At 60.9% G+C, this 57,671-nt stretch carries 45 protein-coding genes (1 of these 45 running past the window's edge); 22 read left to right on the forward strand and 23 right to left on the reverse strand.

What is annotated here, in order from left to right; all coding sequences use genetic code 11:
• Positions 1-257: 257 nt before the first annotated feature.
• From N3J91_10370 to katG, 3 genes are all read left to right on the forward strand, one after another.
• Positions 258-1,115: a sugar phosphate isomerase/epimerase gene (locus N3J91_10370; GenBank protein ID MCX8156833.1), complete on the forward strand. Its 858-nt coding sequence runs from the start codon at positions 258-260 to the stop codon at positions 1,113-1,115.
• 187 nt (positions 1,116-1,302) lie between these two features.
• Positions 1,303-1,815: a transcriptional repressor gene (locus N3J91_10375; GenBank protein ID MCX8156834.1), complete on the forward strand. Its 513-nt coding sequence runs from the start codon at positions 1,303-1,305 to the stop codon at positions 1,813-1,815.
• A gap of 30 nt (positions 1,816-1,845) precedes the next feature.
• Positions 1,846-4,044 carry a catalase/peroxidase HPI gene (katG, locus tag N3J91_10380; protein ID MCX8156835.1) on the forward strand — a complete coding sequence of 733 codons (2,199 nt, stop codon included), beginning with the start codon at positions 1,846-1,848 and terminating at the stop codon, positions 4,042-4,044.
• A 50-nt stretch (positions 4,045-4,094) separates the two neighbouring features.
• On the opposite strand, the gene N3J91_10385 is transcribed toward katG, so the two are convergent.
• Together N3J91_10385 and N3J91_10390 are read right to left on the reverse strand one after the other, a co-directional pair.
• A complete protein-coding gene (locus tag N3J91_10385) occupies positions 4,095-4,712 on the reverse strand; it encodes a class I SAM-dependent methyltransferase (GenBank protein ID MCX8156836.1) in 618 nt (205 codons plus the stop codon).
• Entirely contained in the window at positions 4,709-5,881 is a 1,173-nt protein-coding gene (locus tag N3J91_10390; protein ID MCX8156837.1) for a glycosyltransferase family 2 protein, read from the reverse strand. The genes N3J91_10385 and N3J91_10390 overlap by 4 nt, the downstream gene beginning before the upstream one ends.
• A gap of 105 nt (positions 5,882-5,986) precedes the next feature.
• Here N3J91_10390 and N3J91_10395 point away from each other — a divergent pair, with 105 nt between their 5' ends.
• The gene (locus tag N3J91_10395) at positions 5,987-7,219 is read left to right on the forward strand and encodes a Gfo/Idh/MocA family oxidoreductase (protein ID MCX8156838.1); all 1,233 of its coding nucleotides are present in this window, start codon (positions 5,987-5,989) and stop codon (positions 7,217-7,219) included.
• 13 nt (positions 7,220-7,232) lie between these two features.
• Here the strand turns inward: N3J91_10395 and alr are convergent, their stop codons facing one another.
• The 5 genes from alr to N3J91_10420 are packed head-to-tail and all read right to left on the reverse strand — an operon-like array spanning position 7,233 to position 11,207.
• Positions 7,233-8,375, reverse strand: a complete 1,143-nt coding sequence (gene alr, locus N3J91_10400) for an alanine racemase (GenBank protein MCX8156839.1) — start codon at positions 8,373-8,375, stop codon at positions 7,233-7,235.
• Complete coding sequence (gene tsaB, locus N3J91_10405; GenBank protein MCX8156840.1) at positions 8,372-9,019, reverse strand: tRNA (adenosine(37)-N6)-threonylcarbamoyltransferase complex dimerization subunit type 1 TsaB; 648 nt, start codon at positions 9,017-9,019, stop codon at positions 8,372-8,374. Before tsaB ends, alr begins: the two co-directional genes overlap by 4 nt.
• The gene (gene tsaE / locus N3J91_10410; protein MCX8156841.1) at positions 9,009-9,506 is read right to left on the reverse strand and encodes a tRNA (adenosine(37)-N6)-threonylcarbamoyltransferase complex ATPase subunit type 1 TsaE; all 498 of its coding nucleotides are present in this window, start codon (positions 9,504-9,506) and stop codon (positions 9,009-9,011) included. Before tsaE ends, tsaB begins: the two co-directional genes overlap by 11 nt.
• A complete protein-coding gene (locus tag N3J91_10415; GenBank protein MCX8156842.1) occupies positions 9,484-10,416 on the reverse strand; it encodes a thiamine-phosphate kinase in 933 nt (310 codons plus the stop codon). The genes tsaE and N3J91_10415 overlap by 23 nt, the downstream gene beginning before the upstream one ends.
• A complete protein-coding gene (locus tag N3J91_10420; protein MCX8156843.1) occupies positions 10,413-11,207 on the reverse strand; it encodes a CPBP family intramembrane metalloprotease in 795 nt (264 codons plus the stop codon). Before N3J91_10420 ends, N3J91_10415 begins: the two co-directional genes overlap by 4 nt.
• A 63-nt stretch (positions 11,208-11,270) precedes the next feature.
• Here N3J91_10420 and N3J91_10425 point away from each other — a divergent pair, with 63 nt between their 5' ends.
• Positions 11,271-12,599 carry a homoserine dehydrogenase gene (locus N3J91_10425; protein ID MCX8156844.1) on the forward strand — a complete coding sequence of 443 codons (1,329 nt, stop codon included), beginning with the start codon at positions 11,271-11,273 and terminating at the stop codon, positions 12,597-12,599.
• Positions 12,600-12,801: 202 nt separating this feature from the next.
• A complete protein-coding gene (locus tag N3J91_10430) occupies positions 12,802-14,307 on the forward strand; it encodes a family 10 glycosylhydrolase (protein ID MCX8156845.1) in 1,506 nt (501 codons plus the stop codon).
• A 26-nt stretch (positions 14,308-14,333) separates the two neighbouring features.
• Here the strand turns inward: N3J91_10430 and N3J91_10435 are convergent, their stop codons facing one another.
• On the reverse strand, positions 14,334-15,887 hold the full coding sequence (locus N3J91_10435; protein MCX8156846.1) for an O-antigen ligase family protein: 1,554 nt from the start codon (positions 15,885-15,887) through the stop codon (positions 14,334-14,336).
• A 151-nt stretch (positions 15,888-16,038) separates the two neighbouring features.
• Here N3J91_10435 and rpmB point away from each other — a divergent pair, with 151 nt between their 5' ends.
• On the forward strand, positions 16,039-16,305 hold the full coding sequence (gene rpmB / locus N3J91_10440) for a 50S ribosomal protein L28 (GenBank protein ID MCX8156847.1): 267 nt from the start codon (positions 16,039-16,041) through the stop codon (positions 16,303-16,305).
• Between the two features lie 108 nt (positions 16,306-16,413).
• On the forward strand, positions 16,414-17,547 hold the full coding sequence (locus N3J91_10445) for an endonuclease/exonuclease/phosphatase family protein (protein ID MCX8156848.1): 1,134 nt from the start codon (positions 16,414-16,416) through the stop codon (positions 17,545-17,547).
• A gap of 16 nt (positions 17,548-17,563) precedes the next feature.
• Here N3J91_10445 and N3J91_10450 read toward each other — a convergent pair whose 3' ends face one another.
• The 4 genes from N3J91_10450 to N3J91_10465 all read right to left on the reverse strand — a co-directional run bounded on the left by N3J91_10450 (position 17,564) and on the right by N3J91_10465 (position 22,215).
• Positions 17,564-18,457, reverse strand: a complete 894-nt coding sequence (locus tag N3J91_10450; protein MCX8156849.1) for a ThuA domain-containing protein — start codon at positions 18,455-18,457, stop codon at positions 17,564-17,566.
• A 60-nt stretch (positions 18,458-18,517) separates the two neighbouring features.
• A complete protein-coding gene (locus tag N3J91_10455) occupies positions 18,518-19,753 on the reverse strand; it encodes a DUF5722 domain-containing protein (protein ID MCX8156850.1) in 1,236 nt (411 codons plus the stop codon).
• Positions 19,754-19,868: 115 nt separating this feature from the next.
• Complete coding sequence (locus tag N3J91_10460) at positions 19,869-20,597, reverse strand: cytidylate kinase-like family protein (GenBank protein MCX8156851.1); 729 nt, start codon at positions 20,595-20,597, stop codon at positions 19,869-19,871.
• Between the two features lie 259 nt (positions 20,598-20,856).
• The gene (locus N3J91_10465) at positions 20,857-22,215 is read right to left on the reverse strand and encodes a Gfo/Idh/MocA family oxidoreductase (protein ID MCX8156852.1); all 1,359 of its coding nucleotides are present in this window, start codon (positions 22,213-22,215) and stop codon (positions 20,857-20,859) included.
• A 666-nt stretch (positions 22,216-22,881) separates the two neighbouring features.
• Between N3J91_10465 and N3J91_10470 the strand changes: the two genes are divergently transcribed.
• Positions 22,882-23,232 carry a prepilin-type N-terminal cleavage/methylation domain-containing protein gene (locus N3J91_10470; protein ID MCX8156853.1) on the forward strand — a complete coding sequence of 117 codons (351 nt, stop codon included), beginning with the start codon at positions 22,882-22,884 and terminating at the stop codon, positions 23,230-23,232.
• A 241-nt stretch (positions 23,233-23,473) separates the two neighbouring features.
• On the opposite strand, the gene N3J91_10475 is transcribed toward N3J91_10470, so the two are convergent.
• The 4 genes from N3J91_10475 to N3J91_10490 form a co-directional block, all read right to left on the reverse strand.
• On the reverse strand, positions 23,474-23,707 hold the full coding sequence (locus tag N3J91_10475; GenBank protein MCX8156854.1) for a hypothetical protein: 234 nt from the start codon (positions 23,705-23,707) through the stop codon (positions 23,474-23,476).
• A gap of 137 nt (positions 23,708-23,844) precedes the next feature.
• Positions 23,845-25,044: a hypothetical protein gene (locus N3J91_10480; protein MCX8156855.1), complete on the reverse strand. Its 1,200-nt coding sequence runs from the start codon at positions 25,042-25,044 to the stop codon at positions 23,845-23,847.
• 18 nt (positions 25,045-25,062) lie between these two features.
• Entirely contained in the window at positions 25,063-25,527 is a 465-nt protein-coding gene (locus tag N3J91_10485; GenBank protein MCX8156856.1) for an NUDIX domain-containing protein, read from the reverse strand.
• Between the two features lie 9 nt (positions 25,528-25,536).
• Positions 25,537-26,046 carry a zinc ribbon domain-containing protein gene (locus N3J91_10490; protein ID MCX8156857.1) on the reverse strand — a complete coding sequence of 170 codons (510 nt, stop codon included), beginning with the start codon at positions 26,044-26,046 and terminating at the stop codon, positions 25,537-25,539.
• 182 nt (positions 26,047-26,228) lie between these two features.
• On the opposite strand from N3J91_10490, the gene N3J91_10495 reads away from it, so the two are divergent.
• From N3J91_10495 to secG, 3 genes are all read left to right on the forward strand, one after another.
• Positions 26,229-27,482 (forward strand): phosphoglycerate kinase, encoded by a 1,254-nt coding sequence (locus tag N3J91_10495; protein ID MCX8156858.1) that lies wholly within the window; start codon positions 26,229-26,231, stop codon positions 27,480-27,482.
• 61 nt (positions 27,483-27,543) lie between these two features.
• Positions 27,544-28,308 (forward strand): triose-phosphate isomerase, encoded by a 765-nt coding sequence (tpiA, locus tag N3J91_10500; GenBank protein MCX8156859.1) that lies wholly within the window; start codon positions 27,544-27,546, stop codon positions 28,306-28,308.
• Positions 28,309-28,320: 12 nt separating this feature from the next.
• The gene (gene secG, locus N3J91_10505; protein MCX8156860.1) at positions 28,321-28,743 is read left to right on the forward strand and encodes a preprotein translocase subunit SecG; all 423 of its coding nucleotides are present in this window, start codon (positions 28,321-28,323) and stop codon (positions 28,741-28,743) included.
• A gap of 112 nt (positions 28,744-28,855) precedes the next feature.
• Here the strand turns inward: secG and N3J91_10510 are convergent, their stop codons facing one another.
• On the reverse strand, positions 28,856-30,826 hold the full coding sequence (locus N3J91_10510) for a hypothetical protein (GenBank protein ID MCX8156861.1): 1,971 nt from the start codon (positions 30,824-30,826) through the stop codon (positions 28,856-28,858).
• A 345-nt stretch (positions 30,827-31,171) separates the two neighbouring features.
• Between N3J91_10510 and N3J91_10515 the strand changes: the two genes are divergently transcribed.
• The 6 genes from N3J91_10515 to N3J91_10540 all read left to right on the forward strand — a co-directional run bounded on the left by N3J91_10515 (position 31,172) and on the right by N3J91_10540 (position 39,934).
• Entirely contained in the window at positions 31,172-32,746 is a 1,575-nt protein-coding gene (locus tag N3J91_10515) for a 2-isopropylmalate synthase (protein ID MCX8156862.1), read from the forward strand.
• Between the two features lie 122 nt (positions 32,747-32,868).
• A complete protein-coding gene (locus tag N3J91_10520) occupies positions 32,869-34,131 on the forward strand; it encodes an AarF/ABC1/UbiB kinase family protein (protein MCX8156863.1) in 1,263 nt (420 codons plus the stop codon).
• Positions 34,132-34,143: 12 nt separating this feature from the next.
• On the forward strand, positions 34,144-35,631 hold the full coding sequence (gene crtI, locus N3J91_10525) for a phytoene desaturase family protein (protein MCX8156864.1): 1,488 nt from the start codon (positions 34,144-34,146) through the stop codon (positions 35,629-35,631).
• 60 nt (positions 35,632-35,691) lie between these two features.
• Positions 35,692-36,678 (forward strand): hypothetical protein, encoded by a 987-nt coding sequence (locus N3J91_10530; GenBank protein ID MCX8156865.1) that lies wholly within the window; start codon positions 35,692-35,694, stop codon positions 36,676-36,678.
• Between the two features lie 105 nt (positions 36,679-36,783).
• Positions 36,784-38,697: a glycoside hydrolase family 55 protein gene (locus tag N3J91_10535; GenBank protein MCX8156866.1), complete on the forward strand. Its 1,914-nt coding sequence runs from the start codon at positions 36,784-36,786 to the stop codon at positions 38,695-38,697.
• A gap of 85 nt (positions 38,698-38,782) precedes the next feature.
• On the forward strand, positions 38,783-39,934 hold the full coding sequence (locus N3J91_10540) for a type III PLP-dependent enzyme (protein ID MCX8156867.1): 1,152 nt from the start codon (positions 38,783-38,785) through the stop codon (positions 39,932-39,934).
• Here N3J91_10540 and N3J91_10545 read toward each other — a convergent pair.
• The 3 genes from N3J91_10545 to N3J91_10555 form a co-directional block, all read right to left on the reverse strand.
• Complete coding sequence (locus tag N3J91_10545; GenBank protein ID MCX8156868.1) at positions 39,909-40,829, reverse strand: hypothetical protein; 921 nt, start codon at positions 40,827-40,829, stop codon at positions 39,909-39,911. The genes N3J91_10540 and N3J91_10545 overlap by 26 nt on opposite strands.
• Positions 40,830-40,865: 36 nt before the next feature.
• Positions 40,866-42,062, reverse strand: a complete 1,197-nt coding sequence (gene thiH / locus N3J91_10550) for a 2-iminoacetate synthase ThiH (GenBank protein ID MCX8156869.1) — start codon at positions 42,060-42,062, stop codon at positions 40,866-40,868.
• Positions 42,063-42,277: 215 nt separating this feature from the next.
• Entirely contained in the window at positions 42,278-43,165 is an 888-nt protein-coding gene (locus N3J91_10555; GenBank protein MCX8156870.1) for a DUF4405 domain-containing protein, read from the reverse strand.
• Between the two features lie 233 nt (positions 43,166-43,398).
• Here N3J91_10555 and ftsH point away from each other — a divergent pair, with 233 nt between their 5' ends.
• The 4 genes from ftsH (at position 43,399) to N3J91_10575 (ending at position 47,803) form a co-directional block, all read left to right on the forward strand.
• A complete protein-coding gene (gene ftsH, locus N3J91_10560) occupies positions 43,399-45,420 on the forward strand; it encodes an ATP-dependent zinc metalloprotease FtsH (GenBank protein MCX8156871.1) in 2,022 nt (673 codons plus the stop codon).
• A 100-nt stretch (positions 45,421-45,520) separates the two neighbouring features.
• Complete coding sequence (locus N3J91_10565; protein ID MCX8156872.1) at positions 45,521-46,234, forward strand: hypothetical protein; 714 nt, start codon at positions 45,521-45,523, stop codon at positions 46,232-46,234.
• Positions 46,231-46,563: a DUF4404 family protein gene (locus N3J91_10570; GenBank protein ID MCX8156873.1), complete on the forward strand. Its 333-nt coding sequence runs from the start codon at positions 46,231-46,233 to the stop codon at positions 46,561-46,563. Before N3J91_10565 ends, N3J91_10570 begins: the two co-directional genes overlap by 4 nt.
• Positions 46,564-46,582: 19 nt before the next feature.
• Positions 46,583-47,803, forward strand: coding sequence for a glycosyltransferase (locus N3J91_10575; GenBank protein ID MCX8156874.1), 1,221 nt, complete (start codon positions 46,583-46,585; stop codon positions 47,801-47,803).
• Between the two features lie 21 nt (positions 47,804-47,824).
• Here N3J91_10575 and N3J91_10580 read toward each other — a convergent pair whose 3' ends face one another.
• From N3J91_10580 to N3J91_10590, 3 genes are all read right to left on the reverse strand, one after another.
• A complete protein-coding gene (locus tag N3J91_10580; protein ID MCX8156875.1) occupies positions 47,825-48,565 on the reverse strand; it encodes a DUF1559 domain-containing protein in 741 nt (246 codons plus the stop codon).
• Positions 48,566-48,669: 104 nt separating this feature from the next.
• The gene (locus tag N3J91_10585) at positions 48,670-54,444 is read right to left on the reverse strand and encodes a S8 family serine peptidase (protein MCX8156876.1); all 5,775 of its coding nucleotides are present in this window, start codon (positions 54,442-54,444) and stop codon (positions 48,670-48,672) included.
• 166 nt (positions 54,445-54,610) lie between these two features.
• Positions 54,611-57,671: the 3' portion of a hypothetical protein gene (locus tag N3J91_10590; protein ID MCX8156877.1), read on the reverse strand. Its footprint extends 449 nt past the window's final position; only the last 3,061 of its 3,510 coding nucleotides appear in the window; the start codon falls outside the window, past its right edge; the stop codon is at positions 54,611-54,613.

The raw sequence follows: 57,671 nt of genomic DNA on the forward strand, positions 1-57,671 counted from the left end.
GTACCTTGGGGCGGTGGGGGGGACGAACTGGCTGCGGCTGGAGACCATTCCGGCGGCGGGGAGCAACCGGTGGGTGGAACTGCTGCAACCGGTGCAATCCCCGCAGCGCTTCTACCGCCTGGGTGTCACCCTGCCCAATCCCTAAGCCGGCGGCGGTGTCGCCCACTGGCCATGAGCGCGTGCTGTCCTTCCCTTTCGGGCTGGACAGACGGGCGGCAACCGCTTATTGGTAATACCACAAAAACTAAACCACACTTATGATGAAAACGAATCGTCGGCAATTTGTGCAAACCACCGCCCTGGCCGCGGCGGCCCTGAGCGTGGCCCCGCAGGTTTGGGGGGCGGCCCGGAAGAAGCTTCCCATTGCGTTGCAGCTTTATTCGGTGCGGCAGGACTGCGGCAAGGATTTCGACGCCGCCTTGGAGCGCGTCGCCAAAATGGGCTTCGATGGGGTGGAGTTTGCCGGCTATCACACCTACGGCGGCAAACCCAAGGAGCTGCGCAAGCGGCTGGATGATCTGGGCTTGAAGGTGGCCGCCACCCACATCGGCACGGGCAGTTTCCGCGGCGACAACCTCCAGAAGACCATCGAGTTCCACCAGATCATCGGCTGCAAGTTCCTCATTGTGCCGGGCGATGGTGACTTTACCAACCCCGAAAAGTGCAAGCCGCTGGCCGATTTGTTCAATCAAACCGCCGAGAAGTTGAAACCCTTGAACATGTATTGCGGCTACCACAATCACACGGCGGAATTCAAAAAATTCGGTGACACCACCTTCTGGGACTTCTTTGCCGCCAACACGAGCAAGGACGTGGTCTTGCAGCAGGACTGCGGCTGGACCGCGGCGGCCAAGCTCGATCCGGTGGAGATGATGAAAAAATATCCGGGCCGGATGAAATCCACGCACTTCAAACCCACCGTGGTGGGCAACGAGCCGGGCAAAAAGGCATTCATCGGGCAGGACTCGGTGGATTGGAAAGCCGTGATTGCGGCCTGCATCGAATTTGGCGGATCAGAGTGGATCACCCTCGAGCAGGAAGCCTATCCGGACGGCAAATCCCCCATGGAAGCCACGGAGATTTCCTTCAAGGCGCTGAAGGCCATGGTGGGCTGATTGTCCCGCAAATAACTTCGGACAACGGCATGCCGAAAAATGCGGCATGCCGTTTGTCTTTTTTACAATCCCGGGCAATTTATCATGGAAGCGCCGCCGGGTCAGGGAAGCGGCACAAGCCATCATTTTGGGACAAATTCTTATTTGCTAATCATTATCATTTGATACACTTTACCATCGCTGTGTGATGCAAATAGCGAGTAAAGAGCAGGCGCATGCGCGCTTTCTGGCCCTCTTGCGCCAGGCCGGTCTCCCGGTGACCACCCAACGGCGGGCGGTTTTCGAGGCCATGCTGGAGCGACAGGATCATCCCACCGCGGAGCAGGTTTATCAGGTGGTGCTCCAAAAGCTGCCCCACATCTCGCGCATGACCGTGCATCGCATCCTCAACACCTTTGTGGCACTGGGCGTGGTGGATAAAACCTGCCATCCCGGTTCGGCGGCCCGTTTCGATTCCAAGACCCATCCTCACCATCACCTGGTGTGTCTGGATTGCGGGGCCATCATGGACGTGGAGGATCCGCGGCTCGATCGCATGCCCCGGCCGCGCATTCCCGCCGGCGATTTTGTCATCGAAGATTACCAGGTCCAGTTTCGCGGCCGTTGTGCCCGCTGCCAGCAAAAGGCCCGAGCCCTTCAGCGACGGCCCAGAATCAACGCTTCCGCGGCGCCGCCGCGAAATGCTGGATCAACAACCTGAACCCAAAGAACCAAGAAAGGAAACCCAGCCATGAGTAATCAGAGCCAGTGCCCCTTCTCGGGCAAAACCATGAAATCCTATGCCGGCGCCGGCACCACCAATCGCGACTGGTGGCCGCATCAGTTGCGGTTGGAATTGCTGCACCAGCACTCGAGCAAGTCCAATCCAATGGACAAGGACTTCAACTACGCCAAGGAATTCCAGAGCCTGGATTATTGGGCGTTGAAGAAGGACCTGGCAGCCTTGATGACCGATTCCCAGGACTGGTGGCCGGCGGACTTTGGCCACTATGGCCCGTTGTTTATTCGCATGGCCTGGCACAGCGCCGGCACCTATCGCATTGGCGATGGCCGCGGCGGGGCGGGGCGGGGCCAGCAGCGCTTTGCGCCGCTCAATAGCTGGCCGGACAACGTGAATCTCGACAAGGCGCGCCGCCTGCTGTGGCCCATCAAGCAAAAATACGGGCGTAAAATTTCCTGGGCTGATTTGATGATTCTGGCCGGCAATGTGGCGCTCGAAACGATGGGATTCAAAACCTTCGGCTTTGCTGGCGGACGCGAAGATGTCTGGGAGCCGGATCAGGATGTCTATTGGGGATCTGAAAAAACCTGGCTCGGTGACGAGCGTTATTCCGGCGACCGACAGTTGGAAAATCCTCTGGCCGCCGTGCAGATGGGATTGATTTATGTCAACCCGGAAGGGCCCAATGGCAACCCGGATCCCGTGGCGGCGGCCCGGGACATTCGCGAAACCTTCGCCCGCATGGCGATGAATGACGAGGAGACCGTGGCGTTGATCGCGGGCGGACATACTTTTGGCAAGACCCACGGGGCCGGGCCGGCCTCGCACGTCGGGCCGGAGCCGGAGGCGGCGCCGCTGGAGGAACAGGGGTTGGGATGGAAGAGCACCTTTGGCACCGGCAAGGGGCCTGACACCATCACCAGCGGTTTGGAGGTGACCTGGACCACCACGCCCACAAAGTGGAGCACCAACTTCTTTTGGAATCTGTTTAACTACGAATGGGAGCTGACCAAAAGCCCGGCCGGTGCCTGGCAGTGGCGGCCCAAGGGTGGAGCGGGGGAGGGCACCGTGCCCGATGCGCATGATCCCAACAAACGGCATGCGCCGGCCATGCTTACCACGGATCTGGCCCTGCGTTATGATCCTGTGTACGAAAAGATTTCCCGCCGCTTCATGGAAAACCCGGACCAGTTCGCCGAGGCCTTTGCGCGGGCGTGGTTCAAGCTGACGCATCGCGACATGGGCCCGCGTGCGCGCTACCTCGGCCCGGAGGTGCCCAAGGAGGAGTTGATCTGGCAGGATCCCATCCCGCCGGTAAATCATCCGCTGGTGGACGCCCAGGACATTGCCGCGCTCAAGGCCAAAATCCTGGCCTCCGGCCTTGCCATCTCCGAGCTCGTGTACACCGCCTGGTCCTCCGCCTCCACCTTCCGCGGCTCCGACAAGCGCGGCGGCGCCAATGGTGCGCGCATCCGGCTGGCGCCGCAGAAGGATTGGGAGGTCAACCAGCCGCAACAACTGGCCAAAGTCCTGGCCGCCTTGCAGCGCATTCAGGAGGAGTTCAACCGCACGGCGCAGGGCGGCAAGCGCGTATCGCTGGCCGACTTGATTGTGCTGGGCGGCTGCGCCGCCATCGAGGAGGCAGCGAAAAAGGCCGGCCATACAGTTACGGTGCCCTTTGCCCCGGGACGCATGGATGCCCTGGCAGAGCAGACCGACGCCGCCTCCTTTGCCGTGCTGGAGCCGCTGGCCGATGGCTTCCGGAATTACCTGAAGGCCAAATACGCCGTCCCGGCCGAGGCGCTTTTGGTGGACAAGGCGCAATTGCTGACCCTCACGGCACCCGAAATGACCGTGCTGGTGGGCGGGATGCGGGCCTTAAATGCCAATTACGGTGGCACCCGCCACGGCGTTTTCACCTCCCGCCCGGGCACGCTGACCAACGACTTCTTCGTCAACCTGCTCGACATGCGGACGGAATGGAAACCCACCTCGCCCGAGGCGGAGTTGTTTGAGGGCCGCGATCGCAAGACGGGCGAGCTAAAGTGGACCGCCACGCGCGTGGATCTGGTCTTCGGTTCCAATTCCCAACTGCGGGCCATCGCTGAAGTTTATGGGTGCGCCGATTCCCAGGAGAAGTTTGTGCGAGATTTCATCGCCGCCTGGAACAAGGTCATGAATCTGGATCGTTTCGACCTGCTCCAATAAGCGGCGCCAGGCCGTAGATTGCAGGCGGCGGGCGGAGTTGACCGGCAAGGTTAAACCCGCCCGCCGTTTTCCTTTTCCAGCCACGCCATAAAATGGAGGGAGCGGTCAAAAAACCACGTGGCGGGTGGGGGATAAAGGTGCAATTGGCGCAGGCAGGTGACCGGGCGTAGGCGGAGTTCAGCCCAGGCGGCCTGCCAGCGGCCCCAGGGCCAATAATGATAGGGCAGGGCCACGCCATGACGGGCGTTGCCCACCCAGTCCATGAAGCGCAAGGTGGGTCCCGCCAGCCAGCCTTCCAGGCAGTGGTCTTTAATGAGAAGACCCCGGCGTGCCACACGCACGGCCTCACGCAATAAAATCATCGGGTCTTCCGTATGATGGAGCACGTCCACAAACAGGGCCACGTCATACTGGCCGTCGGCGCAGGGGATGCGTCGGCCGTCGAAGGCCTTTACGGAAATGTAGGTTTGCGGACGGATCAGCACATCCAACCCCTCAATCCGTACGTCGGGGCGTTGGTCTAAAATGGCGCGGGCCACCCGGCCGTCGCCACAGCCAATGTCCAACACCGTCGCCCCGTGGGGCAACAGCGCGGCCAGATGCCCGGCGAGCACGCGCACCCGACGTGCAAAAACCAGGCGCCCGTGCAATGTGTCCAGACAGCTCATCGGCGTTTAAGGCCCAGCACGCTCAGGAAAAAGCTGGAAAATATGGTTTGGATGCCCAGCACCAGGGCCAGCAGCGCCGGGATGATGGTGCGCAAAGTCTCGGTGGGCTGCAGCGGCCCAAAGTGCGTCTGGCCCCAGCTCCAGACGGCATAGGCGGAGCCTCCCAGCCCGAGCAGGGTCAGCACCAGACCGGCGGTCAGCCCCACCTCCAACGTGATGATGCGGTAGAGCTTTTCCAGTCGGGCGTCGGGCGGCAGCAAGCCCTCGCTGATGGCAAAAACCTTGGTGAATACGGCAAACAGCACCGCTTGATACCCCATGAGCACCATCATCGCCGCATACAGCAGCGTATGCACATCAAAGGTCACACTGCCCACCGTGCGCGGGCCGGGCAGCAGCCAGGCCATGAGCAGCACGCCCAACAACATCAACAGAGCACCGGGAATGAGAAACAGCCAGCGCGGACTGTAGAGCAGCATGAAGCGCAAGTGGCGCCAGCCATCCCGCCAGCGACGCAGGTGCGGCGGGCGGCCGCGGCCATCCGGCGACAGTGTGACGGGCACCTCGGTGATTTTAAGCCCCAGCAGGGCGGCCTTGACCACCATTTCACTGGCAAACTCCATGCCCGTGGTGCGCAGGGCCATGCGCTCGGCCGCCTCCCTGGTGAAGCCGCGCATGCCGCAATGAAAATCACGCGCGGGCGCCTTGAAAAACAACCGGCCCAGCCCCGTGAGCACGGGGTTGCCCAAATAACGATTGAGCCAGGGCATGGCGCCGGGCTGAATGCCGCCGCTGAAGCGGTTGCCCATGACCAGATCGTAGCCTTCGCGCAGTTTCTCGACAAACGGCCAGATGGCGGACCAGTCATAGCTGTCGTCGGAATCCGCCATGATCACATAACGTCCCCGGGCTGCCGCCATGGCCCCCATCAACGCCGCCCCATAGCCCCGCGTGGGCACGTCCACCACCCGCGCACCCAAATTGCGGGCAATATCCTGGGAACCGTCGGTGCTGCCGTTGTCGCCCACGATGATTTCCCCCGCCAGGCCGTGTCGCGCGAGCGCCGCCTGCGCTTTGCGGATGCAATGCCCCAGTGTTTTGGCCTCATTCAAGCAGGGCATGATGAGGCTGACTTCGGGCTGAGCATGGTTTTCGGTTGCATTCGGCACGGCCAGAAATATGGGTCACCTGCGGGCGGGTAGGCAAACAGGAAATGTGCCGTCAAGGCCGTGTTTAAGGCTTGCGCGGTTGGGGTGACCGTGTCAAATAGCGCCATGCAAAAACCATTACCTGAAGCTTCCATTACTTTGACGCGTCGTCGTTTTTTGTCCGGTGTGGGCGCTGCCACCGTGACCTTCAGCCTGGTGGCGCCCCGGTGGGTTTCCGCCGCTGAAGCCGGCCCCAAAATCAAGGTGGGGTTGATTGGCGCCGGCGGGCGGGGCCAATGGATTTTGAAATATTTCAAGGATCACGGCGGCTATGAGATCGCCGCTGTCTTTGATTATTTTGAGGACCGCGCCAAGGCCGCGGGCGACAAGTATCAAGTGCCGGAAAACATGCGGTTCAGCGGTCTCTACGGCTACCGCAAACTGTTGGAAAACGGGGTGGACGCCGTCATCATCCAATCCCCGCCTTATTTCCATCCCGAACAGGCCGCCGATGCGGTGGAGGCCGGCAAGCATGTGTACCTGGCCAAGCCGCTGGCCGTGGACGTGCCCGGCTGTCTTTCCATTGCCGCCAGCGGCCAGAAGGCCACCCAGAAGAAGCTGGCTTTTCTGGTGGACTTCCAGACCCGCGCCCATCCTTCCTACCAGCAGGCCATCAAGCTGGTGCATGAGGGCAAAATCGGCCGGATTGTCTGCGGCGAGGCCAATTATCAGTGCAGCTTGATGTTTGCCAGCATGGATGCGCGCTTTCGCAAGGACCCGAAGAATCCGGAGGAGCGGCTGCGCGCCTGGGCCATTGACCGGGTGCTGTCGGGCGACGTCATCACCGAACAGAACATCCACGCCCTGGATGTGGCCTCATGGGTTCTCAACGCGGAACCCATCAAGGCCTACGGTACCGGCGGCAAGGCGCGGCCTTTCCTGGGGGATTGTTGGGATCATTTCGCCTGCATCTTCTACTATCCGCAGGGGATCATCCTCAGCTTCAGCTCCAAACAGGTGGGCAAGGGGTGGGATGACATCCAATGCCGCATCTACGGCACGGAGGGCACGCTGGACACGCATTACGGCGGCCCCGTGCGATTGCACTGCGACGATGCCTACAATGGCGGCACCACCAACACCATTTATGAGCTGGGCGTGCAAAACAACGTGAAGACCTTTTACGACTGCATCGTCCAAGGCGACTTTTCCAACCCCACTGTGGCCCCCAGTGTGCGCAGCAATCTGGTGACCATTCTGGGCCGCACGGCGGCCTATAAGAACACTGAAGTCACCTGGGCGCAGATGATGAAAGCCCGCGAGAAGTGGACGTTTGATACCAAGGGCCTGAAGGCTTGAGCGTGACCCCGCCTCAGGCGGCCTGCTCCCCGCGGTACACCCGCGGCACGCGGTAACTGATGTTGGTGAGCACTTCCCACGGGATGGTGCCAAACCATCCGGCCAGTTGGGCGGCGGTGATTTCCTTGTTGCCCTGGCGGCCCAGCAGCACCACTTCTTCGCCGGCTTTCACCTGGGGCAGGGGGGTGACATCCACCAGCGTTTGATCCATGGTCACTCGGCCGAGCACGGGACACAGACGCCCTCTAATCAACATCGCCGCCCGCTGACTGGCGGCCCGCATGTAGCCATCGCCATAACCGCAGCCCACCACCGCCACCCGCATCGGCCGGGGCGTGATATAGGTGTGCCCGTAGCTCAACGGTGTGCCTTGGGGCACTTCCCGCACCAGCGTGACCCGGCTCTTCCATTGCAGCGCGGGCTTCAGGTGTCTGGCCAGGACGGAGGCGGGCCTGCGTTTGCCGGGGGGAATGATGCCATAGACCAACAGACCGGGACGAACCAGGTTGAAGTGCGCCTCCGGTTCCCACAAGACCCCCCCGCTATTGCAGGCGTGGACATACGGCACCACCACTCCGCCGGCCTCAATGGCCCGGAGAACCATGCTGAAACGCTCCCGCTGCTGCCGCGTGAACTCGGCATCGTCCTCGGCGGAGCTGAAATGAGTCATCAGCCCTGCCAGGCGCACACCGGGCAGCCGGGCGATGCTGCGCGCCAATTGCGCTGCTTCCTCCGGGCGTGCCCCCAGCCGCCCCATGCCGGTGTCCACTTTGAGATGCACTTCCACGGTCTTGTTCTGCCGCCGGGCCTCGCGGGAAAACGCGCGGGCTTCGGCCAGCGTGGAAAGGGTGGGCATGATGCCATCCCGCACGGCGATGGGAATTTCCTCGGGCAGACAGGCACCCAGCATCAGCACGGGCCAGCCCCGGCCGACCAGCCGCACACTGCGGGCCTCGGTCAGATTGGCCACCCCAAAAATGTCGGTGCCGCTTTGCATGAGCAGGGCGGCTATTTGTTTCAGCCCGTGCCCGTAGGCATCGGCTTTTACCACGGTGAGGATGCGGGTGTGCGGGCCGACGCGATGCCGCAGCCACGCCAGATTCGAGCGCAGGGCATCGAAATCCACTTCCGCCCAGCAACGGTAGGGCGCATTCATAAATCTTTGAGCACGCGCGGCGGCGGGGCTTTGGCAAAGCGCGCCTCGCGCAAATAAATGGGGGTCAGGACGCCAGCCTCCGTGACCGCCTCCGCCGAGGCGGCCAGTCGCGCCAGCTCCTTCGCCCGGGGATGCCATTCCATGGCGCCGGGACACCAGCCGGTAATGTCCGGCCCCCATACCTTGGCCCCGGCGGCCAACTGTCCGCGCACCGCATTCTGTGGGAGCAACTGGGGCGGATGAATTTCCTGCCAACCCGTCTCCGCCAGCCGATAACCCGCCCAACAGGCCTCGCCGCGTTGGGCGTCCACCGCCAGAAACACCTCGCCACGCTGTCCACTGCGCCAAAGTCCCTCCGCCATGACGTGAAAACTGCTGATTCCCCAAAGCCTGACGGGGCGCACCGCCTGCCATCCCTGGGCGGCCGCAATCGCCATGCGAATGCCGGTATAACTGCCCGGTCCCAGACCAATCGCCAGCCCCTCCACCGCTGCGCGCTCCCAACCGGCTTGTTCCAGGGCTGCCTGAATCAGGGCAAACAGGCGCGTATGCCGCGCATGGGCTTCTGTGACTTCCACCGGCGGGCCGCCGGCTGAGTCCCATGCCGCCACGGAGCGGACCCCTGCCGACAGTTCAAGCGCCAAAATCTTCATGAATAATCCGCCGCTCCTTTTCGCTCTGGAATTGCAGCCATGCCAGCCGGCAGGGACGTGGCAATCCAGCTACTTCAGCCGGCACGAGGGAGCCGCTGCCGGAGGAAACTCCCTGCTGCCAAGAGCATATAACCTCCGGCAGCCAGCGTTCAATCCATTCCACCACCACGATGCCCTGGGGCGCGAGGAGGTATTCCTCCAAGCCTGCCGCCACGATTTCCGGGGGATCATTCAGGCGATACAGATCCAGGTGGAAAAGCGGATACCGTCCCCCGTGGTATTCCACCATCAGCGCAAAACTGGGCGAGTGCACCCGGTCAGGACAACCAAGGCCCTGGGCCAGACCGCGCACAAGCTGGGTTTTGCCGGCACCCAGGTCTCCGGTCAGACCGAGAACCCAGCCGGGCCCCAGCTCCCTGGCCCAGGCTTCTCCCAGGGCCTCCGTTTCCGCGGGACTATGCGAAATGTTCGTAACCATGCAGTTCCAGGGGTTGCACACTCTTGCGGCGCCGGATGCGGATGCCCGGCTCGGCCGTGATCTTGCCAATGCAGGTGAGCTTGAGTTGCGGGAAGGCCGCCTTCCAGGCGTCCACCAGGGCCACGGCTTTCTGCGGAGGCACGGCAAAAAGCAGCTCGAAATCCTCGCCATCGGATAACGCCGCCTCCAGGGGAGGTTTGGCTCCCGGTTGCTCACGAAAGCGCAGCCGGGCGGCGCGGCTGATGGGAATGGCCTCGGCCAACAGCTCCGCCCCCAGGTTGCCGGCCTGGAGTAAATGACGCAAATCGCCCGCCAGCCCGTCACTCAAGTCAATCATGGCACGCGGGGAAAAATGCTCCGCCAGCCAGCGGGCCTCCTTGAGCCGTGGCTCAAAATCCAGGTGTTTGCCGGACAGCGAGCCGCCCAGCTCGCCGGTCACAAAGAGGGCGTCGCCCACCTGTGCGCCCCGCCGGTGCACTACGCGACTGGATTCCACCCGCCCCAGCAGGGCCACTGAAATCCAGATGCCCGAAGTGCTGGTGGTGGTCTCGCCGCCCACAATCGCCACCTGGTGCCTTTCCGCGCAGGCGCGCAATCCTTGATACATGGCCTCGATGCGACTTACCTCGTGCTGGGGAGGCAACCCCAAAGTAATCAGCGCGTGCAGCGGTGTGCCGGCCATGGCGGCGATGTCACTTAAACAACGGGCGAGGGCCTTGTGGCCCACTTTCTCCGAGGGCGTCTCCGGCGTGAAATGCACGTGCTCGACCACGGCATCGGTCTTCAACAGGAAATACTGGCCCGGCACCCCTAAATCAAGCACGGCGCAATCATCGCCCACCCCGGTGATGACGCCGGCCGGCACAGGCAGGCCACGAGTCAGGCAGGCAATGAGTTCAAATTCATTCATGGCACCAGAATCCGCAGCCATTCAAAATACGGGTCCAGATTCCACTGGCATGCCAGCACCAGAAAATTGGCCGCATTAAACAGGGCATGCACCAGAATGGGCGCCCAGAGATTGTCCGTGGCTTCGTACACCGCCACCAGGGCCAGCGCCAGCACAAACAGCGGCGCCATGGTCATCAAGTTGCTGTGATACAAGGCAAACAGCAAGGAAGTGCCGAACAAGGCGGCCCGTGGATACCCCGCCTGCTTCACCGTGGGATAGAGGATGCCGCGAAACAGGGCTTCCTCAACCACGGGAGCCACCAGGATGGTCATGACGGCCAGGCTGGCCAGTTCAAGCCCCGGCGGCTGTTGTTGGATGTATTGGACGGCCAGTTGTGACTCGGGCCGGCCTCCCAGTCGTTCAATCCAAAGCCCTGAAAATTTGCTGAGCATCCAGGTGGCCGGCAGCACCAGCAGGGTGGTGAGGCAACTCAATCCCACCACCCGCAAGGCCGGGCCGTGACGCCACCCGAAGGCCTCGCTCCAGGTCATCCGGTTGACCCGTAAAAATACCGTCAACATCGCCAACAAAGCTCCATGCACGAAGACAAGGTTTCCGGCCAGGGTGAGGAGCCGCTGAAAATTTTGCGTGCTTTCCTGAAACCATGAGTTGATTACCGCCACCACCACGTAGCCCAGGCAAAGGCTGAAAAACATCCCCACCACCAGGTAGGGGACGGTCTCCGGCTGCCAGCGTCGCTCACTCAGCACGCCGCCTTCATAGCGCACCAGCGCCAGTGCGCCAAACAAGTTTTTAACAATGTTCGGGCTTGTCGGACGTGGCCGGGAGCGGCAAGCTTTGCGCCCGTAACTATGACGCAACAGGTGAATCTGGGCATGATTGGGGGTGGGACGGTGGGCAGCGGCGTGTACCATGCCTTGTCCCGCAACCGGGCGTTGATGGAATCCCGCCTGGGCATCCGGCTCAACTGGGTGGGGGTGGCGGTCAAGGAGTTTGACGAGCCGCGGCCCTATCCCATTCCGCGTTCGCTGCTGACCACCGATTGGATGCAAGTCGTCAAAGACCCGCGGGTGAACATCGTCATCGAGCTGGTGGGCGGCACCACCATTGCCAAAACCATGGTGCTGACTGCCTTGAGCCTGGGCAAGCCGGTCATCACGGCCAACAAAGCCCTGCTCAGCGCCCACGGCGAGGAGCTGTTTGCCGCGGCCCAGAAATACGGGGCCAACCTTTACTACGAGGCCAGCGTGTGCGGCGGCATCCCCATCATCAAGGCCCTGCGTGAGGGATTCGTGGGCAACCGCATCACCCATCTCTACGGCATCGTCAATGGCACCTGCAATTACATCCTCACCCGCATGCAGCATGAGGGCGCCGAGTTTGCGCAGGTGCTCCAGGAAGCCCAGCGGCTGGGGTATGCCGAGGCGGACCCTTCCCTGGATATTGATGGGCATGATGCCCGTCACAAGATCGGCATCCTTGCCTCACTGGCACACGGGTTTTGGGTGCGGCCCGACACCATCCACGTGGAGGGCATCCGTCAGGTGACCCAGGCCGACATTCGTTTTGCCGCGCAGTTGGGCTACACCATCAAGCTGCTGGGCATCATCAAAGCCGTGCCGGGCCGGGGCAAGGCCGGCGAAGGCGGGGCGCGAATCCAGGTTGCGGTGCATCCCACCTTGGTGCCGAATCGCCACGTGCTGGCCAGCGTTAATGATGTCTTCAACGCGGTTTTCGTGCGCGGGGATGTGGTGGGCGATACCTTGTTTTATGGGCGCGGCGCTGGCAAGGATGCCACCGCCAGCGCGGTCTTGAGCGACATTGCGGATGCCGCCCTCGAAATCAAACACGGCACGCGCCATCGCATCCCGCCTTTCGTGCCCCATGCCAACGGCAGCGCGGTGGTGCCCATGGAGCAAACCATCAGCCGTTATTACCTGCGGTTGAGCGTGGTGGACCGCCCCGGTGTGCTGGCGCGTATTTCGAGCATCCTGGGCCAGGCCAACATCGGCATCATGTCGGTCATCCAGCCCGAGGCTCGCGAGGGCCAGAGCGTCCCTCTGATTCTTATGATCCACGATGCGCCCAACGCCGCCATGACCAAGGCGCTGGCCCAGATCGCGCGGCTCAAAGTGGTCAAAGCCCCGCCGGTCATGTTCCGCGTGGAAACGTTTGATTGACCCCGCCCCGTTGATGGTGCCCTTGTCCCCCGACTCATTCACCCGCTGCCTGCAGTCCTGGCTGTGGGGGAGGGGACGTTCATCACCGCAGACCTGTCCCCCCGGCGGAATCGTTTCCCTGTGGCTGGCCGAAGCCGGGCAGGCCGCCAAGACACCGAAAACTGGGGGGGGAACGCGTGGATTTCCCAAGCTCGCCCCCCTCTTGGCCGCGCTCGTGGCGTTGATTCCCATCGTGCCCTCGGCCGCTCCTGCCGGCTTCGTCACATCCAACCTAAAGCCGCCCAATCCGCCTCGGGAATTTCGGGGTTTGTGGGTGGCTTCCGTGTCCAATATTGATTGGCCCTCCAAACCGGGGCTGCCTGCGGCCCAGCAGCAGGCCGAGTTGCGGGCGTTGCTGGATCGGGCGGTGCAACTGCGCCTCAACGCGGTCATCTTGCAGGTGCGCCCGGCCTGCGACGCCTTGTACGCCTCCAAACTTGAGCCGTGGAGCGAATACCTGACCGGCCGCATGGGGCAGCCTCCCGCACCGGAGTATGATCCTCTGGCTTTCGCAGTGAGCGAGGCCCATGCGCGGGGACTCGAACTGCACGCTTGGGTCAATCCCTTCCGGGCACGCCATGCTTCCGGCAACTCTCCTGTTTCCCCGCAACACATCAGCCAGGCGCGCCCCGAACTGGTGCGATCATACGGCCGGCAGCTTTGGCTGGACCCGGGGGAGCCGGCGGCCCGCGAACATTCCTTGCGGGTGTTGCTGGATATCGTCCAGCGTTACGACATTGATGGCCTGCACATGGACGATTACTTCTATCCTTATAAGGAAAAAGAGGCTTCCGGCAGGCTCCTGGACTTTCCTGATAATAAAAGTTGGGAACGCTATCAGCGGGGCGGGGGCAAATTAAACCGCGACGACTGGCGCCGCCAAAACATCAATCAGTTTGTGGAAACCTTGTATCTGCGCGTCAAAGCCGCCAAACCGTGGGTCAAGGTGGGCATCAGTCCTTTCGGCATCTGGCGCAACCGCGTGCCCCCGGCCATTACCGGCCTGGATGCGTATGAGCAGTTGTATGCTGATTCCCGCCTGTGGCTGCGCGAGGGATGGGTGGATTATTTCGCGCCCCAGCTTTATTGGAGCCACGACGCGGACGGGCAGAGTTTTTCCGTCCTGCTGCAATGGTGGCGGCAGCAGAACGTCAAGCACCGCCACCTATGGCCGGGCCTCAACGTGTATCGCGTGGGCAAAGGCTGGCCAGCGGAGGAATTGTTGCGCCAGGTGCAGGCCGCGCGCCAGTCGCCTAACGGCGGGCATCTGCTCTGGAGTGCCACCCCGCTGCTGGCGGGGCAGGGGGGCGCAGCAGAGGTTTTGAGTCAGCGCGCCTACACCGGCCGCGCCCTGCCGCCCGCCTGCTCTTGGTTGGAGGCCAAAACTCCCGCTCGTCCGCGTCTTTATGCAGGCGGCAATCCCACCCTTAATTCGGTGATGATTTCCCTGGATTTGCCCAAGGGGGCCGCCACCCCACGTTGGTGGGTGGTGCAAACACGGCGGCAAGGCACCTGGGATGTGCAAATGTGGCCGGGCGGCAAACGCACGTTGGAATGGAGTGGCAACCCGTTGCCGGAGGTAATCGCCGTACGCGGAATGGATGGCACAGGACGCTTGAGCTTGCCCGCAGTGCTCGAGAGGGACTCTTCGGCTGGACGCACGCCCTAATCCATCCGCCGGTGATGTGAGCGGGTTTAGGGGTTCGCGGGGGCGGGCAACGCCGCCGGCGGGGTTTGTTCTTCCAAGGGGGTGGTTTCCACCGAGGCCATTTGTTTCACTGGCTCCCGGCAGACGCCGCCATTGAGGCTGATGTTCAGCCCGAGTATGGCCGTAAACACCACCAGATCGCCATTGAGCGTCCCAAAGAATACCATGAAGAAAATGACCCGGGCGGTAAAATAGGCCAGGAAAAAGGTGTTGATCAATTTCAGCTCGGCAGGGCCGTTTTTCCAATTCTTGTACAACACCCACAGGCCGGCAATGCAAAACCACAGAAAGGCGGCTGCTCCCCAGATGCCGAAAGGGACAATGACGGAAAGCGGACCGTTGTGGTAATCCCCGGCAATAAGGGCAAACTCGTAGGTGGGCGCCAGCCCCCGCAGGACTGATTGTTCCATCAAATACATCTCGGTGGGGTCCACTGCATAACCTTTGCCTAGCAGCAGATGGTTGGGCAGCTCGGCCAGCAACAGCTTCCACATCGAAAGCCGCCACTCCGATGAGGTCTGGGCGTTGAACGCGGCCGCCGGCGCCACCTTCAGCCCGGGAATGATGCTCAAACTGCGCTGCACAGCCAGTGGCAGCCGCTGCACATTCGGCAACACCACCATCGCGGTCAACGCCGTCACCACCACGAAAATCAGGAAGATTTTGGAGCGATAAAGCCGCTCCAGTTTGAACTGAATCAACAGAATCAGACCAAACAGAATGACGTAGGTCCGAAACCCGCCCAGGAGCGTCAGCCCCATGACCACCAGAATAAAGAGCAGTCGCCAAGGATGGCCGAAAACCTCTTTGGCTCCATAACGGGCCAGCATGTAACAAAACACGGCATGGCCCGCCCAGCTCAGGCCGGTGACGCGCACGAAATGTGTCTCCGTCAAAATATAATCCGAAGCGGCCTGGTGCATGGCCAGGTCCGGCGGAAAGATGGCATACAAAAACCAGTACTTGGGGCCCAACAGGTAGGCCACATTGCTGAACAGCGCCGTCAGCTCGGAAAGAAAGAAAATGCCCACGAAGAAGCCGGCCCGCGATGCCGGAATGCGCTGGCTGACCAGTGCAAAATAAACCAGCACTGCCGCCAGCGTGGTGTAATACCGTTTGCCGCCATAAACCCCGCTGCCCAGCACCCGGAAACCGATGCCGCCGGTGAGTTTGGCGGTGATCAAGACAACCAGCGTCAACGCGATCAGGGCATAAGCCACCGGCGGCACGTGCAGGTACGTGCTCTCCTTTTCCAGGGCCCGCCGCAGCACGGCAAAACCAAAGCTCAACACCGCCATCAACATCCACAAATAAGGCTGGCCCGGCAGAAAAAAGATCATCAGAGTGGCCTTGATGCTGAAAATCAACAAGGCATGATGCCAGCGCAGCAGCAGCGGCGTGAACAGCATCATCAAGACGGCCGCCACCACCAAAAAAGTCAAAAACTCGGACGGCGTCGCCAGCACAAAACCCAGCACCACGGCCATGAGCAGGCTCAGGCCGTAGAACATGATCATTTGTGGCAACGACGCGGACGTCATGCAGCCACCCACTATGCGCCTAGACTGCCCAACCCGCAATGCAGAAGTGGACCCTGGCTCGGCTGCCCACCAAAAAAAATTGCAAAAATGGGCTTGCATGTTGGCAGGGCGTTGTTAATTTCCCGTCTCTTTGTTAAAAACAGGATTTGATATGTCGCGAGTTTGTGAATTGACCGGCAAGCGTGCTGCCAAGGGCAGCATCATCTGGCGCAGTGGTAAAGCCAAGAAAAAGGGCGGTATCGGCACCCACGTTACCGCCATTACCAAACGCCGTTTCCTGCCCAATTTGCAACGGGTGAAGGCGGTCATTGATGGCGAAGTCCGCTACGTCAAAGTGGCCACCAGCGCCATCAAGAAGGGTTTGATCACCAAACCCCCCAAACGCAACTGGAAGAAGGCCGAACCGGCCAAGGCCTAAAGGCCTCCCCGCAATTTGAGCAAGCACGGCGTTCCGGGAGGGACGCCGTGCTTTCATTTCTGCCGTTGCGTTTATGGGGCGGCCCCGGGCACAATACCCGGGCGCAGCATGGAACATTCCAAACCCACCCTGTTCGAGCGCGGGATGGTGGCGTTCATCGCGGCTTGGCAGCGCCGCCGTGAGCCTGCCAGTGGCTGGCAGCGCATGAAGCGGGGATTCCACTGGCTGTTGGTTGGTGCAAACGTTCTTTACCTGGCCAGTCTTTTGAGCCTCTGGGCGCTGACAGGATGGGTGGGCGAGCGCCATTACCTCACCGCTTTCTGCCTCTTTGTGCCCCCCCAGGCCTGGCTGTTGCCGCTGCTCCTATTGACGCCCTTGACCTGGCTGGCCGCCCGCCCCTGGCTGTGGTTGCATTTGCCGGCGGTCTTGTGGGTGGCTTTTGGATTTTTTGACTTTCACTGGCACTCCCCCCAACCAGCTTCCAATCCCGTTTTGCGGGTGATGACCAATAATTACGGCCAGAACAACCGCCAGAGTTTTACCGCTTTCCTGCAGCAGGAGCAGCCGGATGTCATTGCCCTGCAGGAAGCCGTTGGCCAGGCGGGTCGGCTTACTCGGGCCTACACCAATTACCAGGGGCGCGCCTACGGCGAATTTGTGTTGCTAAGCCGGCACCCCATTCTTAACGCGGGGCCCGTCCCGGTGTACGATCCCTTTGGCTGGCCCATCGGCGCCTGGTTTGAGCTTAACGTGCATTCGCGGACGGTCGTGGTGTACAACGTCCACCTCCCCAGCCCACGGCGCGAGTTATATCGCCTGCGGGGCCTGGGATTGCTGGTGGCCCTGGCCGGGGAAACTGCCGGCGAAGGCCGCAGCGTCCAATTCCAGGAAGACGTCGCCAAAGCCTGGCGCCAGCGCCTGGACATGGCCCAGCGGCTCATGGTCCACCTGGAAAAGGAGAAGCGCCCCTTCGTTTTGGCCGGTGATTTTAACATGCCCAGCCGCGGCTGGTTGCACCGGCAATTTCGTGCCCGATACACCGATGCCTTCGCCGAAGCGGGGCGGGGGTACGGCCTCACTTTTCCCGGCTACAGCTCCAATCCCCTGACCGGCTTTGGCCCGTGGCTGCGGCTGGACTACATCTTTTGCGGTGGGGACTTCCGGCCCGTGCAATGCGTCACGGAACGCGGCCGCCGCAGCCAGCATCGCGCGGTGGCGGCCCAACTGGAATGGGCCCATTAGTGCGGCCGAAGGCCGCTCATTTGCGGCCTTTGGGATCCAAATTTTCTTTGAGATCCTCGGCGGTGACCACACTCTGCACCCCCCCGGGCGGAATGGGGGCCTTGGCAATCCACAGCAATGCGTTCAAGACCACTTTGCGGAAATCATCGTGGCCCCAGTTGTTGTGAAAATGACCGCCGGTGAAGCCAAAACCGCGCCCTCCATCAGGCCGCTCATAGGCCCACATGACATGCTGCGGCTCCCCTTTGGCCACCGCTTCGCGCACGGCCGGATTGCCACTGTGCGGCCCGTCAGGCCGGTTCATGGTGGATGGCGGCGGCACCGCGCTGAGAATGGGGGTCACGCCCTTCATGCCTTCCTGAAAGCGCATGTGAAAGTACCACTCGTCACGTATCTTGAAGGGCCGTACGCCGTCGGTTATCGGATGCTTGGGAATGACCTTGAAATCGGCGTCCCAGTGCGGATTGACAGACCAATGCGTTTCAAAATAGCCGCCCATCCAGTTCAAAAATTCCGGCCCGCCATTATCCTTCGGCACCTCAACGGCATAATGGCAGCAGCCGAAGCCCACACCGCGCTTCATCAGCTCGCCCAGAAAAGTCAGGCGCTGGCGATCCCGCACCGCCATGTGCCCGCCGCCTCCGTCGCAGTAGATGAACACGGCGTCGGCGCCTTCAAAAATGCTCATATCCTTGGGCCAACCGTTGGTGTGCACCACGGCCTTGACTCCGCCCACCTGGTTGAGCAGACGTCCCAGCAGCAGGCAGCCGGCATTATGCTCATGCTCGCCCGGCCCGTGGCTGGGAGTGCCTGCCAGAAGCACAATTTTGCGTTCGGCTCCCGCACTGGAGGCGGCCCAGAGCAGGCCGGCGGCAGCGAGAGCCAGGGTCATTGCTTTGGTGATTTTCATAGGCTTTAATTTAGAGGTTCGCGTGGGTTTGCAAAGTCTTTTGTCGGGCCTCGCCTCAGCTCAAGGCCGACGGGGCAGAGCGTCCCAACTTTTCAAGCCAATCAAGGGCAGGGCAAAGTCGAAGGCTTCCCGCCATTGGGGCGTATCGGCCAGCCGGAAACACTCGTAAATGCGCTTTTTCTCATAGGGATCCGCCACGCTGCCCGGCCGATGGCTCCACAAGCCCAGCAGCAGGCCGCCCTCATGGGCGTGATCCACATGCCGGTGCAAAATGAAGGCATCAATACCTTCCAACTGCTCCACGATTTTGTAGGCATAACAATACGCCGCCGCCTGGAGCAGTTCCCCTTCCTCGCCCTTGGGGGTGTGAAAACCTTGTTCGCTCAAGATCACCCGTCGCCTCTGGCCGCGATACAACAGGGCGGGTTGTTGCAGAAAATCCGTCAACACATCCAGGTTTTTGAACGTGATTCGGGGCGTGTCGGGACGGGGCAGGGCAGTTTTATCCAGCCAGAACCGGGGTTCAAAGAGGTTTTCCGGGTAAGGATGATAGGCCACGTGCCAGTCAAAATCGCCGCGCTGGCGGGCGCGGCGGGCAAACGCTTCCAAAAAGGGCCGCCCGCCAAACGCTTGTTGCTCGTCACCCGCGCTGTAACGGATGCTCCAGTGATGATCGAGAGACAAATACACCCGCGGCCAGCCGGCCTGACGCCGAATGGCCTGGTGAAACAGGCGCACGGTGTCCTCGTAATAATCCGTGAACTTTTCCAGCGAAACCCGCCCCATATTGCACCACCACCAATGGCTGGTCACTTCATTGCCAATAATGTAACCAGCCACCCGGCCATGGGCCTGATTTGTGCCTGACCAGCGGTGGGCCAGATATTCCATACAGGCCGAGTACCATTGCCGGCCTTCAGGAGTGACGGTGTTGAAAGCCCCAAGACGATTGGGGGCATTGGTGACGTAATTGGGATGCAGCGCCAGCTTGTCCACCTCCGGCCGGCCGGAGGCATAACTCAACACGATCAGATACACCACCACCCCGTGATCCGAGAGCGGCTTGATCTGCCGGTCCAGGCTTTCCAAATAACCTTTGTGAAAGTGATACGTTTGTCCCCCATGATTCCACTGGGGATTGTCGGGCTGCCGCCGCAAATCCACCAGCGCTGTCAGGTTGATGTTAATGGCGGCGTGTTTGACCCCCAAGGCCAGCGCGTCCTCCACCATTTGCACCTGCAGTCCCTTCTTGGAGGCAGCCTGCGGAAATTCCATCGCGTTTCCGCCGGCAGCCATCCACATCAGCAAACCTGCCCACAACCATCGTCCCTTGCCATGCATCGCTCATTGGACGATGCCGGCCCCGCATTTTTTCAGGCGCCGCGTTTTTCCCCAACTTCACCCGGCCGGCTTATATGGGCGGCGGAGGCGGCTCCTGCCGGTGGCGCACCAGCCAGCCAATCAACTGCACGGCCTCCTTCAAGTCCACCAGGTCCGTGTTGATGACCAGGTGGTAATGCTGCGTGTCCTCCACGTCCTTGCCAAAATGTTTCTTCACATAGGCCGCCCGTGAGCGGTCCTCCTGCTCAATAAGCTCCCGGGCCTCCTTGGGACTGACCCGCCGCTGGGCGCAGACACGCTCAATGCGCCGTTCCAGCGAGCCTACCAGCCGCACATGCACCACATTGTCCAGCCGTGCGGCAATTAAATGGGCGCCGCGTCCCAAAATGATGGCGTGGCCCAAGGTGGCCAGATGCAAAATGGTCTGGCACGTTTGATGAAAAAGGGTCCAGGATGGGGGATGCAACCCCAGCAGCTCCTCCATGATGTCATCCAACAGGGGACGCCGGTCTTCCGGCATGTACTCCGCCAGCCGCTGCGGCAGGTGATGGTCCTCCAGCACTTTCTCCACCAGGTTGCGGTCAAACACCGTCCACGGCGGTCCCGGTTCTTTTTCCTGTTGTTGCAACCATGTGGCCAGCATCTCCGCCACCGCACGCCCCCCGGAGCCGGCCTGGCGGGACAGCGTAATGGATGCCAGACGCCGCCGAATCATTTTGCCCGGCTCCGCCCCGGGCAGGGGGGTGACTTGCGCGTCAATGTAACTGAGGCATTTGGCCAGGTTGGCAGTATCACTCATAGGCGTGCTGGGAATGGAGGGGTTGTCATTGTGGCATCATGCACCGCAAGTTTCAGCTTGCCGACCGCAGCCCTGAACTGCCTGCCACGGGCAATGCCCGGCCCAGCGGCAGCATTTCAAGGTTTCATATAAACTATACGCTTACGTAATAATGGGGTCAAATCGCCCGGGCATGACACCCCCGCACTAGCCCGCCCGCTCAAGCATCGTTCAGGCCGGCCAGATGCCGTGCAAACACCAGGAAATTTGCAGCGGTTGCTTAGACGGCCGGGGCCGTGCGGCCCGGCATGGCCACCGGCGCAACAGGCAGCGGCCCAAACTCATATTTCTCCGGCCCCAACCGCACTTTGGAGTTGAGCATGGCTTCCCAGGTGACGGCTTTGCCACTGTACACACACTCACGACCCATGATGGCCATGAGGGTGCTCTCGGCCACGGCGCGCGCTTCATTGATCGGGTTGCCGGCGCGGATGCTGGCGATCAGGTTTTGATGCTCCGCCTCGTAAGGGTTCACATCGGCATCCCGAAACCGCCACAGGTTGTCGCCCTCGGAGCGGATGAAATTATGGCAGTTGCTGTAGCCCTTGGTTCCCACCACGGCCTCCTCCACTTTGCCATCGCAACCGTTAATCTGGCGGCTGAAACTGAACACCCGCGCGCCGTTGGCGTATTCAAACTCGACGGCAAAATGATCATAAATGTTGCCGTATTTGGCATCGGTGCGCACCTGGCGACCGCCGCAGCCCACCACGGCACGAATCGGGTGGGCGTTGAGCACCCAATTCATGATATCCAAGTTGTGCACGTGTTGCTCCACGATGTGATCCCCGGACAGCCAGGTGAAGTAATTCCAGTTCCGAAGCTGCCATTCCATGTCGCTCATGTTGGGCTTGCGGTCAATGACCCAGATTTCCCCGCCGCACCAATAGGCCCGGCCGTAGAGGATTTCCCCAATTGCCCCGTCCTGCAGGCGCTTGATGGTTTCCCGATAGCTCTTCTGATGCCGCCGCTGGGTGCCTGCCGCGATGCCCAAGCCCTTCTGTTTGGCCAGCTCGCCCGCCTCGATGACCATCCGCACGCCCGGGCCGTCCACCGCCACCGGTTTTTCCATGAACACGTGTTTGCCTGCCCGAATGGCGTCCATGAGCTGCTGGGGACGGAAGTGCGGGGGGGTGGCCAGGATCACATAATTGATCTCCGGAATGGCCAGCAACTTTTTATACCCGTCAAAGCCCGTGAAACACCTTTCCTGCGGAATGTTGACTTCAAGTTTGGAAAGGTTCTCCCGGCAGCGCTCCAAGCGATCCTCAAAAACATCCGCCAGTGCGACGACCTGCACGTCCTTGCGTTGCAATGGGCCGGTCTGGGCCACATCCTCGGTATGGTAGCCGCTGGAGGGGTAAATGACCTTGGTTTGCGCCCCCAAAACGTTTAACACAGCGCCGGTGCCTCGGCCCCCGCACCCGATAACGCCAATGCGGATGGGGTCATCCGGGGCGGCGTGGCTGGTAATGGCGAAGGGCACTTGCGTTACTGTGGCGGCTCCGGCCAGGGCAAGGGACGAACGCTTGAGAAATTGGCGGCGCGAAGCAGGTTGCTCGGTTTTCTGAGTGCTCATATTTCGTTGATGTGCTTTGGGAAACATTATGGTGTCGCCTCATTAAATTGCAACGGTTATCCTCTGCTGCTTCAACCTCCTCATCCTGCCGGCCTTGGGTAATTATTCTTAATAATAATACGGCCTGAAAATTGCTTTAGTTCATCCGATGCGGTAGGCACAGGGCAATTTGTGGACATGCCATGTATTCATTAGTCATAATAACCGCCCTGCGCCAGGTCCACGCCGCAAGTTAAAGAAAGGCAAGTAGTTATGAAGACCGAGCGCACGCGATGGGGGTGCGTGGCCCGGGGTGTTTTGGCGGCGGTTGGCCGGCTGTGGCTGGCTTTGCTGTCCGTCTTGATACCCAAAGGCCACCCACCACTTTTCTCACGATTGGAATTACCCTGCCCAGACCTCTTCATGGGTTGGGGTACAACCATGGCCACCGTTTCGCCGTGGGTGGAGGGTCAGCAGCCGGTGTATGCCGTGGCTGCCGCCCGTTTTCCACGGGGCGGAGCTGCCTTCATGGCCAAACAACGGGGGGGTGCTCCACTGACCTGGCATCCTCATAACGACAGGGGCATACGGCCCTAAGCCAATTAACGTGGCCGACGCAAATTAGTCTTGTGGTTTTTACCGCAAACGCTATATAGTGCGTCGGTGCCACCCAACCCAAACATCGTTATGAGGCGAAAAACACCAGCTCGTAGTGGGTTCACTCTGGTGGAAATCATGATCGTGGTGGCCATCATCGGGCTGCTTTTGGCCATTGCGGTGCCTAATTTCCTGAAGAGCCGCCAGTTGGCTCAAAGCCGGGCCTGTATTAATAACCTGCGGCAAATCCAGGCTTCCAAGCAGGTCTGGGGTGTGGAAAAAAGCAAGGCGCCAACAGATGTGCCCACCGATGATGACTTGATTGGCCCAACCTTGTATCTGAAGGTTAAACCGGCATGTCCCGCAGGAGGCGTCTACACATACAACGCCTTGGGTCAGCCGGTTACTTGCAGTGTGGAGGGCCATACCCTCGAATGGTGATTAACCAGGCCGGCGCCTGGCAGGAATCAGCCCAGGTGGGGAGGGAGTGTGTCGCCACCTCCGCCTGCCCCGTTTGCCTCGGGGCGTCAGCGGCACGGGAGGTGGCCATCGCAGCTTATTCCCAGCGTAGGCGATAAAAACCTGTCGGGCGAGGTCTTGCCGAATGGCTGAAGCTGACCGCCTGGCCATTGTCTTGCACGGTCATAATTGGCGCCCATGTGACTACCGGCAGCAAAGGCGATTACCCCAGTACATAACTTTTACCATTGACGGTCTCGGGCAGGGCAAAGGAGAACGAGCTTTGCTTGTACCTTAAGCCCACCGTTGGAATTACCAACAAGGGCGGCGCCGCCCCGCCTTCGGCTTCCACCCGCGCGTTGGCCATCGCCACGCCGATTTGGCGGTTGACACAAGGGCCGGCCTCGCCTGCAAGGCATAACCGTTGCCCAGAGGGGGCGGCGGTCAAACCGATCATGGAAAGATAGAAGACAAGCACCAATAAGGTGCATGGTTAAAGGCTTTTCATTACCCCCCATCACGTTTTTAGGCCTTCGTCAAAAAAATACCGTGGGAAAAACCACCGGCCGGAAAGGGTAACGAAAAAGTTGTACTTCAGGCGCGGCGCCATCGCAGCCAAAGCAGCCCGCCAAGGCCCGCCAATAACAACAAGCCCACGGCATAAGTGCCAGTGTGCGGTGACTGGGGAAATGCGTACAACGAAAGCGCTCCCAGGGCTGGCCCAACACAAATGCCCAGGCCGATGGCCGCCTCATGCAATCCTCCGTGCTCACCCTGGCTCGCTTCGCCTACATCCATCGCGTAAAACAGGGAAGAGTAATAAATCAGGCCCGTGGCCAGGCCGAAAAGAATCTGGGCCAGAACCACCAGCCAGAGTTGGGGCGCCAGCAGGAGGAGCAGGAAGCCGGTGATCAACGCCACATACGAACCGGCCAGCCAGCGAAAACGATAGTGCCAGCCATTCCACTTCCACAGCACCGCAAAGGCCAGCAGCCGCATGAAAAACCAGACCGAGCAAAAAATGCCCGATTGCGTGGGGGTTAACTGAAAATGCCGGGCGAGATCCGGGATTATCAACACAATGGTGTTGATGGCCATGTAGGCAAAGGGATTGGCCAGCCACGCCATCTTGAGAAAAGTCTCCGGCGGCACTGGCTGCGCCAGGGCCGCAGCCTCCGGCTGATGGGCAGGAGGAAGGGATTCAGCCGTCTTCTCCGCTCCCGCAACCACGGACGGGGCGGGCGATTGCCGCGCCAGCCAGGCTACCGTGCCAATTTGCAACGCCAGCACGGCCAGGGGCACGCCGTACAGGCCCGCCAGCCCCACATGATCAAAAATTGCCCCACCCGTGAAATATCCCAGTGCCGCGGTGCCCGCCCACGTGAGATTATAGATGCCCACCATCCGCGGCAGGCCCCGATCATCCTCGCCATCGCAAACCAGCGCCTCTAGGGCGGGCCAGGTCAGGCTCATACCCGCCGTCCACGTCATCAAGGCGCCCACCTGGAAACCAAACCCGGGCTGCCAGCCCGCCACGGCCAAGCTGGCCAGCATGATGCTCAGCCCCAGCCCCAACGTGGGCAGGTAACCCAGCCGCTGCGCCAGCCGGCCCCCCCGCCAGGAGAAGAACAAATACATCAGCCCGTGCACCGCCCCCAGCGCCAGCGTCTCCTTTCGCCCAAAGTGAAATTGGTTGCGAAACAGAAATAGCAGGTAGTTGAAAAAGAACGTCGTGGCAAAGGAGTTCAGTCCGGCCAGGACAAAAAAGGTCGTCTTATATTGGCGTAGGTGCATGAAAAAAACCTCAGCGTCTCAACCGTCAATTTCCGCCAGGGCTTTCTGGCAGTACCACTTGATGGCGGGACGCAACGGCGGCGTCAGGGATTCCAGATCTTCCACGCTGCACCAGCGGATGGCATGATGCTCGGCGGCGGCCAGGCGCACTTCGCCCCTCCCGTTTTTAGGGCGTGCCCAATAGATCATGCCAATATGCTCATGTGTTTCCGTGATGCGATGGATGTCCAGAAATCGGGGGGCGATCAAGGCCCGCGTGCCCGGCCCCGTGGTGGGTGGGCGCTCGCCCAAAAGTTCAATTTCCAAACCGCTTTCCTCCTCGGCTTCACGCAGCGCTGCCTGTTCGGGGTCTTCATCCAGTTCAATGTGCCCCCCCAGAGGCAGCCACTGCCCCAGGTTGCGATGCAGCACCAACAGCACCTGCCCTCGATGCACCACGAAAATGGACACCGTGAAATCTATGCGCTCGTGAATGTGGGCCATGGCGGGTGGTTAATAGTCGTACAACCCACCATCCCGCGCGTAACCTCCCCCGCCGCCCATGCCCCCCATGCCCGCCTCATCCTCCGGCCCCAGCGCGGCGTCGAGGACATCGCCCATGTCTTCCTCAATCTTTTCCGGGTCTTCGCCTTTTTCGAGCCGCTTGATGGCCACGTCCAGCTCCTTGGGCATCAGCCCCGGCGGCAGGGCGTCCTTCATCTTCCTCATCACATGGGCCATGTGGCGCGGGTTGTTTTCGTCCAGATAATCCATGTCCCGCTCAATCTCCGACATGACCTTTTCCATCCGCGCCTCATCAATATCAGGCATCGGCGGCCCATCCTCTTCCGGCGTCGCGGCAGGCTCTTTCAGCCCGCGCGGTGTGGCAAAACGGCTCATCACGCGCTCCATCTGCTTGTTGCCACACTTGGGACAGGTGGGCAGCCCCTCCGGATTGATCCGCTTGGAGAGGAAGCTGAAAATCTTCCGGCACTTGGGACAGGCAAATTCGTATATCGGCATAACCAATTTGCATCCTTCACCTATTCAAACCGCCGGAGTATAACGCCACCCCCTCCACGTGGCAATCCTCCGCCGGCCCGGCGCCAGCCCCGCCCGGGGGGCTGCGGAAAACTCTTTGACTCAGAAAGGAAATACATTAACATGCTGGTTCTGTTTAATTTGAACTTTAACCTTGAATTGGTATGGCAAAGCTGACCGTCAAAGACCTTGAGGTGCGCGGCAAGCGCGTATTCGTGCGGGTGGATTTTAACGTGCCCATGGAAGAGAAGGGGGGACAAATGGTGGTGACGGATGTCACCCGCATCCAGGAAACCCTCCCCACCCTCCGTTTGTTGAAGGAGAAAGGGGCCAAAATCATCCTGGCGTCGCACCTCGGCCGGCCCAAGGGCAAGAAGGATCCCACCATGTCGCTGCGCCCCGTCGCGGCCAAGCTGAGCGAGATGATCGGCCAGCCCGTGGCTTTCGTGGAGGACTGCATCGGCCAGGCCGTGGCTGCGGCCGTGGCGGGCATGAAGGAGGGCGACTTGTTGCTGCTGGAAAACGTGCGCTTTTACGCCGAGGAAGAAGCCAATGACCCGGCGTTCGCGGAAAAGATGGCCGCCGTGGCGGATGTCTATGTGAACGACGCCTTTGGCTCGGCCCACCGCGCCCACGCCTCCACTGAGGGCGTGGCCCGGGTGGTGGCCGCCCGCGGTGGCAAATGCGCCGCCGGACTCCTCATGGAGCGCGAATTGAAGTTTTTGGGCGATGAACTGGAAAACCCGGCCCGGCCATTCGTGGTGATTCTGGGCGGGGCCAAGGTTTCTGACAAAATCAAGGTCATTGACCGCCTGCTGGAAAAGGCCGACAGCCTCCTCATTGGTGGCGCCATGGCCTACACTTTCCGCCTGGCGCAGGGGTATCAAACCGGCAAATCCCTCGTGGAACCGGACAAGGTGGACGTGGCCAAAGCCGCGCTCGCCAAAGCCCAGGCCAAAGGCGTCAAATTCCTGCTGCCCGTGGACGACGTCGTCGCCACGCCGGTCAAGACCGACAAGCTCGACAAGAAGGGCAAGCCGGTCATTGAGTACCAGGGCGCGCAGGTCAACACCGACATGAACTGCCCGGCGGAAAAAGCGGGTCTCGACATCGGCCCGGCCACCATCAAGGCCTACTCCGAAGTGATTGCCGGGGCCAAAACCATCTTGTGGAACGGCCCCATGGGCCTCTTCGAAAACAAGGAATTTGCCAAAGGCACCAACGCCATCGCCCAGGCGGTGGCCGATGCCACCCAGCGAGGCGCCAAGAGCATCATCGGCGGCGGCGACAGCGTCAAAGCCCTGAACAAAGCCGGCCTGGGCGGCAAGGTGACTTTCATGAGCACCGGCGGCGGCGCCAGCCTCGAATTCCTGGAGGGTGCCGTGCTGCCCGGCGTCGCCGCGCTGAGCGACAAATAACCTGGCGACGAAAAAGGATGCTCACATCTTAGCCAACACCAAGGGTAAGGGACTGATTTATATGGATAAAGAACGCAAATTGATCATTGCCGGCAATTGGAAGATGAACAAGACTGTGGCCGAGGCTCTGGACCTCGTCAACGGTCTCAAGCGCGAGCTGAGCAATGTCAAGGAAGTGGATATTGTGGTGTGCCCGCCGTTCACCGCCCTGAGCGAGGTCTCCAAGGCCATCTTGGATTCCAACATTCGCCTCGGCGCCCAGAACATGAGCGAGCACAACGTGGGCGCCTACACCGGCGAAATTGCCGCGGTCATGCTCAAGGAATTCAGCGTGCGTTATGTCATCCTCGGCCACAGCGAGCGCCGCCAGTATCAAAAGGAGACCGATGACCTCATCGCCCGCAAGGCCTTGGCGGCCCACGCCGCCTCGCTCAAGCCCATCATCTGCGTGGGCGAAACCTTGCAAGAGCGCGAGGCCGGGCTGACCGAAAAGGTCTTGGAAACCCAAGTCCGGGGCAGCCTGGCCGGCCTGACCCGGGAGCAGATGGTGGAAACCATCATCGCTTACGAACCGGTTTGGGCCATCGGCACCGGCAAAACAGCCACCACTGAGCAGGCCCAGCAGGCCCATGCCTTCATCCGCAGCCTGCTGGCCAAACTGTATGACGAAACCACCGCGCGCAAGGTGCGCATCCAATACGGCGGCAGCGTCAAGCCCAGCAACGCCCGCGAGCTGATGAGCCAGCCCGACGTGGACGGCGCCCTGGTGGGCGGGGCCTCTCTGGAGGTCCGCAGCTTTAGCGACATCATTAAAAACAGCATTTAATTGGGACAAGCTATGCTTTCGCTATTTGTCACCCTCCTCACCATCGTTCTGTTTCTGAACTGCCTCTTCTTGATCTTGTTGATCCTGATGCAACTGCCCAAGAAAGAGGCCGGCCTGGGACAGGCCTTCGGCTCCGCCGCCACCGACACCTTGTTTGGTGCCGGCAGCGGCAACGTGCTGACCAAGGCCACCAAGTATGCCGCCGGGCTGTTCTTCGCCCTGGCTATCATCTTGAGCATTTTAGGCCCCCGCACGGATGAATCCAGAGTGCGCATGAAACGGATGCGTCAGGCCACTTCCTCCCCCGTGGCTGCGCAACCGGCCGCGCCCGCGCCGGCGGCGCCGCAATTGCCGTCCGGCCTGACCTTGTTGGGCACCAATACCGCTCCCGCTCAGCCTGCGCCCGCTTCCAATGCGGCGCCGGCCAAGCCGTGAGCGGCTCTCAAGCACTCGCTATAGAAAGGTTGAAGTTAGAAAAAAAACGGCGTCGTGCACATCGCACGACGCCGGATTTTTTTCGCCATTCAGGCTGAACCAAACCGGTGGCTTATTTGAATCCCGGCGGATTGGGCGTATAAGCCTTGATCAACAAGCCTTCCGGGGTGGCTGCGCCGGTATAAACCGTGATGCCCACATACCTGCTCACCTTTTCAAAAGGCGGCAGCAGGGTGAAATCAAACCATTCCTGGAAGGCCTTGCTGTCATCGGCAAAGCCAAGCCGTCCCCCCAGCGGCGTCATGGCCAGCAGCTCGCCGATGCGTGAGCCCTCCTTCCGCAACACGTTGAACAAGAAGCGCATGGTTTCGGTTTGATCTTCGTAGTGGAACATGCCGGTATTCAAGCCCCCCGCCTTCTGGGCGGCCTCATTCAAGCCGGCCACGCCGGAAAGCGGGCGGGCCGCCTTGGCATTGCGCAGAAACTGCTCCAACACGCCGTTATCATAGGAGAACACCAGATACTTGCCGCTGGCGCACAGATTCAGGCTCCGCTCCCCAATGCGCTCGCCCCGGAAATTCATCTGCGGGGTGGGAGGGAAGGTGTAAATGGTCACACCCTGAAACTCCCGGGTCTTTAACTGCGTGGGCTCAGCATCCCGCCGGCCCCCGCGCGGACCGCGCATTTGCGCGAAGTTATTAAACAGCCCCTTGACGGTTTCCAACAGTTTCTCCGGCGCGGGCGAGCCGATCAGCACCAGCCCGGGCGCCGTGGACAGGGCCTCCAACGTCTGGCCGGTGGGTTTGAATTCGTAGGTGATGATGTCGTCCCCCAGCAGCTCAATCAGTCCTTTGCGCAGCGTGAAGTTGGGATTCTGCTGTTTCAGTCCGCTTTCAAAAAAGGCCAGCGCCCCCAGCAGACCGGGATTGATATCATTAAGCGTCTGCTCAATGGTGCTCCAGCCCTCGCTGAAATTGTAGCGGATGCGTGTGTATTTGACGGCATCACGAGGGACAAAGGGCGGGGGCGTTGTGTCACCGGCCATGGGCGACAACAACTTGAACAGCCCTTTGCGGGCTTTTTCCGGCACCCCCAGGAAGAATTGCACGGTTGCGCCTTGTTTGTCCCCCTGCAGGGCTACAGCGGCGGTCTCCGCGCCATTCAAGCCCAGCGCATTGACCACCTGCACCGGGTTGACACCCATGGGGTTGTTGGCACCCCCTCCGGCCGCGGGATCCACTCCCTTCATGGCCAGCTCCACCAGCAGTTTCACGTTGACCCAGCCGAAGTACTGCGCGTCGCGGAAGAGCCGCGCATAATCCGCTTTGAAAGTGGGCACCTCCGCCAATGCCTTGCCCCCTTGGCCGGTTTGCAGCTCCACAATCTTGCGAATCTCACTCAACGACGTGCCCACGATAAACAGAGTGTCGGACTGGCCCAGCGTGAGGTGGACCGGCCGGTTTTCCGCTCGTGTGGCCTGCCGCCGCGGCGGCGCGCCTGGGCGATTCGGCGTGATGGTTTCCCAGCCGGCATTTGGATCAGGAAACACGCGCTCGATTACCGTTCGTAAATCATCCGTCATGAGCGTAAAGGTGGTAAATTCGGCTCCGCCCACTTTTTCCTCTTTCAAGGGTTTGTCGGCCTCCTGCCATTTCTTGCGCAGCGCCGCCAGATTCTGTTTCAACTGGCTGCTCTTGCTGCCGGTATCCATGAGCATCAGGAAGGCGGGCATTTTATCGCTGGTCCCCTGCCAGCCCGCCGCGGTGATGGCGAGGGTGATCTGCCCCTGCGCCAAACCTTCGTAGTCAGCAAACTTGATCCCCAATTCTTTCTCCAGCGGCTCGACCACGTCCTTGCGGAACTTGCCTTTGAGTTTGTCCATGAAAGGCTTCATGGCGGGGTCGTCGAGAAATTTACCGCCCGGCGAATTATTGTACCACGCATCCGCTGCCGGATAGTTCGGCACCGTCAAAACCGCCAGGGTGGTGTCGGGAAGAAGTTTTTCCGGCGGAGGCACCTCGGCCGCTTGCACCGACCAAACCACCAAAGCCCCCGCTATTGCCAGCCAGTGAGGAATTTTCATGGTATTGCTTGTTAAACCGTAGCGTCTGTCTGGATATGGGTATGCCATGCCTGCTGCCAAATGGCCAGCCCAAATCGCATCTCTTCCTGTGACCCCTCTCCTGGCCGCCAGGTTACCGAAAAATGATTTGACGCCCCGGCGCTTTCGGGTTACCCCTATCTCCATGAGCAGAAACCTGAACCTGCGACTGTCGAAGGCGCTGCTGCTGTTGTGTGGCAGCGTGGCGGGCGGGTTTTAGGTCAATCCAACAGGAATCTGAACCCCGCTGCCACACTGGCGGTGGGGTTTTTGTTTTGGCAGACAACGGACACATCACCAGCGGGCAGCGAATAAAACACCGACACCATGAAAAACCAACGCATCCTCATCTTCGATACCACGCTCCGTGACGGGGAGCAGTGCCCCGGCGCCTCCATGAATTTGCGCCAGAAACTCGAGGTGGCCCGTCAGCTTGCCCGCTTGAAGGTGGACGTGATCGAGGCCGGTTTTCCCGTCATCAGCGAGGGCGACTTCGCCGCCGTTAATGCCATTGCCAAAGAAGTCAAAGGCCCCATCATCGCCGGCCTGGCCCGCTGCACTCCCAAGGACATTGACGCCGCAGGCGCTGCGCTCAAACCCGCCGGCAAACGCGCCCGCATTCATGTCTTCCTGGCCACCAGCAAAATCCACCGTGAATTCAAGCTCGGCAAGGCCCAGGATGAAATCCTCCGCCTGGCGGTGGAGGGAGTCACCCGGGCCCGGGGCTACGTTGAAAACGTGGAGTTCTCCCCCGAGGATGCTTCCCGCACCGAGCCGGAATTCCTCATCGAGGTTTGCCGCGCCGTGGTCAAGGCTGGCGCCACCACCGTCAACATCCCGGATACCGTGGGCTGGGCCGTGCCGGACCAGTTTGCCGCGCTGATCGCCCAGTTGCACGCCGCCGTGCCGGAGTTTCAATCCGGCCAGGCCATCATCAGCGTGCATTGTCACAATGACCTGGGGCTGGCCGTGGCCAACTCCCTGGCCGCCATCCGCGCCGGCGCCCGGCAGGTGGAGTGCACCATCAACGGCATCGGCGAACGCGCCGGCAACGCTTCCCTCGAAGAAATTGTCATGGCCCTCAAGACGCGCGCCGACTTCTTCGCGGGCTACACCGTCGGCGTCAATACGCGCGAAATCGTCAAAACTTCCCGCCTTGTGGCCCGCATGAGCGGCCTCATCGTCCAGCGCAACAAGGCCATCGTGGGCGAAAATGCCTTCGCCCATTCCGCGGGCATCCACCAGGATGGCATCCTCAAAAAACGCGAGACCTACGAAATCATGGACCCCATGGAAGTGGGCTGGGGCCAGACCGAGCTGCCTCTCACCAAGCACAGCGGCCGCGCCGCTGTCTCCGCCCGCCTCAAACACCTGGGCTTCAAAATGAGCGATGCCGACATCAATTCGCTCTTCCAGCGCTTCAAGGAAATCGGGGACCGCAAAAAGTTTGTGTACGATGAGGACTTGATTGCCCTGGTGGAAGGGCATATCGCCGAGGTGCCGGAAACTTGGTCCCTGGATTATCTCCACGTCACCACCGGCAACGCCACCATGCCCACCGCCACTGTCCGCCTGCGCAAACCTGGCGCCAAAGGTAAAGTCGAGCATTTCCAGGATGCCGCCATCGGCGATGGCCCCGTGGACGCCGCGCTCAAGGCCATTGACCGCATCACCAAAACCGGCGGCACGCTGATGGATTATACCCTGCGCGCCGTTTCTCAGGGCAAAGACGCTGTGGGCGAGGTGACGGTCAAGGTGGATTTCGGTGACAAAAAGGTTATCACTGGCAAGGGCGCCAGCACCGACATCATCGAAGCCAGCGCCCGCGCTTACCTGAACGCCGTCAACCGCTTCCTGTGCCAGGACAGCCATCGGCAGCAGCGCGAAAGCAGCCAGCCCTGATGGTTTTGGGCGGCTGACCGAGCCGCGGACATCACGCAGCCAGACCGAAAAAACATCTAAAGTCAACTTGCGCCAGCACGGAACGATGCCATGTTTGTATCAGATATGTATAATATCTGTTTATGAACTGGATAAGTTTCATCGGTTTGCTCCGCGATATCTACGGCCCCAGCCTGCCTCCGCTGGAAAGGTTTGAGCGCCGCGGTCTTTTAGCCGTCAAAATCGGCCAGACTTTCGCCCTGCGCATTGATTTCCTGGGTGAGGCCAAATGCCGTCACCTCGCCCAGCTTTATCGCCGTACCACCCCCATCCCGGCGGAGGATGTTGAGGCACTAATTGACCGCCATTGCCCTCCAAATTGGCGCAGGCATTTCCTGCGCATTGAACCCCGGCCGCTGGCGGCCGCCTCCGTGGGGCAGGTGCATCGCGCCGTGTTACGGGATGGCCAGGAGGTGGTGGTAAAAATGATCAAGGGGGATTTCAAGGAGCGTTTCAAGGCCGACGTTCGGCGTCTGAAAAAATTGATGCGCCTGTCCACCTGGGCTTATCCGAAGTTGCGCCGCGTAGCCGATCCTGTGGGCATCCTCGAACACATTGAAGAGTACACCCTGGCCGAACTCGATTTGCGCAACGAAATCAGCCATGCCCGGCGGCTGCGTCAACTGCGCGAACAACATGCCCACTGGCCCCTGCTGGCGCCCTTGCGCTTCCCGCACCTTTATGAGGAGCTTTCCGGCGAAAATGTGCTCGTCATGGAATATTTGCATGGGCGCACGCTGGACGAGTTGCTGGCGGTGGGCGAGCTGCCGTATGAGGAGCTGCTCAAACTGTTTTTGGTCCATGGGGCTTACATGTTTGGCTTGGGCGTGTTTCATGGCGATCTGCATCCCGGCAACATCATCTGGCAGGACGGCCATCTTTACTTTGTGGATACCGGAGCGCTCAGCGAGGTGAGCGACACTTTCCGGCTGGGGTTGTTTGCCTTTTTTGAAGCCCTGGCCGGCGAAGATTATGTGGGCGCGGCGTGTGCCATCCATCGGATGTCGCGGCGCGCCCTGCCGGCGGCGCAATGGGAGGCCTACCTGCGGCAATTCCTTGATCTCTACCGCGATTTCGCCGATAAAACCGTCAGCGAGGTGAGTTTGACCCGGCAAATGATGCGCACCATTCAGTTGGCGGTGCATAGTGGGATGGAGTTTGAGCGCGGCATGTATCCCATCATCAAAAGTTTGATGTATTTGGACGGGATGGTCTTGAAATGCAATCCAAAGGCGGTTTTAATGCGCGACATGCGCCCGCATCTGGCCACGTTCAAGCGATTATTTGCCACCATGGAGCGGCCCTCCCGCCCTTCGCCTCAGCCGCCGGTCAGACTGGCCGTCTGAAATGGATTCCGCATGGCTCGTACCATCGTCATCATTGGTGCCGGCCCGGGTGGTTTGACCGCCGGCATGTTACTGGCCCGTCAGGGCTTCAAGGTGGAGATCTTCGAAAAAAGCTATGTCGTGGGCGGGCGCAACGCCCCTCTGCGCCTGGATGGTTTCACCTTTGATACCGGCCCCACCTTCCTGATGATGACGCGGGTGTTGGAGGAGGTCTTTGCCGACTGCGGGCGCAAGCTCGACGACTGCTTGAAGCTCATCCCGATAGACCCTTTCTACCGGCTCCGCTTTGATGGCCGCACCGATTTCTTTCCCACCATGGACACGGAACGGATGGTGGCCGAAATTGAGCGGCTATTCCCGGGGGACGGCGCCAATTACCTGCGTTATCGCGAGCGGGAGGGCAAGAAACTGGACTTGGTGTATCCCTGCCTCCAACATCCTTACATGCGCTGGTGGCATTTCCTGAATCCCAATTTCATCAAGGCCATTCCCCGCCTGGACGCCTTCACCTCGGTCTATGACCGCTTGCGGACTTACTTCAAGCATGAGCACATGCGCATTGCCATGACTTTCCAGGCCAAATATCTGGGGATGTCCCCCTGGCAGTGCCCAGCCACGTTCACTATTTTGTCTCTCATTGAACACAAGTATGGGATCTATCACCCCATCGGCGGTTTGAATGCCATCTCGCAGGCCATGGCCAAATGTGTGCAGGAGGATGGCGGCCAAATTCACTTGGGGCAGCCCGTCCAGGAAATCCTGGTGGAAAACCGCCGGGCGGTCGGAGTCCGGCTGGCCTCGGGCGAAAAGGTGGCCGCCGACGCCGTCATCGTTAATCCCGACTTTGCCTGGGCCATGTCCAACCTGGTGCGCCCGGAGCATCGGCGCAAATATACCGATGAACGTCTGGCCCGCATGGAATATTCCTGCTCCACCTTCATGTTGTACTTGGGGCTGGACAAACTCTACGACATCCCCCATCACAACATCATCTTCGCCCAGGACTACGAAAAAAACGTGCAGGACATCGTGCAGAACGGACGGCTTTCCGAGGACCCTTCCTTTTATTTGCAGAACGCCAGCCGCGTGGACCCCACCCTGGCGCCGCCCGGCCAGTCCACCCTCTATGTGCTGGCGCCGGTGCCCAACCGCCAGGCCCCCATTGATTGGGAAAAAGAAAAACCGCGCTTCCGCGAACTGCTCCTGCGCCAGATTGAGACCAAAACCGAGCTGAAAGATTTGCGCCAGCACATTGTGGTGGAGCACGTCATCTCCCCCCTCGAATGGCAGCAGGATTACCACATCTACCGCGGGGCCACCTTCAACCTCAGCCACAAGCTGGGCCAGATGCTAATTTTCCGCCCTCACAACGCCTTCGAGGAATTTGACGCCTGCTATCTGGTGGGCGGCGGGACGCATCCCGGCAGCGGCCTGCCGACGATTTACCAATCCGGCCGCATTGCCGCGGACTTGATCAGCCGGCGTTGGGCAAAGAATTAATGCTCTGGACGCCTGCCTGGCTTGCTTTTCGCGCCACTTAGTCGTTTCATTGCGTCTGCCATGAAACTTAATCCACTGCTTTGGTGCGGGCTTTGGGTGGCAAGTCTTGGACTAACGCCCCCCGCCCGCGCCGGCATGACCATCACGCGACTGGCAGGGCCGCCGCAAGGGGCGCAGGTGTTGATCGCCGTGACTAACTACAACACCAGCGGCAACACCTCCATCCGGCATCTGCTGCGGGACGGACGGAGTTTGAAGCACGACACGGTGCTCCAAAGGTATTATTTCAACCGAGATCGTGATTTGGGACAGACTTTCCGCATCGGCTCCCAGGCCGTGCGGGTGGAGGCGCTGACCTTGCGCACCGGCTTTGGCACCAACCCTTTCCGGCCCGGTGCCGCCGACGCTGAATTGTTCGTGCAATGGTTGGAGGTGGAGGGACAGCCCACCACCAACCACCACGGCACCACTACTGCTCCTCCCGGGACTCGCTGGCAGACTTTCAATCCCAATGATCCCCTCACCGATGATTACCTGGAGGGTGAAACATTCAAAAACCTCCGCGTGGTGCGGGGGGGATTCATGCCTGATTTGCGACCCTTTAAAGCCAACCCCGAAGGTGCACCCGGCAATGGCCAGTTCTTCCGGTTCACCTTTACCGGCGACGACCACCTGGTCCTGCAGCCCAACCGCACTTATGGTTTCCTGGTGGGCTTTGTCGCCCCGGCGGCGGATCGGGCCATGGCCCTCGCCAATGAGTTTCGCGGACACTATCCAGGAGGCCACGGCCTCCGTCGCGAAGGCAGCGCGGATACCCCCGCGTTTTTTAATCCCGCCGAGTCCACGCCCTACACGCGCGCCCTCTTGGTGGGCGACACCAACAACGCCGCCGCCATGGCAGTGGCTTTGGAAAAAGCCTGCTTTCCGGTGAACTTCGCAGAGCGGGTGGCGGATATGTCCTTTGGCACCATGGGCATGCCCGACGTGTGCACCTACCGCGACCTGGTTTTTTATCTCGAAGGTGTGGTGCTTGATATGACGCCCTGAGCCGGACGATGCTGTGCAAAGGCCTGTGAATGCAGCCCGCGTTGCGATCGGGATTTTTGCATAAGTTGCTGGCCTTGCCACCGCTTTCGGGCTTACACTTCCTGCATGGCCTACCATCCCTTTTTAAGGGCCGCTGCGCTGTCGGCGGCGGCCATGCTGATCGTTCAATTCCCAGCAGCCGCGGCGACCGGCGGCGCGCGCATGCCACCCCCGCGGCTGGTTTTTCCCGAAGATGCTTCCGTCCTCAATGTCAAACGCGATTTTAATGCCCGTGGCGACGGACGGACTGATGATACCGAGGCGTTGCAGCGCGCCCTCGACGCCAGTTCTCAACGCGGCGGCGGACAGGCCACCAAGTTGCTCTATTTGCCCAACGGCACCTACCGCCTGACCAGCAATCTGGTGGTGCACGCAGCCGTGGGGCCGTGGGTCTATGGTGAGTCGCGTGACGGCGTCATCTTACGGCTGGATGACGGCGTGCCCACCAACATCACCTCGGTCTTGCGCACGCATCCCAGCGATACCAAACCGACCTCCGCCGATTTTTTCATGCGGAACTTTTGCAATTTCACCCTTGATGTGGGGCGAAACCCGCACGTGGACGGCGTGCGCTGGTACGGCAATAACAGCAGCCTGCTTAAATACATCCGCATCATCGGCACCGGCAGCGTGGGGGTCAACGCCGGATTCCTCGGCCAAAACGGCCCCAGCCTCGTGCAGGATGTGGTGGTGGAAGGCTCATTTGAGACCGGCGTGCGCTGCGCCTGGAGTTGGGGACAGACGCTTTCGCGCCTCACGGTACGCAACGCGCGCAAGGTGGGCGTCCACGTCAACGCCACCGCCGTGGGCATTGAGGACCTGGTGGTGGAAAACACGCCCGTGGCGCTGCACAATGAATACCCCAACAACTGGACATGGTGGGGCGGGGTGGTGGCCCTGACGGGCGGGCGCTTCACCGGCAGCGATCCCACGCAACCAGCCATCACCAACACCAGCGTGCTGTACGCCCGCAACGTGTCCGCCACGGGCTTCAAACAGGTGCTTGTCAGCACCACCCCCGGGGGCAGCCGCCTTGGGGCTGAGCTGGAGGAATACACATCCCACCCCGCAAAAAAACTGTTCCCCGATTCGCCAGACACCGCCCTTAAACTGCCCATCCAGCCGGAGCCGCAAGTGCCGTGGGAAACCAATCTCAGCCGGTGGGTGTGCGTGAATGATTTTGGCGCGGTGCCGGGGGACAACAAGGACGACACCCCGGCGTTTCAGGCCGCCATGGACGCCGCGGCTAAAGACGGCAAAACCACGGTGTACTTTCGCGGGATTGGCGGACGGGACCCGAATTGGTACACGCTAAATGGCGAGGTGCGCCTGCCCGCCTCTGTGCGGCACGTCATCGGCCTGGGCTTCGGGCGCATCATTGGCGGCAACGCCGGACGCTTCCTCGTGGACGATGCCTCGGCCCCGGTGGTCAAGTTTCAGCACATTCACGCTTTTGGCGGACGCCCGGCCGCCGTGGAAAACCGCTCCACCTCCCGCGTGCTGGTGGTGGAAAGCTGCGACTTGCGCATCGTGGGCGGCGGCAGGGGCGACATCTTTGTCACCGATTGCCCGTCCCACATCGAGCTTAAATCGCCCGGCCAGCACCTCTGGGCGCGCCAGCTCAACCCCGAGGGCGACAGCGACACCGGCCTGGTGCGCAACCACGGCGGGCTTTTGTGGGCGTTGGGCATCAAGCACGAGGGGCGCGGCGTGCGCTTTCTCACCGATCAAGGTGGCGCCACTGAAATCTTGGGGCTGTTCAACTACGCCCCGGATGTCGCCACCAATGATTTCCGGCCCATGTTTGACATCAAGGACGCCGCCTTCAGCGCGATGGGCGTGCGCGAGATTTCCTTTGGCAAAACTTACCCCGTCAAAGTCCGCGAAACCCGTGGTGCCGAGACGCGCACCGAACAGGGGGGCGGCTGGATTGGTTGGGCGTTGTACAGCGGGCGCACCCTGCCGGCACGCCAACCGTGAGCCCCACACACCCCGCGGCTGAAACCAGGAAGTTTTTGCTAGACCCCGGCGCGGGGGAATTGCAACTTGGCGGGGCGCAGCGACTATGATTAACGAGAACATCCTGCAAGAAATCGCCCGGCAGCATGGCACGCCGGTGATTGTGGTGGATCATGAAATAATCCGGCAAAATTACGCCCGCTTCAAAAGCCATCTGCCCAAGGTGCAGGCGTACTACGCCGTAAAAGCCAATTCCGCCCCGGAAATTGTGCGCACGCTTTTCCAGGAGGGGGCCAGCTTCGATGTGGCTTCCCTGGCGGAATTCATGCTCGTTTACGACAACATCCGCCACTGGTCGCCGGACCGCCAGCAGGATTTCATTTGGGACAAGATCATTTATGCCAATCCCATCAAGGCCAAGGACACGCTAAAAGCCTTGAATCCTTACAAACCCCTGGTGACGTTTGACAACCTCGCAGAGCTGGAAAAAATCAAAACCTACGCCCCCCAGGCCGGAGTGGTGGTGCGCTTGCGGGTGCCCAACACCGGCAGCATGGTCGAGCTCTCCAGCAAGTTTGGCTGCGACTCCGGCGAGGCGGTGGACCTTATCGAGGCCGCGCATCGCCTGGGCCTGGTGGTGGAGGGCTTGAGCTTTCACGTGGGCAGCCAGTGCACCAATTTCCTCAACTTCGTCCAGGCCCTGGAAATGGCCGCCGCGGTGATGAAAGAAAGCCGCTCCCGTGGCCATGAGCTGAAGATTCTGGACATTGGCGGCGGCTTCCCCGCGCCGTATCATAAGCATGTTAAGCCTTTCGAGGAACTGGCGCAGCGCATCCACGCCGAGATTGACCGCCTGTTCTCCCCCGACATCCAAATCATCGCCGAGCCGGGCCGCTTCCTGGTGGCCACCGCCGCCGTGAGCTTGGCCACGATCGTGGGCAAAGCGGTGCGCGACGGCAAAACGTGCTACTACATTGACGACAGCGTTTATCACACCTTCTCCGGCATCATCTTCGATCATTGCCAGTACCACCTCAAGGCCTTCAAAAAAGGCGAGCCGGAGATTTGCGCGGTCTTTGGTCAGACTTGCGACGGCCTGGACTGCATCAGCCAGTCCGAACTGCTGCCCCCCCTGGAGCTGGATGACTGGGTGTACGCGGAGAATGTGGGCGCCTACACCAACGCCTCCGCGACGCACTTCAACGGCTTCGCGCCAGCGCGCCTGGTGCACCTCAATTACCGCCCTCAGCCTTCGTAAAGTTCTGCCAGGCCTTTTGCACCGTGGCCCACTCGAGGTCAGGCAGGGCCTGCAAACGCAGGCGTGCCGTGGCCGGCTTTTGTGCCGGCAGATCCCGCCCAAACAGCGAAAAATAAAGCGAATAATGCCCCTCTGTCTCATAGGGCATGGCCATCGCAAAACACTCCACCGGATCACCAAAAATGACCACCCCCGGTTGCCGCCCGGGGGCCTGCCGGATGGCAATCGGCAGGACGAAAGGAGACCGAAGCGTCCACTCCACCGGGTGCGGCTCCAACTTCCATCGCCCATCTTGGATTAACCCGGCCAGCTCCGGCCGGCGTGGAAACATCTGCCAATCCCCCGCCTCTCGCGCAGCGCGGGTCAGTTGGGGCGGCCCGCCGTCAGCCGGTGCCGTCCACACCCAGGCATTGGAGTAGGCAGGCGCAAAATAAGACGCCACAAACACCTCAAATCCTTTGAGCGGTTGTCGGGGTACAATGGTCAACTCCAAGTCCACCGTCCGGGCATCGCGCCAGAGGTAGCGGCCGGTAAAATCAAAGGGCCGCTCCGCTTCGGCCGGGCAGAAAACCTTGACCGACCCGTCGGCCTGCAGGCGGCTCTCATGCGGCCAGTCCCACCCGCCACCGCCGTAGCGCCGCCCGTCAGAAAAAACTCGATACACCGCCAGCCAGCCCATGGAACGGGCGAGCGTGCGGTTGTTGGTGTCCTGCACGGGTACCAGACCAAACGTTTTCCCGTTGGCCTGCAACTGGCCGCGCCAAAAGCCCGTATCGAAAGCAAAACCATTGGTGGACGCTTGAAACGCAGGCGCGCCGGACGCGAGGGCTGCCGACAGGGCCAGGACAAACATGGCCGGGAAACGAGGCGAGGTCAACCAGTGCGTGTTTTTCATGGGTGCCCCCAACTATGCCCCAATCGGAGCGGCCCCTCAAGCGGTTAACGCGGCGTCCCAGTCCTTCCACACCGGCTCATAGCCCAGGCGCCGGATGAACTCGGCCACTTCCTCCGCCGAGCGTTCATCCGCAATCTGGAATTGCCCGGTGGCTCCGGCGCCTGCGCCCGCCCATTCGCTGGCGCCCGCCGCCAGCTCGCGGATGCGTCCGCGCTCGGTGAGGTGCAATTTGTCGCGGCCCGCGCCCGTATAGCCGCCCGGCTCGGTATGGCTGCCGGCGCTGACCAGGGTGATCCCCAGCGGCAGCAGGCCGTTGCGCAGGGCAGGGGATTCACGGGTGGACAGCACCAGACCTACATCCGGCAGCAGCAAACGGAAAGCACAGACCAACTGCACCAGGTCCCGGTCCCGCATTTGCGTCCGCGGTTGAAACTCGCCGGCACAAGGCCGCAGCCGCGGAAAAGATATCGTAAGAAACGCCTTCCAACAGTGTTTCAGCAGATACAGCGCATGCGCGGCGGCCGCAATCGCCTCATAACGCCAGTCGGCCAGCCCGTACAGCGGCCCGATGCCCAACCGCCGGAACCCGGCGGCATAGGCGCGCTCCGGCGTGCACAGCCGGTAATTGAAGTCGCGCTTGGGGCCGCTGACATGCATCTCCTGGTAAACCTCACGATTGTACGTCTCCTGATAGACCACCAGCCCATCGGCGCCCGCGTTGACCATCCGGCGATAGTCCTCCACTTCCAGCGGGCCCACTTCGAGTGAGACACTCGGCGTGCGCGCATGCACCTCGCGCACACACGCCTCCAGATAATCCACGGGGATGTACTTGGGATGCTCTCCGGCCACCAGCAACACATTCCGGAAACCTTGGGCCAGCAAAGCCTCTGTTTCCCGGCAGACCTCCTCCACACTCAAGGTGACTCGCAAAATGGGGTTGTCCCGGGAAAAGCCACAATAAAGACAGTTATTGATGCACTCGTTGGACAGATAGAGCGGTGCGAACAGCCGAATGACCTTGCCAAACCGTTGCTGCGTCAGCCGTTGCGCCCGCCGGGCCATGGCCTCCAAAAAATGCTCACCAGCGGCCGGTGAGAGAAGCGCCGCAAAATCCGCCAGCTCAAGGCGCCCCACACTCAGCGCCGCCTGCACCCGCGCCGTCGGAGCTTTCTGTGCGACAGCCGTCATTGTTTCCAGCGGCAATGTCGCAAATGTCTCAACAAAACTCATTTTTCCACGGAAGGAATTGCGCCTTCCTTATTCGCAGCGGGCGGCTTGAGCGCCACCCCGTGGGGCAGCTTACCTTCCCCTAAAAAATTGTCCAGCCGGCCGGAAAGGTCAAATCGAAGGCTGGCCGGCCTTGGCCGTGGCTTGGGGCCGTTCAAGTGCTTCTTGTCCGGGACACCGGCAGAGGACACCGCCAGCAGGAGGATGGCTTTTGAGATTCAATGTTTTTTGGCATCCCCGCGCAGGATCTCCACCAGTTCAAAGGGGCGGGAGAACCCGTTCGCCACGGCAATCTCCCGCAGGGTTTGGTTCGTTGAGGCTTGGATTTTATGTTCGCCCAATCGCTGCAAGGCAGTGTCCAGCGCGATTTTTTCATCCTGGCAAAACTGGGCAAGGGTCTTCCACCCCACGCCGCCTCCGCCTCCTCCTGCTCCGCCGCCGCCCCCCTGGCGCCCCTTGCCACGCCCGCCGGGGGTGGCCACCATGACATCATATATTTGTTGGGCGGAGCGGTTGTGGCGTTGGGCCAGCTCCTGCACTTGTACCTCAGGCGATTCCACGCTCAGGCCTGCCGCCGCCAGACGTTGGGTGGCTACCTCCAGGGCCACCCCTGCCTGGCGGGCCAGTTCGGCCAGGGAAAGCAGTTCGGCATGGGGGATCGGGGCGCGCCGGCCGGGCGTTTCCCAGCTCTCTTTGAGGGCTTCATTCCAGGCCAGCAACTGCTTGAACGGCGGCCAGGCAAAATGCGTCCCCACCGCCACCCCCGCGCAAAGAAGAAGGGCGGTGGCCCATTCCCAGCGAAATCCAAGCCGCCCCGCCAGACGATCCTTGAAATACCCCACCATGGGCCGCCAGTTCAGGAGAAGATGGACCACGGACACTCCCAGGAACAGTGCGCTGAAACAGACATGCAGAGCCGTCCATTGTTTTTTGGTCAGCCCCAGCAAAGTCCAGTTGGTCCAATTGGCCACCCGTCCCGGTGGCGACACGAACAGCATGATGCCGGTAACCACCAGAATGATAAAACCGGCCAGGACAAGAACTGACGTTAGCGCCCGCCAGCTAAAAGAGGCGCGTTTCATTGAGGACATCGCTGGATCAGCCATATACAGATAGAGTCTTGGCCGGCACAAAGGTTACAAGCCGTTTAGTGGGTGATTCCATGCTTTAATCTTGTGCGGGAATGCCTGATGCCCCAACCGCGTTCGTAGGGGTAATCCCGCCAGTGCTTTGTCCCGTCCCGGACCTGCCCCATGCCCTCCCGCTGCCTCCATCGGAAAATGGTACCTGTTGCAGATAAGGTTATTTGATGGTAGTTTGCCCTGACTTAAGGCAAGGCATGTTTGACGACGAGAATAATCGGAAGGGCGACAACGAGGGCGATCGGAAGGGCGGAGATTTCAAAGTTTCGCCGCGCACGTGGCTGGTCTGGATCATCATTCTGGCCACCATTCCGCTATTGATGATGCTCAAAGAGCGCTCCGACGGCGTACAGCAGCCCCTGCGGCGGGCGGAATTTTTCTCGTTGGTCCGCAGCAACTACATCGTGCAGGGCACCCTCGTGCGGGATGCCCAGTACGATAACATGTATGAAGTCGTGGGGAAATACCGGATCGAACGCAACGGCAAAATCGAGGAGAAACCCTTCCTCGTCAAGGACATCATCCTGAGCGAGGAGGATTTGAAGTTGCTGCTGGAGACGGACAAATTTGACACCCGCAAACCCAACACGGTGTTGACGCAATTATTGGTGGGCGTGCTGCCCATTGTGCTGATTGTCGCCTTGATTTATTTCTTTCTGATTCGCCAGATTCGCATGGCGGGCCGGGGGGCCTTAAGCTTCGGCAAAAGCAAGGCCCGCATGCTGAGCAAGGAAAAAAACAAGACCACCTTCAAGGATGTCGCCGGCGTGGACGAGGCCAAAGAAGAAGTGCAGGAGCTGGTGGAGTTCTTGCGCGACCCCAAGAAATTTCAGCGCCTCGGCGGGCGCATCCCCAAGGGCATCCTCATGATTGGCGCGCCGGGCACCGGCAAAACCCTGCTGGCCAAGGCCATTGCCGGGGAGGCCGATGCCGCCTTCTTCAGCATCAGCGGCTCGGATTTTGTCGAGATGTTCGTGGGCGTGGGCGCCAGCCGGGTGCGCGACATGTTCGAGCAGGCCCGCAAAAACACCCCCTGCCTGGTGTTCATCGACGAAATTGACGCCGTGGGCCGCAGCCGCGGGCACGGCCTGGGCGGCGGCAATGACGAGCGGGAGCAGACCCTCAACGCACTGCTCGTGGAGATGGACGGTTTTGACACCACCGACGGCATCATCATCATCGCGGCCACCAACCGGCCGGATGTTCTGGACCCGGCCCTGCTGCGCCCGGGGCGTTTTGACCGGCAAATTGTCATCAACCTCCCCGATGTGCGCGGGCGCGAAGCGATTTTGAAAGTCCATGCCAAGAAGGTGAAACTTGATCCCAGCGTGGATTTGGCGGTGATTGCCCGCGGCACGCCGGGCTATTCCGGGGCCGAGCTGGCCAACTTGTTGAACGAGGCGGCCCTGCTGGCTGCCCGCGCCGGCAAGAAAGCCATCACCATGGCTGAGCTGGAAGAGGCACGGGTCAAGGTGCGCTGGGGCCGCGAGCGGCGCAGTCTGGCCATGAGCGAGGAGGAGAAACGCAGCACGGCGTGGCACGAGGCTGGCCATGCGCTGGTCAACGTGCTCCTGCCCCACACGCATCCGCTGCACAAGGTGACCATCATCCCGCGGGGACAATCCCTGGGCGCCACCATGTCCCTGCCACGGGAGGACACGTTCAGCCGGCGCAAAAAAGAGATGCTGGCCATGATTTCGGTCATCATGGCCGGCCGCATTGCCGAGGAGCTGTACACCGGCGATGTGTCCACCGGTGCTGCCAACGACATTCAACAGGCCACCAGCATTGCGCGGGCCATGGTCTGCCAGTTCGGCATGAGCGAGAAGCTGGGCATGATTCAATTTGGCGAGGAAGACGGCTACGTCTTCCTGGGCCGTGAAATGGTGCGCAGCAAGGGCTATAGCGAGCAGACCGCCCGGGAAATTGATCAGGAGATCAAGCGCATCATTGATGATTGCTACAAAGTGGCCAAGGACCTGATCTGGCAGCACCGGGACAAATTGGAAATGATTGCACAGGCCCTGTTGGAGTACGAAACGCTCGATGGCAGCCAGGTGGAGGAAATTGTCCGCACCGGCCGCTTCACTCCCTCCGAGCCCCAGTACCGCGGCTCCGCCCCGGCGGGGGCTCCGGCCGACACGCCGACACCAGAGATGGCCGTGCCCAAGCCGCCTACGCTGCCGGGCCTGGGATCCCCCGCACCCGCGCCGGCCTGAGCCGATAACCGGGGCGGTTTCGAGTCTGGTGCCAGCCGGGGGCGCGCCGGGCGGCTTTTTTTTTGGCGACTGAACCCACGGGATTTGTTATACTGCCGCCATGAACCGACCCGGTGCCTCACGATTGGACAGCGAGCTGACCAACCTGGAGCTGCTCGGCCTGCTTTCGTCGCGCATCATCCATGACCTGAAAAACAAACTGGCGGTGATTTCGGGGCATGCCCAGTTTGCTGAAATGTCCAAACAGAATCCCCAGGTGGCTGCCTCCGGCATGGCCATCATCAAACGGGTAAGCGAGGAGGCCGGCAAGCACGTGGAAGCCCTCGCCAAACTGCGGCGCACCCTGCCCACCGAACGCCATGAGTGTGAGCCGGCGGAGGCTTTGGCGGTGCTGACGGAGCTTATGGCGGGCAAGGAGGGCTGGGAATTGCGCGCCCCCAACGCCGGCACGCTGAACAAGCTGGCCGTGGAGCGGCGCTGGCTGCGTTTCATTTTGCGGCATTTTCTCTCCGTTTGTCAGGGCTCTCCCGGCGTGGTGACGGTGGACCAGGCACGCGGGGAGGTCCCCCCCGAGGGGGCGGATGTGGCGCCGCTCTTTCCTGACCGCCAGTGCTTCCGGGTGCGGATGAGTTGCAAGGCCAGTCCCACTGAAAAACCGCCGCTCAATGAGGATCCGGTGCTGCAGTTTCAGACCCTGGCTGTTTATGAGCTGATTCGGAAACTTGAAGGCGGGCTGGTCCAGCAGGCCGGTCCCGATGGCCGCGAAGAAATCGTCATCCTGATCCCCCTGGTGCAAACCTCCGCCCGCGCATGATCCAAGATACCATTGCCAAAATCGAGGCCCGGCTGGCTTCGACGGAACAGTTGCCGGAGGAAAAGCGGCGGGAATTGCTGGAGCTGGTGAGCCGCCTCAAGGAGGAAGTGCATTCGTTGTCTCAAACGCATGCCGATGACGCCCGGAGCATCGCCCAGTTTGCCGCCCTCTCCACCCACGAAGCCACCCGTGAGGACGTGAAACAGCCCCTGCTGGACACGGCCCTCAACGGCCTGGCCCGTTCCGTGCAGGGATTTGAATCTTCGCATCCCCGGCTGGTGGACGTGGTCAACCGCATTTGCACCACCCTGTCGAATCTGGGCATTTAGGCTGCCCCTTCCGCATACCATGGCTTTGACCGTTGCCTTTCTTACCCACGAGCCCTTTTATCCCCCCACCGGGGGCGGCTCTTCCGAGGCCATTTATTTGGTGCAGGAGCTGGTGCGGCGCGGGCATCGGGTGCGCCTGTTTTGCCCGCAAGTGGAGGAGCCGGAGAAGGTGGCGCGGGAGTTTCGGGTGCATTTGGAGCCTTTTACCCGCTGGCGGATGGGCCGTTACGCACGCCTGCGTAATCTCAAGTACCTGGCCTTTCCGTGGTTTCTGGAGCAGCAGGTGGCCCGGAGTGTGCAGCGGGAGCCGGTGCAGGTCATTCTTTCCCAGCACACTATCGCTTCGGTGGCCGCCGGCAGGCTAAAAAAACGCCTGGGCATCTGCACCGTCATGAATTATCTGGATTTCTTGACGGGGTTCATGGAGGCCTGGCCGCCGTATGTGGCCCCCCCCTTTTTGCTGCGCCGCTTGGAGCATTTTGAAGTCACCCTGCCGCGGCGTTACGGGGCGGACGGAGTGCTGGCCATTAGTGACACCATGGCCGAGCATTTGGCCCAGGCAGGCTGTCCCAGGGAGCGCATTTGTCCCATCTACTTCGGCTACGATCCGGCCGTGTTTCCCTTGCGCCCGCCGGATCTGGTTCCGCCGCCAGAAAAGCCGGTGGTGGTGATGCATGGGTCCTTCGACCAGCATCATCTCGGCCCAATCGCGCTGGAGGGCATGGCCGAGCTCGTCCGTCGGCGACCGGAGGTGGTCCTTCGGTTTGTGGGACGTGAAACGCCAAGTTTGTTGGGTTTCGTGGAACGTTTGCGCAATCAAGTGCCCCACGCGCGGGTGGAACTGACCGGATTCACCCCCTATCACGAGGTCGCCCGGCATCTGCACACCGCCAGTGTGGGCTTGGTGCCCTACGAGGAAACCACCGGCACCCATTGCGCCTTTGTGGCCAAAATTGTCGAGTATCTGGGCGTGGGCCTGCCGGTGGTCAGCACCGCTCTCCGCAGCATCAGTCGTTATTTTGCTGATGAACCGCTGGCCCGTTTCGTGCCCTTCGCTGGCCGGCCCTTTGCCGAGGCTGTGTTGCATCAACTGCAACTGCCGCACGATCAGCAAATCGAATGGGGACAGCGCGCCAGTGCCCGGGTCCAACGCGAGCTGGCTTGGCAGGTAATCAGCCGAAAAGCCGTGAACTTTGTAGAGCGGGTTGCCGGGGATGGCTCCAACCCCCGCCAGCCGTAGTCCTCTGCCGCCTTCCCGGCCTCATTGCTTGGGCGGCATGCCGGCGTAGCGGTACAGGTCCGTAATGGCCCACAAATTTAATGGATCAAACGCCTGGCCAAATTTCAACGGCCGGGCGCTGTAATCGGCCCAGATATAATTCGACATCCCCCCTTGGGAGCTGCGCGCCGTGCGCATGTGCTTGTTTTGATCAAGCTGCAGGATGTCGTCATACATGTCATAATCCATGTAATAATGGCCGGAATCATACTCTTTCTCCCCAAATACGATGGTCTGGCTGGGGTCTTTGATGGCATTTTCGCTTAACACCCGGGTGGACGTGCCGGCCCGGTAATTGGCCCAGTCGTTGGACGCATTGACTTTGAAATAATCATTCCAGCCGTTGATGATGTAACTGCGTGGGGCGGCATCCGCCGGGTATTGAGCCGCGGTATTATCCCCCTGGCCAAAGGTCTGTGGATTCATATCATCGCTGGGGCAGACCAGCAGCTTGAGATTGTTGAAATAGGGGTACAAACGACTGGGCCAGCGCTCACGGCGGGTGCGGGGCGGATAATAGCCGTCATTGTCCTGCACATACATCTGCAACGCCAGACCAAGCTGGCGCATGCTGTTCAGACACTGGATGCGTTGGGCGGTGGCCTTGGCGCGGCCCAGCGCGGGCAACAGCATGCTGGCGAGGATGGCGATAATGGCCACCACCACCAGAAGTTCAATCAAGGTAAAGCCCCGGCGGCTTGCGCCGGAGGCAACGCGGTTCATCTGAACTGGGCACACCATACCATGCCATTAGACGTCCGCCCTCGCGCGGAAGTTACGCCAAATTTTATCGGCTCCAAGTCGCGGCACGCGGCGGGGCGGCCGCTTCATTCGGCCGCGGTCCGCAACCGATAAAACCGCGCCCGGGCCTCAGCCGGCTCGGACTGGGGCAGGGGCAGATTCAAGAACACGCGGTACCACGGCGCTTTGGGCAGAGGGGTGACCTGCCGGGGCAGGGGTTGGACCACGGGCTGCCAGTTTCGCAAGTCGGAGGAAGTTTCCAGGACATACGGCACGCCAGCCCCCACCAGGTACTCCAATACCAGATTGCCGGCGGCGACCTTGGGTGCCGCGGCGAATCCCAACAAATAACCCAGCCCGGGAGCACTGCTAAAGCCGCCAGTGAGATGGCTGACCTGCAGCATATAACTCACTGGTGCGGCGCCCGGATTATAGACGGCAATATTCCATTTGCCCGCCACAGGGGCATTACTGACCACGATTTGCTCGATATTGGTGCCCGCGCTGACCGAGCTGTAATCAAAACTGCCGGGGGTGGGATAGGCGGGCGACCGCGAGACCAGCAAATCCACGTTGCCGTCCAGCGGCCACAAAGTGAACACGCCGGCCGAGGCATCCGGCGGCAGGGTAACCTCGTAATAAGTCAGAGTGCCGGGACCAAGGATGCCGCTGGCGGGCGGGCCGCCGGAGGTAAGCACCGGCAGATTAAAGCCCACCATCAGCGTGAAGGTGTTGGTCGTGCCCGGCGTTTCATTGCGCACGCCAAGGTAGTAACGGAGGCCGGGGATAATCTGGGGGGTGCTAAAGCCCAGCGCATCCAAGATGGCGGCGCCACTCTGCACATCATTCAACAGCACCACGCTGCCGGGGGTGTTGGTGTCCGGTATGCCAATTTGATTGAACAGCAGGTCCAGCAAACCATCACCGCTTACGGTGGTCAGGACATTCGTGGCAAGCGTGGCTACGGAGGGGACATCCACCACAAAGTAAAGGGTTTGCCCCCCGATCACGGTGGCCGTGATGGGCACCCCATTGGTCAGCGCGTTGGCCAGGGCGTTGGTATTAACAAACGCCAGGTTCAGCCGCCAATCCAACAAGGTGGCATCGGTGACGGGATTGCCTCCCAACCGGTCCCAAATCTCTAAACGCCAGAACCCTTGCGAAGTCTCGCCAATCAGTTGATTCAGGGATTCCTCCGGCAACACAAAGAGACGATTGGTCACCGGAATCCCGTTGGTATCCTGGATCATGGTGGAATCAAATGGCGGCGGCTGAAACTTGATGGGCGTGGTGGTCAGGTTGGTGTTCTCGGTGAAACTCAAGTAGTAATACCGGCCGCTCATGACCGTGGGGGTGTAAATCCAGGCAGTGCCCAGGTTGCCGCTCTCCTGATTCATGATCACCATCAGGTTCGTGTCGGCGCCCGGTCCGTAGTCCACCAGCAGCGTGCCGGTGCCATTGATGAAGCCGGAGTCAAAAATCAGCCGGCCTCCGTAATACACCCGCAGGCTGTCGGGAATGTCAAAGAAGTCATAGTCAATTTTCAAGGTGCCCACGGTCTGGGTGATGGTAATGATGTTGGTGATGGGATCGGGTGTGTCCCAGAACTGCTGCGGCGCCAGATAGTTGGTCACCAGATAACCCGAACCAATATTACTGGCCAATGGCCCGCCGCGGTTTTCCATCAGCACGATCCGCGTCTGGCTGGGGCTGACCAGCGTCAACACCAGATCGGCCACGCGCGGATGATCCAGGCGCACATCCACCATCACATCCGCCACCAGCCGGTTCTGCGGCACGTACACCTGCGAGTTGGTGGTCACGTCATCCATCAAAGCGCGGGAAATGCCCGGCAGGTACGCCTGGAACGGATCCGCGTTGAGATTGCGCCCCAGGGCAATGCCCAGACGCACCTTGATCCGGCTGGGGCTGGGGTTATACACGCCGGCCACCCACAAGCCGGAGGTCAGCGGGGGCGAGTCATAGATGCTCAAATCCATCTGTCCGCCCGGCGGAGTGATGGAGAGCGACTTGTCATAGTCCAGCAGGGTGGGCGGCGCCCCGCGGCGCACATACAAATCAAAGGCCACATTGGGGCCTTCGATGATCGAGACGGTGAAGGAAACATTCGTCACGCCGGGCGGCACATTGATGGGTTCGTAGTGGTAGGCGCCGGGTTGCACCCAGAAATCGGTGTAGGTGTAGCCGAGGTCATTGGTCATCTCCATCGCCGGCTCCAGGCGCAGGGTGAGGCTGTTGACCACGCCCGTGTGATGCAGGGCATTGTCCACCATCGTCAGAATCCACATGCCCTGGCCCTCGTCACCAATAAAGTCGCGCAGACTGCCCGGCCCCTGGGTGTAACGGCTGTTGTCAATATCGCCCTCGTCACTGTCATCGTAAATAAAGGTGTAGGTCACCGGCGAGGGCGGCACCATCTCATCGCCGAAGGTGTGATTGTTCAGCACCACAAACTCATCCCCCGCCTCGCCCGCGTGGCTCAGGATGCCAATCAAATCTCCCAGATTCTCGTGCGTGATCACATTGGTGACCACCACCCGCCTGATGGTGATGGGTTCGGTGGCAATGGCAAAGACCATGGCGCCCTGGGGATCGTCCGGCATGCCGTCCGGCACCTCCACATTAACGCTCAACCCCTGCACAATGAGGTTGCCCTCCTCATCACGCTGCGAAAACGGATTGTTGCTCGAGCTGGCAAACAGCCCATATTCCGCCGCCTGCTGATCCTCGCTCTTGACCCCCACATAAAACACCTGGCCCTCCGGCGCATTCGTGATCACGATCACTTCATTGCCGCCGCGCCGCGTGGATTTCAAGGCCGCAGCAATGGCCGCCGGATTCAAATTGGTCAGGGAGGAATCCGTGCTCACATACAAATCAATGTCGGCGTCCAATGCCCGCGGCCGGCCCAGGTTGGGCGGAATAAAGGTCAGGAAGGCCAGGTTGGTGCCGGCCGCATTGGTGCCCACGGCGCTGTTGGTGAACACATAGAAATTCCACTGATTCACCACCCCGTTGGTGGACGCGGCCAGAGGCGGATGGGCGCCAATGCGCTGGCGCATGAGCGCCTGGCTGTTGGTCAGCCCGATGACGATCGGCGCCGGGTCAGGCACAATCGCCGCCTCGGTCACCTGGATGGCGTTGGCATCGTGGCGCGCATCGCTGGAGATGACCAGCGCATAGTCCTGGCCAATCCCGTTGGTAAAGCTGGTGACGGCATTCACATTGACGCGCCGGGCCCGCACAATCACGGTGAAACTGCCGCCCGTCGGTTCACGAATAATCACATTCTCCACATTGTTCACGTAGTCAGCCTGCAGGGCGGCCAGCACATTCGAGCCGGCCTGATTGGTGGCCACCACGGGGGTGGTGAAGTCGTTGTCCGGCTCAAAGTTGTTTCCGAAGTACACCTGATGGGTGATGTTGTTGCTCACAATCAAATCCAGATCATTCACCAGCTTCACGCTGGCCACCGGATTGCCCGGCGGATCCGTCCACGCCAGGGTGATCCGCAGGGGCTGGGTTTGCGCCGCCGCCGACAGCGTGACGGTGCGGGCCTGGCTGTCGCCGGTGGTGAGGATGCGGTTGGTGGCCTGATCGAAGAGGGCGGCGGGCACGCTGGGGATGCTGTTGGTCAGATTCACCACGCCCCAGCCCTGGTAGTTGATGAAGCTGCGCGTGTTCAAATCATAATCCGGCAGAGAGCGCGCGCCGTTGATGATCAGGGCTTTCATCAAGGCCGGACTGTTGGTGCGGTGCAGCGTTTTTTCAAAATACTCCTGCATCAGCGCCAAAATCCCGGAAACCATGGCGGCCGCCATGCTGGTGCCCGATTCATAACGGTACAAATCGCCCAGGGCCGCATTGAGCAGCGCCAATTCCTGATAGTAGGTGCCAAAATCCACGGCAGTGCCCACCACCACCGTCAAATCAAAGGTCACCGGGTACAGCGTGGGATTGCCAATCGCGTAAAAGTATTGCCCCGCCCCGCCGCTCACCGTGACCGTGACATCATTAACGCCACGATAATCAGCCGGCGTGGTGTTGGTCCCCCGATTTACAAAAATCGGCAGCGCAGGCATCGGATTGGGCGAATAGGGGCTGGGCACGATGCGGATGCGCAGACGGGTGGCAGAGTCCGGCACCCCAATGCTGAACTCATTGGTCGCGCCGGCGGGAATCGTCACATTATAAAAGTTGTTCACGAAACCACTGCCGGGGTTGGTGGGTGTTTGCCACCCGCTGGCCCGGCACGAGACGACAAATTCCCCCGGCGCCACCACATCCGGCTTGAAGCGCCCATGCTCGCCTTCCTGTCCCGGGGCCACATTGCCCCGGCTGGAATGGGCGGCCACCTCCACGGCGCTGTCGGTGTGGCCAAGCCACAAGCGATTGGTTTCGTCATTCCACACGACCTGGTTGGTGATGAACCGTTTCTGCTCCAGGCTGCCCACCGTAATCACGTTCTTGGCCGTGGCGGGGGACAAAATACTGCCAGCTCCGCCGCCTTTGCCATCCGGCGTGCCAAAGCCGTCATTGCCGGCCGCAAACACAAACAGCACGGGTTGATCGCCGGGTTGGCCGGGCAGGGCATCGCGCGTGGCGGCGTCAAAGCTGGCGCTGGCAAAGTTGTAGGAGTAGGCATCCTCGTAATACCAACTGTTATTGGAAATCAAGATATTGGTGCGCGCCGTATTCTCCTGCAGCAGGGTGTCCGAGTAGTAATCAAACAAGGCATACTGCGCGTAAAGCCGCGCCGCAGGGGCCATGCCCCGCATGATGGCGCCATTAGTCGAGCCGGGAGGCGGTGCGGAGGGACTTCCGCTGCCATTGCCAGCGATGGAGCCGGCCACGTGAGTGCCGTGCCCATCAGTGTCCACCGTGGCGCCAAACACGCGGCCTTGCAGGGCGGGATGACTGGCGTCCACCCCCGTGTCGTTGATCCCTACCGTGACCCCGGCGCCGGTCAGCCCAAAATAATTGGGGGAAGTGGTCGAGTCGGGTGCCACCGACACCGTGACCCGCGCCAGGTCGTTGGCGCGTTTTCGGGCGCGCGCCTTCTCTATGGCCTGCACCTCCGGCAGCCGGGCCACCTCGGTGAGCCGCTCAGACGGAAGCTGCACGGTCATCTGCGGGCCAAAGGGCGTGCGTTGTTCGCGCACAATGGACGCACCCAGCCGGTTCAGCGCCTCGCGCCCCGGCGCTTCCGTGCCGGGAAACAGCACCACGTGCAACGTCATATCGCGCGGCAGGGGAGCCGCCGCCAAGGCCCCGGCCAAAAGTTCCTCTTCCAGTTTGTAGTAAGGTTCGTAAGGGGTGACCGCTTGCACCTCGGGATGATTCTCCAGCCGTCCCGCCGCCGCGGCATCACCGCGCACCAGCCAGGCTTGATTGGGAATATAGGAAACCGGCTCCACCCCGGCGGTTTTCAAGAGCGCGATAAAACGGTCATCGGCCTGCCGCCGGGCCTGCACAATGAAAGCACCTGGCTCACCCCCGGCCTTGAGGACGGGGGGAATGGGCAGCGCCAGCGGTTGCGTGGTATCCAACAGCGCGTTGCGGAGCAGCAACGCATGATCCTGCCGGGCCAGCGTGTCTATGGATTTGTCGGTGTTGCTCAGACGATGGGGAAAACGCGGATCCTCTGCTGCCGGCCGTGGGGTGACTGGCGTAGTGGCCGGGATGGCGCCTTGCGTGGCTGACGTCCCGGGATGGTGGGTCTGTGCTCCCGCGTGACTGGCTCGGGCGATGGCACCGGAACGTCCGGGCCACACCTGCCACAGGACCCATGCCATCAGCATCAGACCTGCGGCCACTAAAAATGGAGAGGCACGTTTCATAGGTCAATTTACACTATGCAGACATTGGGCGGGAGGGGGTGCAGGCGCGAAAAACACCCTGGCCCAACCATCGCCCTGACCGCCTGAAGCCATCCAGGGCCTGTTGGCCGGCCCAACGCGCTCGCCCACTGCCGGGGAGGTATTTCAGACTCCCGCGCATAAGGCACTACTCCGGCGGCAGAAAGTTGAAACTCTCAATGACCGCCCGCGGGCGCACTGTGCCCGGGGTGGTGGAAACATCCTCGATCCGCACCACTGTGCGGGTGCCCACCTCGCCGGTGACCACATAATTGGTGCACAGCATGTAGGCCGGGTGATTGGGGGCCAGGGTCATCTGAATCGAGGCATTGGCCGGCCGCAGCGATTGCCCCCACGCATAGATCACAAATCGCGCCTCCTCCACCCGCAACAGCGAAAGCAGTTTCTGCGGCAGCATCTCATAGGCTGCATCACTCACGCCCCCACCCGGCGATTGGCCCGGCTGGCCCCCTGCCTGCCCGGCCAGGTAGGGCGAGCTGACTGTCAGCTCGGGCACCTGCAACACATCACTGACGCGCTCAAACCGTCCCCGCGGCAGCGTGGCCCGGAAATTCATAAGCCCCTGATAAATGGCATCCAACTCCGGCGAATTGGGTTGAATCACCACATCCGCCAGCCCCGTGGAAGTGGTGGTGGCCACCAAAATGCCGCTCAACGCGGCGCTCCAGGCGGCATAGTTGGTCTGGTTGATGGGCATCAGGCCCCGGGTGGCCTCCGGATGCGGCGCCGTGGTGAACAGATCCACCAGCCGCCAGTCGTTGGTGGGATGACTGACCTGCGGCAGACGGCTCCCGGACCAGCGCCGCCACGTCTGCTCATCGGCGGCGGTGCTCTTCAAGTAGATCGTCTGCCATGGCGTGCCCCGATGCACCCGCCCCAGCCACCCCACATTGGGAAACTTGGTGTGCGGAAAATCCCAGTCATCGGATTTGCGCACCTCCGGATCCTTGACGCGCAGATCAAAGGCGTAGGGATCGGCAGAGGGATCCTTTTGGGGATTGCCCCCCCACGGCTGATAGCGGGTATTCAAGCGCCCAATATTCCAATTGGTGGGCGCCAGGGAAGGGGGCTTGAGCACCAAAATTTGATTCGTCACCCCCCGCGGATCCATCAAATCCTCCACCCGGTAATGCACCAGCGGATCGTTGGCCTGCCATGAGGTCAGCACATACAGCTTGCGCGTTGGCGAAAACGGGGATTGCTGCACCAGCCCGGACAACGGCAACTGGCTGCGCTGATACCGCAACGGCGGCTGGCCCATGAAAACCCGGAAGGTGTCAATGGACTTCTCCTTGTCCATGCCCTGCGCGGCCTGATCATTGTAGCTGCGCCAGTCGCCCGCGCTGACGCTGCGATTGCCCAGGCAAACTTCGATTTGATTGAAGATTCCCTCCGGCGGGTGGAACAGTGTGTTGCCGCCAATCCGGTTGGTCAGCCACATGCTGCCAATCGCCGAAGGCTCGCCCAAAATATCATTGTTGGAAATCAGCTCGCGGGTGATGTCAATGTAGCTGTCCAGGCCCTGCAGGTTGACATAGTCCACAATGCGGTTGGTCCCGCTGGCCGTGTCCACCAGGGCATAAAGAAATTTGTTCACAATTTTCAGCCCCCACTGCGGCGTGGTGAAGCCGGGCGTGCGATCAAAACCGGGATTGGGCACAATGGGCAGAAAACGATTGCCCGCCGTGAAATAACCGCTGTTGGGCAGAAAAACCAGGTTGGTCTGAAGCGGAATGCGAAACGCCCCCGGCCCCCAGCTTCCCGCCGGAATGGCCGTCGGCCCCAGTGCCGAAACAATGACCGGTGGATTCGGCATGCCATTGGGCAGGTTGGGGTAGCCCTGTTCATTGGTCAGCACGATCATCATGAAGTTGGTGGCCCGCATCTCCAGACTGCGCGGGAAGGCGCTGGTGTAGGAATTCCACAATTCCACCCCCACCACGTTGGAAATGCCCAGCACCCACATCTGATTGGTCTGATTGGGCAGGGAATTGGTGCTCGGGCGGCGAAATTCGAGCTTGCGGGTGACCTGAATGTAGGTTTGCAGGGCGAACTCGTTGAAATTGGGATAGCCCTTGCGCGCGCCAATGATGAGCGGCACGCCCCAAACCATGTCATACGGTTGCAACGCGCCGCGATCCGCCGTGCTGTTCAAATCGCGCAGGGGCACGTCCAACACCGAATCATCCTTCTGCTCCTGGTAGCCCACAATGTAAATCGCCTCCCCCTGCTTGGCGAACACAGGGCGAAATACCGTTGGATAATCGGGGTAAATGCCCACATCATTGCGGGTGGCGTCATATATGTTGGCCGTCATCTGCAGCAGTTGATGCAACTCCTGGCTGTACAAATTCGTATGTCCCGTGGGCTCCCAGATCAAAATGTTGGTGATGGTGAAACCAAACTCGTTGCTCCGGGCGCGAAGCAACCGATCCGCCACCAGATTAAAGAACGTTGTCGCATCCCACTCCGTCAGGCTTTCCAGGTTGGTGGTGATGTTGTCGTAATTCAGGTGAATGACATTGGTCAGTTTCAACGGCACGGTGTCCGTGCCCAGTTGCGCGAGCAGCCGGTAAAAGACGTGGCCATCGTAGGGCGGCAGGTTCTGGCTGGCGCTCAGCAAACGATTGGTGAACGCCACCGACGTCTTGGCCGGATCAAACAAATCCCACGGCGTGTAAAAACGGTTCTTACTGGGGCCGCCGGGCCAGCTTTCCTGGGGCTGATCCTGGCCGATGGATCGGTTGTCCAAATTGATGGTCTGAAGGCGATCCGCCAGCGTTTGCACCGGCCCGTTGCCGTAAGTGTCCAGGCGGTCATGGCTAAACTTGGAAGCATTCGCTCCAAACAAATCATAGGCACTGGGATAACCGGTCCGGTAATTCCCGCCCACGCGGAAACGGACAAAATCTCGCGCATCCTCAAACGCCGTGCCAGAACTGCCTGCTGTAGGATTGATTGCGTAATTCGTATATGTCCAGGAATTGGTATTCAGGCTGTGCAGGAAGGCCGCCAGGTTGATTTCCCACGAGCCGTGCCCTTGATTCCGCAAAAACGCCTCGTCATTTACCCCCCGGCGCTTGGCCTGATTGTGATTGGCATTGAGATCCAGCAGCCCGCCCGACGGCATTACCAAATACGCGTAGCGATAAAGAAACCGGTTGGTCCCGCTGTGGCCCTCCCCGGGA

It is taken from the genome of Verrucomicrobiia bacterium, assembly GCA_026414565.1.
In the GTDB taxonomy this organism is placed as follows: domain Bacteria; phylum Verrucomicrobiota; class Verrucomicrobiia; order Limisphaerales; family Fontisphaeraceae; genus Fontisphaera.

Bases quoted from the DNA above. Each gene is read 5' to 3' on its own strand.
- N3J91_10510 (MCX8156861.1), bottom strand. From the start codon at position 30,826: ATGAAAATTCCTCACTGGCTGGCAATAGCGGGGGCTTTGGTGGTTTGG.
- N3J91_10585 (MCX8156876.1), bottom strand. From the start codon at position 54,444: ATGAAACGTGCCTCTCCATTTTTAGTGGCCGCAGGTCTGATGCTGATG.
- N3J91_10545 (MCX8156868.1), bottom strand. From the start codon at position 40,829: ATGAAAAACACGCACTGGTTGACCTCGCCTCGTTTCCCGGCCATGTTT.
- N3J91_10450 (MCX8156849.1), bottom strand. From the start codon at position 18,457: ATGAAAATCACCAAAGCAATGACCCTGGCTCTCGCTGCCGCCGGCCTG.
- N3J91_10580 (MCX8156875.1), bottom strand. From the start codon at position 48,565: ATGAACCGCGTTGCCTCCGGCGCAAGCCGCCGGGGCTTTACCTTGATT.
- N3J91_10520 (MCX8156863.1), top strand. From the start codon at position 32,869: ATGAACTGGATAAGTTTCATCGGTTTGCTCCGCGATATCTACGGCCCC.
- N3J91_10445 (MCX8156848.1), top strand. From the start codon at position 16,414: ATGGAACATTCCAAACCCACCCTGTTCGAGCGCGGGATGGTGGCGTTC.
- tpiA (MCX8156859.1), top strand. From the start codon at position 27,544: ATGGATAAAGAACGCAAATTGATCATTGCCGGCAATTGGAAGATGAAC.
- N3J91_10435 (MCX8156846.1), bottom strand. From the start codon at position 15,887: ATGACGTCCGCGTCGTTGCCACAAATGATCATGTTCTACGGCCTGAGC.
- N3J91_10375 (MCX8156834.1), top strand. From the start codon at position 1,303: ATGCAAATAGCGAGTAAAGAGCAGGCGCATGCGCGCTTTCTGGCCCTC.
- tsaE (MCX8156841.1), bottom strand. From the start codon at position 9,506: ATGGTTACGAACATTTCGCATAGTCCCGCGGAAACGGAGGCCCTGGGA.
- N3J91_10425 (MCX8156844.1), top strand. From the start codon at position 11,271: ATGACGCAACAGGTGAATCTGGGCATGATTGGGGGTGGGACGGTGGGC.
- N3J91_10495 (MCX8156858.1), top strand. From the start codon at position 26,229: ATGGCAAAGCTGACCGTCAAAGACCTTGAGGTGCGCGGCAAGCGCGTA.
- N3J91_10530 (MCX8156865.1), top strand. From the start codon at position 35,692: ATGAAACTTAATCCACTGCTTTGGTGCGGGCTTTGGGTGGCAAGTCTT.
- N3J91_10485 (MCX8156856.1), bottom strand. From the start codon at position 25,527: ATGGCCCACATTCACGAGCGCATAGATTTCACGGTGTCCATTTTCGTG.
- N3J91_10555 (MCX8156870.1), bottom strand. From the start codon at position 43,165: ATGGCTGATCCAGCGATGTCCTCAATGAAACGCGCCTCTTTTAGCTGG.
- N3J91_10465 (MCX8156852.1), bottom strand. From the start codon at position 22,215: ATGAGCACTCAGAAAACCGAGCAACCTGCTTCGCGCCGCCAATTTCTC.
- N3J91_10475 (MCX8156854.1), bottom strand. From the start codon at position 23,707: ATGATCGGTTTGACCGCCGCCCCCTCTGGGCAACGGTTATGCCTTGCA.
- ftsH (MCX8156871.1), top strand. From the start codon at position 43,399: ATGTTTGACGACGAGAATAATCGGAAGGGCGACAACGAGGGCGATCGG.
- N3J91_10490 (MCX8156857.1), bottom strand. From the start codon at position 26,046: ATGCCGATATACGAATTTGCCTGTCCCAAGTGCCGGAAGATTTTCAGC.
- N3J91_10470 (MCX8156853.1), top strand. From the start codon at position 22,882: ATGAGGCGAAAAACACCAGCTCGTAGTGGGTTCACTCTGGTGGAAATC.
- crtI (MCX8156864.1), top strand. From the start codon at position 34,144: ATGGCTCGTACCATCGTCATCATTGGTGCCGGCCCGGGTGGTTTGACC.
- N3J91_10460 (MCX8156851.1), bottom strand. From the start codon at position 20,597: ATGAGTGATACTGCCAACCTGGCCAAATGCCTCAGTTACATTGACGCG.
- N3J91_10370 (MCX8156833.1), top strand. From the start codon at position 258: ATGATGAAAACGAATCGTCGGCAATTTGTGCAAACCACCGCCCTGGCC.
- N3J91_10415 (MCX8156842.1), bottom strand. From the start codon at position 10,416: ATGAATGAATTTGAACTCATTGCCTGCCTGACTCGTGGCCTGCCTGTG.
- N3J91_10480 (MCX8156855.1), bottom strand. From the start codon at position 25,044: ATGCACCTACGCCAATATAAGACGACCTTTTTTGTCCTGGCCGGACTG.
- katG (MCX8156835.1), top strand. From the start codon at position 1,846: ATGAGTAATCAGAGCCAGTGCCCCTTCTCGGGCAAAACCATGAAATCC.
- N3J91_10385 (MCX8156836.1), bottom strand. From the start codon at position 4,712: ATGAGCTGTCTGGACACATTGCACGGGCGCCTGGTTTTTGCACGTCGG.
- alr (MCX8156839.1), bottom strand. From the start codon at position 8,375: ATGAATGCGCCCTACCGTTGCTGGGCGGAAGTGGATTTCGATGCCCTG.
- secG (MCX8156860.1), top strand. From the start codon at position 28,321: ATGCTTTCGCTATTTGTCACCCTCCTCACCATCGTTCTGTTTCTGAAC.
- N3J91_10565 (MCX8156872.1), top strand. From the start codon at position 45,521: ATGAACCGACCCGGTGCCTCACGATTGGACAGCGAGCTGACCAACCTG.
- N3J91_10515 (MCX8156862.1), top strand. From the start codon at position 31,172: ATGAAAAACCAACGCATCCTCATCTTCGATACCACGCTCCGTGACGGG.
- rpmB (MCX8156847.1), top strand. From the start codon at position 16,039: ATGTCGCGAGTTTGTGAATTGACCGGCAAGCGTGCTGCCAAGGGCAGC.
- N3J91_10535 (MCX8156866.1), top strand. From the start codon at position 36,784: ATGGCCTACCATCCCTTTTTAAGGGCCGCTGCGCTGTCGGCGGCGGCC.
- N3J91_10540 (MCX8156867.1), top strand. From the start codon at position 38,783: ATGATTAACGAGAACATCCTGCAAGAAATCGCCCGGCAGCATGGCACG.
- thiH (MCX8156869.1), bottom strand. From the start codon at position 42,062: ATGAGTTTTGTTGAGACATTTGCGACATTGCCGCTGGAAACAATGACG.
- N3J91_10575 (MCX8156874.1), top strand. From the start codon at position 46,583: ATGGCTTTGACCGTTGCCTTTCTTACCCACGAGCCCTTTTATCCCCCC.
- N3J91_10395 (MCX8156838.1), top strand. From the start codon at position 5,987: ATGCAAAAACCATTACCTGAAGCTTCCATTACTTTGACGCGTCGTCGT.
- N3J91_10570 (MCX8156873.1), top strand. From the start codon at position 46,231: ATGATCCAAGATACCATTGCCAAAATCGAGGCCCGGCTGGCTTCGACG.
- N3J91_10455 (MCX8156850.1), bottom strand. From the start codon at position 19,753: ATGGCTGCCGGCGGAAACGCGATGGAATTTCCGCAGGCTGCCTCCAAG.